Source organism: Trueperella sp. LYQ141 (assembly GCF_046599555.1).
Classification (GTDB): Bacteria; Actinomycetota; Actinomycetes; order Actinomycetales; family Actinomycetaceae; genus Trueperella.
The window spans coordinates 115,343-173,013 of the sequence record NZ_JBKIWQ010000004.1; the positions used below are offsets into that span (position 1 = coordinate 115,343).

53 protein-coding genes and 4 tRNA genes (2 of these 57 running past the window's edge) are annotated in these 57,671 nt (G+C 53.9%); 19 read left to right on the forward strand and 38 right to left on the reverse strand.

The window, feature by feature from the left end; translation table 11 throughout:
- Positions 1-167, reverse strand: the beginning of a protein-coding gene (locus tag ACLHIJ_RS04185) for a glutamate-5-semialdehyde dehydrogenase (protein ID WP_411297471.1). Its footprint begins 1,093 nt before the window's first position; the window shows 167 of its 1,260 coding nt (coding positions 1-167); the start codon lies at positions 165-167; its stop codon lies beyond the left edge, outside the window.
- Positions 168-336: 169 nt separating this feature from the next.
- Between ACLHIJ_RS04185 and trxA the strand changes: the two genes are divergently transcribed.
- Complete coding sequence (gene trxA, locus ACLHIJ_RS04190) at positions 337-720, forward strand: thioredoxin (protein WP_411297472.1); 384 nt, start codon at positions 337-339, stop codon at positions 718-720.
- Between the two features lie 155 nt (positions 721-875).
- On the opposite strand, the gene ACLHIJ_RS04195 is transcribed toward trxA, so the two are convergent.
- The 6 genes from ACLHIJ_RS04195 to ACLHIJ_RS04220 all read right to left on the reverse strand — a co-directional run bounded on the left by ACLHIJ_RS04195 (position 876) and on the right by ACLHIJ_RS04220 (position 9,467).
- A complete protein-coding gene (locus ACLHIJ_RS04195) occupies positions 876-1,844 on the reverse strand; it encodes a hypothetical protein (RefSeq protein ID WP_411297473.1) in 969 nt (322 codons plus the stop codon).
- A 903-nt stretch (positions 1,845-2,747) separates the two neighbouring features.
- Positions 2,748-3,848: a glutamate 5-kinase gene (gene proB, locus ACLHIJ_RS04200; protein WP_411297474.1), complete on the reverse strand. Its 1,101-nt coding sequence runs from the start codon at positions 3,846-3,848 to the stop codon at positions 2,748-2,750.
- Between the two features lie 9 nt (positions 3,849-3,857).
- The gene (obgE, locus tag ACLHIJ_RS04205) at positions 3,858-5,384 is read right to left on the reverse strand and encodes a GTPase ObgE (protein WP_411297475.1); all 1,527 of its coding nucleotides are present in this window, start codon (positions 5,382-5,384) and stop codon (positions 3,858-3,860) included.
- 132 nt (positions 5,385-5,516) lie between these two features.
- Positions 5,517-5,771: a 50S ribosomal protein L27 gene (gene rpmA, locus ACLHIJ_RS04210; RefSeq protein WP_411297476.1), complete on the reverse strand. Its 255-nt coding sequence runs from the start codon at positions 5,769-5,771 to the stop codon at positions 5,517-5,519.
- 48 nt (positions 5,772-5,819) lie between these two features.
- On the reverse strand, positions 5,820-6,125 hold the full coding sequence (gene rplU, locus ACLHIJ_RS04215) for a 50S ribosomal protein L21 (protein ID WP_411297494.1): 306 nt from the start codon (positions 6,123-6,125) through the stop codon (positions 5,820-5,822).
- A gap of 549 nt (positions 6,126-6,674) precedes the next feature.
- Positions 6,675-9,467: an Rne/Rng family ribonuclease gene (locus ACLHIJ_RS04220; protein WP_411298524.1), complete on the reverse strand. Its 2,793-nt coding sequence runs from the start codon at positions 9,465-9,467 to the stop codon at positions 6,675-6,677.
- 492 nt (positions 9,468-9,959) lie between these two features.
- On the opposite strand from ACLHIJ_RS04220, the gene ACLHIJ_RS04225 reads away from it, so the two are divergent.
- The 5 genes from ACLHIJ_RS04225 to ACLHIJ_RS04245 all read left to right on the forward strand — a co-directional run bounded on the left by ACLHIJ_RS04225 (position 9,960) and on the right by ACLHIJ_RS04245 (position 18,127).
- Entirely contained in the window at positions 9,960-11,453 is a 1,494-nt protein-coding gene (locus tag ACLHIJ_RS04225) for a cytochrome ubiquinol oxidase subunit I (RefSeq protein ID WP_411297478.1), read from the forward strand.
- Positions 11,454-11,463: 10 nt separating this feature from the next.
- On the forward strand, positions 11,464-12,600 hold the full coding sequence (cydB, locus tag ACLHIJ_RS04230) for a cytochrome d ubiquinol oxidase subunit II (protein ID WP_411298525.1): 1,137 nt from the start codon (positions 11,464-11,466) through the stop codon (positions 12,598-12,600).
- A 103-nt stretch (positions 12,601-12,703) separates the two neighbouring features.
- A complete protein-coding gene (gene cydD, locus ACLHIJ_RS04235) occupies positions 12,704-14,512 on the forward strand; it encodes a thiol reductant ABC exporter subunit CydD (RefSeq protein WP_411298526.1) in 1,809 nt (602 codons plus the stop codon).
- Positions 14,509-16,446: an amino acid ABC transporter ATP-binding/permease protein gene (locus ACLHIJ_RS04240; protein WP_411298527.1), complete on the forward strand. Its 1,938-nt coding sequence runs from the start codon at positions 14,509-14,511 to the stop codon at positions 16,444-16,446. Before cydD ends, ACLHIJ_RS04240 begins: the two co-directional genes overlap by 4 nt.
- 43 nt (positions 16,447-16,489) lie before the next feature.
- Positions 16,490-18,127 (forward strand): GAF domain-containing protein, encoded by a 1,638-nt coding sequence (locus ACLHIJ_RS04245; protein WP_411297482.1) that lies wholly within the window; start codon positions 16,490-16,492, stop codon positions 18,125-18,127.
- A 381-nt stretch (positions 18,128-18,508) separates the two neighbouring features.
- Here the strand turns inward: ACLHIJ_RS04245 and ACLHIJ_RS04250 are convergent, their stop codons facing one another.
- Genes ACLHIJ_RS04250 through ACLHIJ_RS04285 form a run of 8 tightly spaced genes read right to left on the reverse strand, consistent with a single transcriptional unit; the run spans position 18,509 to position 25,176 of the window.
- Positions 18,509-19,156 carry a response regulator gene (locus ACLHIJ_RS04250; protein WP_411297495.1) on the reverse strand — a complete coding sequence of 216 codons (648 nt, stop codon included), beginning with the start codon at positions 19,154-19,156 and terminating at the stop codon, positions 18,509-18,511.
- Positions 19,157-19,204: 48 nt separating this feature from the next.
- Entirely contained in the window at positions 19,205-20,062 is an 858-nt protein-coding gene (gene mutM, locus ACLHIJ_RS04255) for a bifunctional DNA-formamidopyrimidine glycosylase/DNA-(apurinic or apyrimidinic site) lyase (protein WP_411298528.1), read from the reverse strand.
- A 14-nt stretch (positions 20,063-20,076) separates the two neighbouring features.
- Entirely contained in the window at positions 20,077-20,805 is a 729-nt protein-coding gene (rnc, locus tag ACLHIJ_RS04260; protein WP_411297484.1) for a ribonuclease III, read from the reverse strand.
- Positions 20,798-21,361, reverse strand: a complete 564-nt coding sequence (locus tag ACLHIJ_RS04265) for a YceD family protein (RefSeq protein WP_411297485.1) — start codon at positions 21,359-21,361, stop codon at positions 20,798-20,800. Before ACLHIJ_RS04265 ends, rnc begins: the two co-directional genes overlap by 8 nt.
- A gap of 8 nt (positions 21,362-21,369) precedes the next feature.
- Complete coding sequence (locus ACLHIJ_RS04270; RefSeq protein WP_411297486.1) at positions 21,370-21,891, reverse strand: hypothetical protein; 522 nt, start codon at positions 21,889-21,891, stop codon at positions 21,370-21,372.
- Positions 21,888-22,364, reverse strand: a complete 477-nt coding sequence (coaD, locus tag ACLHIJ_RS04275) for a pantetheine-phosphate adenylyltransferase (RefSeq protein WP_411297487.1) — start codon at positions 22,362-22,364, stop codon at positions 21,888-21,890. The genes ACLHIJ_RS04270 and coaD overlap by 4 nt, the downstream gene beginning before the upstream one ends.
- Before the next feature lie 18 nt (positions 22,365-22,382).
- The gene (gene rsmD / locus ACLHIJ_RS04280; protein ID WP_411298529.1) at positions 22,383-22,937 is read right to left on the reverse strand and encodes a 16S rRNA (guanine(966)-N(2))-methyltransferase RsmD; all 555 of its coding nucleotides are present in this window, start codon (positions 22,935-22,937) and stop codon (positions 22,383-22,385) included.
- A gap of 1 nt (position 22,938) precedes the next feature.
- Positions 22,939-25,176 (reverse strand): ATP-dependent DNA helicase RecG, encoded by a 2,238-nt coding sequence (locus ACLHIJ_RS04285; protein ID WP_411298530.1) that lies wholly within the window; start codon positions 25,174-25,176, stop codon positions 22,939-22,941.
- Positions 25,177-25,411: 235 nt separating this feature from the next.
- Here ACLHIJ_RS04285 and rpmB point away from each other — a divergent pair, with 235 nt between their 5' ends.
- Positions 25,412-25,603 carry a 50S ribosomal protein L28 gene (gene rpmB, locus ACLHIJ_RS04290; RefSeq protein WP_411297491.1) on the forward strand — a complete coding sequence of 64 codons (192 nt, stop codon included), beginning with the start codon at positions 25,412-25,414 and terminating at the stop codon, positions 25,601-25,603.
- 196 nt (positions 25,604-25,799) lie between these two features.
- A complete protein-coding gene (locus ACLHIJ_RS04295) occupies positions 25,800-26,630 on the forward strand; it encodes an HAD-IIB family hydrolase (RefSeq protein WP_411298531.1) in 831 nt (276 codons plus the stop codon).
- On the opposite strand, the gene thiL is transcribed toward ACLHIJ_RS04295, so the two are convergent.
- From thiL to ACLHIJ_RS04310, 3 genes are all read right to left on the reverse strand, one after another.
- Complete coding sequence (gene thiL, locus ACLHIJ_RS04300; RefSeq protein WP_411298532.1) at positions 26,608-27,630, reverse strand: thiamine-phosphate kinase; 1,023 nt, start codon at positions 27,628-27,630, stop codon at positions 26,608-26,610. The two genes, ACLHIJ_RS04295 and thiL, sit on opposite strands and share 23 nt — an antisense overlap.
- A gap of 579 nt (positions 27,631-28,209) precedes the next feature.
- Positions 28,210-28,752 carry an NADPH-dependent FMN reductase gene (locus tag ACLHIJ_RS04305; RefSeq protein WP_411296827.1) on the reverse strand — a complete coding sequence of 181 codons (543 nt, stop codon included), beginning with the start codon at positions 28,750-28,752 and terminating at the stop codon, positions 28,210-28,212.
- Between the two features lie 284 nt (positions 28,753-29,036).
- Positions 29,037-30,140: a D-alanine--D-alanine ligase family protein gene (locus ACLHIJ_RS04310; RefSeq protein WP_411298533.1), complete on the reverse strand. Its 1,104-nt coding sequence runs from the start codon at positions 30,138-30,140 to the stop codon at positions 29,037-29,039.
- Between the two features lie 83 nt (positions 30,141-30,223).
- Between ACLHIJ_RS04310 and ACLHIJ_RS04315 the strand changes: the two genes are divergently transcribed.
- Positions 30,224-30,856, forward strand: coding sequence for a hypothetical protein (locus ACLHIJ_RS04315; protein WP_411298535.1), 633 nt, complete (start codon positions 30,224-30,226; stop codon positions 30,854-30,856).
- A gap of 200 nt (positions 30,857-31,056) precedes the next feature.
- Here ACLHIJ_RS04315 and murA read toward each other — a convergent pair whose 3' ends face one another.
- A complete protein-coding gene (murA, locus tag ACLHIJ_RS04320) occupies positions 31,057-32,379 on the reverse strand; it encodes a UDP-N-acetylglucosamine 1-carboxyvinyltransferase (RefSeq protein WP_411298589.1) in 1,323 nt (440 codons plus the stop codon).
- A 120-nt stretch (positions 32,380-32,499) separates the two neighbouring features.
- Between murA and ACLHIJ_RS04325 the strand changes: the two genes are divergently transcribed.
- Complete coding sequence (locus ACLHIJ_RS04325) at positions 32,500-33,096, forward strand: DUF421 domain-containing protein (RefSeq protein WP_411296824.1); 597 nt, start codon at positions 32,500-32,502, stop codon at positions 33,094-33,096.
- 132 nt (positions 33,097-33,228) lie between these two features.
- Here ACLHIJ_RS04325 and leuD read toward each other — a convergent pair whose 3' ends face one another.
- Positions 33,229-33,825 (reverse strand): 3-isopropylmalate dehydratase small subunit, encoded by a 597-nt coding sequence (gene leuD / locus ACLHIJ_RS04330; protein ID WP_411298536.1) that lies wholly within the window; start codon positions 33,823-33,825, stop codon positions 33,229-33,231.
- A gap of 5 nt (positions 33,826-33,830) precedes the next feature.
- Complete coding sequence (gene leuC / locus ACLHIJ_RS04335) at positions 33,831-35,342, reverse strand: 3-isopropylmalate dehydratase large subunit (protein ID WP_411298537.1); 1,512 nt, start codon at positions 35,340-35,342, stop codon at positions 33,831-33,833.
- Between the two features lie 177 nt (positions 35,343-35,519).
- Here leuC and ACLHIJ_RS04340 point away from each other — a divergent pair, with 177 nt between their 5' ends.
- The 3 genes from ACLHIJ_RS04340 (at position 35,520) to ACLHIJ_RS04350 (ending at position 38,341) form a co-directional block, all read left to right on the forward strand.
- Positions 35,520-36,248, forward strand: a complete 729-nt coding sequence (locus tag ACLHIJ_RS04340; RefSeq protein ID WP_411296821.1) for an IclR family transcriptional regulator — start codon at positions 35,520-35,522, stop codon at positions 36,246-36,248.
- A gap of 35 nt (positions 36,249-36,283) precedes the next feature.
- The gene (locus ACLHIJ_RS04345) at positions 36,284-37,432 is read left to right on the forward strand and encodes a glycosyltransferase family 4 protein (RefSeq protein WP_411298538.1); all 1,149 of its coding nucleotides are present in this window, start codon (positions 36,284-36,286) and stop codon (positions 37,430-37,432) included.
- Positions 37,433-37,525: 93 nt separating this feature from the next.
- A complete protein-coding gene (locus ACLHIJ_RS04350) occupies positions 37,526-38,341 on the forward strand; it encodes an LD-carboxypeptidase (RefSeq protein WP_411296819.1) in 816 nt (271 codons plus the stop codon).
- 255 nt (positions 38,342-38,596) lie between these two features.
- Here the strand turns inward: ACLHIJ_RS04350 and ACLHIJ_RS04355 are convergent, their stop codons facing one another.
- Positions 38,597-39,547 (reverse strand): GRP family sugar transporter, encoded by a 951-nt coding sequence (locus ACLHIJ_RS04355; protein ID WP_411296818.1) that lies wholly within the window; start codon positions 39,545-39,547, stop codon positions 38,597-38,599.
- Between the two features lie 131 nt (positions 39,548-39,678).
- Here ACLHIJ_RS04355 and ACLHIJ_RS04360 point away from each other — a divergent pair, with 131 nt between their 5' ends.
- The gene (locus ACLHIJ_RS04360) at positions 39,679-41,706 is read left to right on the forward strand and encodes a M3 family metallopeptidase (protein ID WP_411298539.1); all 2,028 of its coding nucleotides are present in this window, start codon (positions 39,679-39,681) and stop codon (positions 41,704-41,706) included.
- A gap of 146 nt (positions 41,707-41,852) precedes the next feature.
- On the opposite strand, the gene ACLHIJ_RS04365 is transcribed toward ACLHIJ_RS04360, so the two are convergent.
- From ACLHIJ_RS04365 to gltX, 5 genes are all read right to left on the reverse strand, one after another.
- Positions 41,853-41,925 (reverse strand) — tRNA-Glu (locus ACLHIJ_RS04365).
- A gap of 243 nt (positions 41,926-42,168) precedes the next feature.
- Positions 42,169-42,600 (reverse strand): hypothetical protein, encoded by a 432-nt coding sequence (locus ACLHIJ_RS04370; RefSeq protein ID WP_411298540.1) that lies wholly within the window; start codon positions 42,598-42,600, stop codon positions 42,169-42,171.
- Positions 42,601-42,865: 265 nt separating this feature from the next.
- A tRNA-Glu gene (locus ACLHIJ_RS04375) sits at positions 42,866-42,938 on the reverse strand.
- Positions 42,939-42,959: 21 nt separating this feature from the next.
- A tRNA-Gln gene (locus tag ACLHIJ_RS04380) sits at positions 42,960-43,031 on the reverse strand.
- 126 nt (positions 43,032-43,157) lie between these two features.
- Positions 43,158-44,663: a glutamate--tRNA ligase gene (gltX, locus tag ACLHIJ_RS04385; RefSeq protein ID WP_411296815.1), complete on the reverse strand. Its 1,506-nt coding sequence runs from the start codon at positions 44,661-44,663 to the stop codon at positions 43,158-43,160.
- Positions 44,664-44,697: 34 nt separating this feature from the next.
- Between gltX and ACLHIJ_RS04390 the strand changes: the two genes are divergently transcribed.
- A complete protein-coding gene (locus ACLHIJ_RS04390) occupies positions 44,698-45,873 on the forward strand; it encodes a MalY/PatB family protein (protein WP_411298542.1) in 1,176 nt (391 codons plus the stop codon).
- 193 nt (positions 45,874-46,066) lie between these two features.
- Here the strand turns inward: ACLHIJ_RS04390 and ACLHIJ_RS04395 are convergent, their stop codons facing one another.
- Entirely contained in the window at positions 46,067-46,834 is a 768-nt protein-coding gene (locus tag ACLHIJ_RS04395) for a fumarylacetoacetate hydrolase family protein (RefSeq protein WP_411296813.1), read from the reverse strand.
- A 397-nt stretch (positions 46,835-47,231) separates the two neighbouring features.
- Here ACLHIJ_RS04395 and ACLHIJ_RS04400 point away from each other — a divergent pair, with 397 nt between their 5' ends.
- Positions 47,232-49,040: an AMP-dependent synthetase/ligase gene (locus ACLHIJ_RS04400; protein WP_411298543.1), complete on the forward strand. Its 1,809-nt coding sequence runs from the start codon at positions 47,232-47,234 to the stop codon at positions 49,038-49,040.
- Between the two features lie 237 nt (positions 49,041-49,277).
- Here ACLHIJ_RS04400 and ACLHIJ_RS04405 read toward each other — a convergent pair.
- Positions 49,278-49,359, reverse strand: a tRNA-Leu gene (locus ACLHIJ_RS04405).
- A gap of 252 nt (positions 49,360-49,611) precedes the next feature.
- Between ACLHIJ_RS04405 and ACLHIJ_RS04410 the strand changes: the two genes are divergently transcribed.
- Positions 49,612-49,851: a hypothetical protein gene (locus tag ACLHIJ_RS04410; protein ID WP_411296811.1), complete on the forward strand. Its 240-nt coding sequence runs from the start codon at positions 49,612-49,614 to the stop codon at positions 49,849-49,851.
- Here ACLHIJ_RS04410 and ACLHIJ_RS04415 read toward each other — a convergent pair.
- Together ACLHIJ_RS04415 and ACLHIJ_RS04420 are read right to left on the reverse strand one after the other, a co-directional pair.
- Entirely contained in the window at positions 49,834-50,313 is a 480-nt protein-coding gene (locus ACLHIJ_RS04415) for a peroxiredoxin (RefSeq protein WP_411296810.1), read from the reverse strand. The genes ACLHIJ_RS04410 and ACLHIJ_RS04415 overlap by 18 nt on opposite strands.
- A gap of 70 nt (positions 50,314-50,383) precedes the next feature.
- On the reverse strand, positions 50,384-50,710 hold the full coding sequence (locus ACLHIJ_RS04420; protein WP_411296809.1) for a hypothetical protein: 327 nt from the start codon (positions 50,708-50,710) through the stop codon (positions 50,384-50,386).
- Positions 50,711-50,826: 116 nt separating this feature from the next.
- Here ACLHIJ_RS04420 and ACLHIJ_RS04425 point away from each other — a divergent pair, with 116 nt between their 5' ends.
- Positions 50,827-51,357, forward strand: coding sequence for a DUF4916 domain-containing protein (locus ACLHIJ_RS04425; protein ID WP_411296808.1), 531 nt, complete (start codon positions 50,827-50,829; stop codon positions 51,355-51,357).
- A gap of 26 nt (positions 51,358-51,383) precedes the next feature.
- Here the strand turns inward: ACLHIJ_RS04425 and rdgB are convergent, their stop codons facing one another.
- The 6 genes from rdgB to clpS form a co-directional block, all read right to left on the reverse strand.
- Complete coding sequence (gene rdgB, locus ACLHIJ_RS04430; protein ID WP_411298545.1) at positions 51,384-52,013, reverse strand: RdgB/HAM1 family non-canonical purine NTP pyrophosphatase; 630 nt, start codon at positions 52,011-52,013, stop codon at positions 51,384-51,386.
- Entirely contained in the window at positions 52,010-52,768 is a 759-nt protein-coding gene (rph, locus tag ACLHIJ_RS04435) for a ribonuclease PH (protein ID WP_411298546.1), read from the reverse strand. Before rph ends, rdgB begins: the two co-directional genes overlap by 4 nt.
- Positions 52,769-53,126: 358 nt before the next feature.
- Positions 53,127-53,924 (reverse strand): MBL fold metallo-hydrolase, encoded by a 798-nt coding sequence (locus ACLHIJ_RS04440; protein ID WP_411296805.1) that lies wholly within the window; start codon positions 53,922-53,924, stop codon positions 53,127-53,129.
- Positions 53,921-54,733 (reverse strand): glutamate racemase, encoded by an 813-nt coding sequence (gene murI / locus ACLHIJ_RS04445; RefSeq protein ID WP_411298547.1) that lies wholly within the window; start codon positions 54,731-54,733, stop codon positions 53,921-53,923. The genes ACLHIJ_RS04440 and murI overlap by 4 nt, the downstream gene beginning before the upstream one ends.
- A gap of 9 nt (positions 54,734-54,742) precedes the next feature.
- Positions 54,743-55,426: a DUF2017 family protein gene (locus ACLHIJ_RS04450; RefSeq protein WP_411296803.1), complete on the reverse strand. Its 684-nt coding sequence runs from the start codon at positions 55,424-55,426 to the stop codon at positions 54,743-54,745.
- 119 nt (positions 55,427-55,545) lie between these two features.
- The gene (gene clpS / locus ACLHIJ_RS04455) at positions 55,546-55,836 is read right to left on the reverse strand and encodes an ATP-dependent Clp protease adapter ClpS (protein WP_411296802.1); all 291 of its coding nucleotides are present in this window, start codon (positions 55,834-55,836) and stop codon (positions 55,546-55,548) included.
- A 93-nt stretch (positions 55,837-55,929) separates the two neighbouring features.
- Between clpS and ACLHIJ_RS04460 the strand changes: the two genes are divergently transcribed.
- Positions 55,930-57,297: a nicotinate phosphoribosyltransferase gene (locus ACLHIJ_RS04460; protein ID WP_411296801.1), complete on the forward strand. Its 1,368-nt coding sequence runs from the start codon at positions 55,930-55,932 to the stop codon at positions 57,295-57,297.
- Positions 57,298-57,519: 222 nt separating this feature from the next.
- Here ACLHIJ_RS04460 and ACLHIJ_RS04465 read toward each other — a convergent pair whose 3' ends face one another.
- Positions 57,520-57,671 carry the end of a DUF3039 domain-containing protein gene (locus ACLHIJ_RS04465; protein WP_411298548.1) on the reverse strand. It continues 214 nt past the right edge of the window, so only the last 152 of its 366 coding nucleotides appear in the window; the start codon falls outside the window, past its right edge; the stop codon is at positions 57,520-57,522.

A 57,671-nucleotide genomic window follows, 5' to 3' on the forward strand; every position in this document is an offset into this window, starting at 1 on the left:
ATATCCACCGAGTTCGCCTGAACAATCTGTGCGGAATCAGCCTCCAACGCGTCGGCGATGGCAAATAACGCCGAGTTTTTCTGTTGGCTCGTCAGGAGGCGCAACTCCTGGGCAGCTATGCGGGCGTGCCGAGCATATTGTTCAATAGCGTGACGTGCAGTATCCATGACCTCTATTATGCCTGCTGTTATCGCTATGAGCGTGCTTGAGTACCGGACTGTTTACTTTATGAGTAGAATTACCTGTGCGTTAACCACACGGGAGTCCTCTCCCCGTATTGGGTTCAAAGATGCGGTGTGCGCATGTCTGTCACCCCGCTGCAGAAAGGATATAACCATGGCAACGGTGGAAATTACTAGCGAAAACTTTAATGACTATGTGCAAAACGGAACGGTTATTCTCGACTTTTGGGCTTCGTGGTGCGGTCCATGCCGCCAGTTCGGTCCGACCTTTGAAGCAGTATCTGAGAAATATCCAGACATCACCTTCGGCAAGGTTGATACTGAAGCGCAGCGCGAATTGGCGCAGACCTTCCAGATCATGTCTATCCCCACGGTGATGATTTTCCGCGACGGGATCCGCCTATTTGCTAATTCAGGAGCGATTCCGGCTGCCGCGCTAGAAGATCTCATCTCGCAAGCTCAGGCTGTGGATATGGATGAGGTTCGGGCAAAAATTGCCGAGGCTGGCTCTGAACCGGCAGCAGAGGAAACCGAGTAGAGTTACGCGAGATACGTACAGATAGCCTCGTTGCCAGCTTCCTTGGCAGCGAGGCTATTCTAGCTTTGCAGCTACTCTTCTTTGTAGCGATCCTTCTTTGTAGCAATTCTTTCTGCAGTTATATTCTGCAGCTTTCTTTATAGCGTCTCGGTTTTCTATGACTCTGCTACCGGAGTTGATCTGGCGTGAATCAACGGGATAACTCCCCGCAGGATAGAAGCAAGATCCGTCGGTAGTGAAGCCGGAATAAAGACGAAGCCATCGGCCGCTCCCATACCGACCCATGATTCGATGGTATCCGCAACGGAATACACTGTTCCCACCACTGAGGCAATACCAGCAAACAGCTCTTCGCCCGTCATATCACTGATTAAAGCAGCTCGTTCTTGAGCAGTAGCTAACGAACTGGAGATGACAATACCCATCTCAGCAAGCACGATTACTTGCCTGCCTAGCTCGCGGCCAGCCGCTTGAATAGCGAATCGGGCCTCACGGGCAGCATGTGGATCTGCCACTTGTAACCGGACGATATCGGCAATGGAAGCGATAATATGTGCTCGCTCTGGCGGAATCACCGGATTAGTAATAATGACGCAGATCCGCATTCCAGCAGCGCGTGCGCCAGCGGCCGCTTTCGTCAATCCTGCAAAATCCGAATTAGTGTGCAAACCAAACGTTAATCCTGCCCATCCGCCATTTTGGTTGGCTAAAAGATCCACGCTGGTATTGACCACGTTAGGATTATCGACAGCCCCCGCAAATATGCCACCTTCAGAAATATCTGCCAATTTGGCAGCAACTTTTACCGCATCATAGGTGGTATCACGACGAGTTGTTTCAGAAGCAGAAAGAAATTGCGAATCAAGAGTAATGAAATCCATCCCCCCGCGCTGTGCAGCTTTGACGGAGGAAACCAGACGGGGAAAGTTCACCCGTTCTGGCGGGAGCTCTAATGATTCGAGATATTCTGAATCGGCTGCCCCGAGAGCTGACAGATCAATGCCAAGCCAGATTGTTGCCGGCTGCTCTGTGCGCACAGTCTGGGCATTATCGCCCGAAGGTTCCGGCGAATCGTAGGGATCAGATCCGCTATCAGCGCTGTGGGAAGATAATTCGATCGTCATGTGTTTTACGTCCATCTCTTGTGCCGCGGAAAACATACGTCGGCGTCATTGACCTGTCAGTGAGTATGCTGGCGAAATACTGCGAAGTGCTACCGTCAGTTATGAATCGGAATATCAGTATTTGCTAGTGCTACTGGCACATTCGCCAGGAATGGATGAACGTTGGACGCTGCGCACGGACAACTACGAAATGACGATCCTGAAGTAGAGCGAGTCGATTAAACATCAGTCATTCCTTTCGTCTCCGACGCACACTGTCATGTGAAAAGTTATCGGTAACATCGGCGAGAAAACAACGCTTCGCTCGCGCTTACACATTACCTACGGTTTCGAAAGTACCGAATTACGCTGATGGCGTTCAACACAAACACGTGCTTTTATCCAGAAACGACTCCAGCTAAAGGCTTAAGCCGAATATAAAAGTTGTAGTTAACCCGCGAAATATCACGGTTTGGCCCACAATCATGCCGACATGTGATATTGATTACGTAAAGTCTTGATAGTGTGCGACAATGCCCGCTGCTAAGGACTCTATTTCCTCCATTACTCCCCCCACCTGCCGGCTACATTTTCCTTCTACACCAGGCCAGGAGGTAGCAGATACGGAATCTTCCCCCGCTAACTAGCCGCAATCTACCGGCTCATTCTCGCCACTCCTGCCCACCATCAGCAGGTATTTTCTTAATTAACCCGCAATCTAGCACTAAGGCATCGCAGCGATGGAATGGCGAAACCTAGCTACAATAGCCATTCCATACTCGGCGGGGCGCACCAATGTTATTCAATGTTATAAATATGCCGATATTGTTCATACGATCAAGCCGCCGATGCTCGAAATTCTCTCCTATATGCAGCATGTACCCCATACCATCACAGCTCGCTGCATTTATGCGAGATAGAAAATCACCGAGCAGGAAAAACTAAATCGTCTACATGAACGATCGGACGAGGTGCCGCACCATCGGCAACAAAGCGCTCCACTTCCCCCGTGGAAAAAGCAGTCAAACCACGGGCAACCTCATGCCCCGCCGGATCAACAATGGATACCACGTCACCAGCAGCAAAAGATCCATGACATGCAGTAATTCCCACTGCCAATAGAGACGCCCCACCGCCACGCAAAGCCCGAGCAGCACCGGAATCAACAGTAATCGTTCCGCGCGCCATAGCCGCATTGCGCATCCACAAGGCGCGAGCTGCTAACCGTTTAGAGCGCGGGACGAACCAGGTACCAATCGTTTGCCCCGACAGTGCCGCTGGCAGATCGTCAGCCGAAGCCACCAAAGTAGCAACACCGCCGGAAGTTGCAATCCGCGCCGCATCCACTTTGGTTGCCATCCCGCCCGTGCCAACATCGGAGCCTTTGCCGGTAATTTGTACCCCAACCAGATCGTCAATATCGGTTACTTCGGAGATCAGTTTTGCCCCTGGCATACTCGGCGGGCCAGTGTATAAGCCATCAACATCAGTGAGGAGAATCAACGCCGTGGCATCGACGATATGAGCCACCAATGCCGCCAGCCGATCATTATCTCCAAAACGTAACTCGTCGGTAACAACCGCGTCATTTTCATTAATAATTGGCACGACGCCAAGATGTAACAGACGTTTCAAAGCAGCCTGGGCATTCGCGTAATGCCGCCGATTGACGACGTCATCAGGAGTCAATAGCACCTGACCAACACGAATATCAAAGCGAGAGAATTCTTCCGCGTAAGCACGCATTAATCGCGACTGCCCCACCATAGCCGCTGCCTGCTGGTCACGCACATCACGCGGTCTACGACGAAATCCTAGCGGAGCCAGACCAGCCGCAATGGATCCAGAAGACACCAAGACAACTTCCTGCCCTCTTCTACGTGCTTGCCCAACCGTATCAACCAATTCACGCAGACGATCCATCGCCAATGAGCCGTCGGCAGACGTTAAGGACGACGATCCGATTTTAATGACCAGACGCGGTGCAGTACCGAGTAAGTAGCGATTCGATAATAGGGGTTTCACGAGGCGATTCTACCGTTCATCATCACGCACGGCAGGATCTGTCCACAAGCCCTCCGCACGATCGTCTCGTAGCTCCTGGCGAGCAGCCTCTTTGGCATCCATTCGTTCATGGAAAGCAGCTTTACGTTCCCGTCGGCTCGCTCGATGCGACTGAGCCAAACGAGGATCCGTCCCGCGTGGGGCAAGCAATTCCGCACCGGTAGAAATCGTTGGCTCCCAATCAAAAACAACTCCGTCTTCCAGGGAACCGATCACCACAGTATCTCCGGCATTCGCTCCACACGCCATGAGTTCTTTCTCAACCCCCAAAGTATGTAGGCGATCTGCTAAATAGCCGACAGCTTCGTCATTGGAAAAGTCCGTCTGATTCATCCAACGCTCCGGCTTCGTGCCACGTACCTGGTAAATCGTCTTTGTTCCCTGACGGCGGGGGGTGACAGTGAATCCCGTATCGTCTTGGCTAACCGGACGGATAATAGGACGCGCCGGAGCCAGGACCTCGTGTTGGCGTGTCTGCTCAACGAGCCGAGCCAAGGCGAAACTTAATTCCCGCAGACCTTCACGGGCCACTGCTGAAACAATAAAAATCGGGATATTGCGATCGCGCAACTCATCAATAACGAATTCTGCGAGTTCTCGAGCTTCCGGAACATCTACCTTATTGAGGATGATACAGCGCGGTCGATCCATCAATGCGACCCGATCCTCCATCGGCGGGATAGTATCAGCATAGGCCGCTAGTTCTGATTCAATAACGTCTAAATCTGTGACCGGATCTCGCCGTGGCTCCAACGTCGCGCAATCAACGACATGCGCAATGACGGAACAGCGTTCGATATGCCGCAAAAACTCGTGGCCGAGCCCTTTCCCCTGGGACGCTCCCGGAATCAAACCGGGGACGTCAGCCATCGTAAACCGCATTCCACCAGCGTCAACAACCCCCAAGTTGGGAACGAGAGTGGTGAAAGGGTAGTCAGCAATTTTCGGGCGAGCTGCCGACATTGCCGCAATTAATGAGGATTTTCCGGCCGACGGGAAACCCACCAAGGCAACATCTGCTACAGATTTCAGCTCCAAGGTGATTTGGCGTTCTTCTCCTGGCTCGCCGAGTAGTGCAAACCCTGGAGCACGGCGTTTTGGCGAGGCGAGGGCAGCATTTCCCAATCCGCCATAGCCGCCTTGTGCCGCGATAAATTCTGCCCCCTCGCCAACCAGATCGGCGATAATATTGCCGTCTTCATCCTTGACCACAGTTCCTGAGGGGACGCTGACGATTAAATCCTCTCCGCGTTTGCCGTGGCGCATATCGCCTTCACCGGGTTTACCGTTTTGTGCTTTCAGATGCGGAGCGTGATGTAGCGATAAAAGGGTCGATTCTTGCCCATCAACCCGCAAAATAACATCGCCACCATGACCACCATTTGCCCCATCGGGCCCGCCAAGTGGCTTAAATTTTTCTCGACGTACCGACGTGCAGCCATTTCCCCCTTTACCTGCACTAATGTGCAAGGTCACACGGTCAATGAAATGGGCCATGTCTGTTCCTTCCGATCTCGCGATTATCCGCAATCGTTGCCGATACCTGCCGCGTCCGGTGGTATCACTCAGATAACACCATAAAAAATAAGGGGCGAAGAGCAATGCCCTCCACCCCTCGTGTGTTTGCGTTTAGGCGGTTGCCACAACACTCACGACTTTGCGGTTGCGCTTAACTCCGAAGTCAACCGTACCGGATTCCAACGCGAACAAGGTATCGTCCTTGCCACGACCGACGTTATCGCCCGGGTGGTACTTGGTGCCACGCTGACGCACGAGGATTTCGCCCGCATTGACAGCCTGACCCGCGAAGCGCTTAACGCCAAGACGCTTGGCGTTAGAATCGCGACCGTTGTTACTGGAGCTCGCGCCCTTCTTGTGTGCCATCTGTAGACCCTCTTTTCCGTTAAAGACTTATGCGATACGCCGAGGAGATTACTCGATGCCCGTGATCTGCAGGCGGGTCAACTTCTGACGGTGACCCTGGCGCTTACGATAACCAGTCTTGTTCTTGTACTTGACGATGGAGATCTTCGGCCCCTTTTCGTCACGCACGATTTCCGCGGTGACCTTAGCAGAGATTCCATCGGCAGACGTGGTTACCTTCTCGCCATCGACGAGCATGATGGGCTCTAGCTCGACCTTGTCTCCAGATTCGCCTTCCATCTTGTTCACAACCACTATGGAACCGACGGACACCTTTTCTTGGCGGCCGCCCACTTTCACAATCGCGTAAACCACGTTTAGCTCATCTCTGTCGATTCGGATGCACCCGAAAGTGCCTTGAATTCTGATCGCTTCCGGCAGCGTCATCAAGAAACATCACTGCCAAAGCGCCAAGTCACGATTCTACTGAGGCAAATGAGAATGGACAAGTTAGCGAACCGCGATTATCACCACACTTAACCATCCGCGTGTCGGTTATTCGCGCAGCTATCGCCACATTCCCGCTGAGGTAGCGTTGCTCAGAACTACCTGCACCTATAAAGAGGACCAGAGTTACTACTCGGGTTTCGCTCCTATTCCTCCCGCTTCACAGGTATCTGCGCGGCTGCTACTCGCCGCATATAGGCGCCGCAACCAAGACAGAGCGATAAACCGAAGGCTTACCTCTTATCCCTGCGTGCGCGCACTAGATCCGGCTCTTACCATGCGCTTTTATTGAGCGTACAGCTCTCTTCTCTGCGCATGCCGCCTTAAAAGGTTTACTCCCCTTAAGTGGATAGCCGCTGTCAGATGACTCTTGCCAGATGACGGCCGCGCCATCTAGCAGTCAGCCAATGCAGCAGCCTACTGCGTCACCGGAAAGGACATAATCGCCGACGAACCCGACGACGCTGGCGTAATCGTTCCCGAGGAGGTTACCCGCCGCCGTGACGATCGCGTCGTGCGCGAAGCGGTAGCCGGCTTATCCGAGGGCTCGACCGCAATACCTGAGGGTTCATTACCGCGCGAGGTATCGTCGTCGTTATCTTGTATCCCAGTAGCGCGCACAGTTTCCTGCGTCGATTCTCCTGCTTGAGTATCGGTGGATACTCGGCGCGTGCGAGTCCGTTTCTTTTCGCCGCTACGCCCAGCGGATTTTTCCCGATCTGCACCTGAGCGTGAACGACGAGAACGCGATGTGTTTTCTGCTGTTCCCTCCGAAGAACCCACTACCGGCTGCGCGTACTTTCCCTGATTTACTGTTGGCGCTGCCGCTTTTTCTGCTAACTCTCGCTGTGCTCCATGCTCTGCGTCACTGGCAGATCCGGAATCTCCATCTCCGTTAGCAGAACGGCTAGCTGCCGCCTTTTTCTTTCCAGCTCCCGCAGCCGTGGATTCCTTTTTTCGCCCGGTTTTTGCCGTCGTATTCGCACTGCGCCGACCCCGACGCGGTTTTTCCTCCGCTTGACTCGCTGCACTGTGTTCGGTTACCTGCGCGCCATCATTCGCCTCTCCCGCAGTTTCCGCTGCATGAGCCGCACCATTATCGCTAGTTTGTTCATGCTTTTGCGAAGCAGCCGCCGCGATATTGGCCAGAGCTGCCCGAACTTCGTCATGCTTAGGATCAGGCTTTTCCTCTACCACTGGCGTATTCTTGCGACGCGACGTCACCCGCGGCGAGTGCCCCTCAGTTTCGGCACGCTCTACTGGATTTTCATGCGTGATGTATCCGCGCCCGTCACAGGCTTCACAGGTCGTGGAAAAGGCCTCAACAAGCCCCTGCCCCACTCGTTTACGGGTCATTTGCACCAGCCCGAGTGAGGTCACCTCGGCAACTTGGTGGCGTGTACGATCCCGACCCAAACATTCGATAAGCCGCCGTAAAACTAGGTCGCGATTCTGTTCCAGAACCATGTCAATAAAATCAATGACGATGATTCCGCCAATATCGCGCAACCGCAACTGCCGCACGATTTCCTCTGCCGCTTCCAAGTTATTGCGCGTTACCGTCTCTTCCAGGGTTCCCCCTGAGCCGGTGAACTTTCCCGTGTTGACGTCAATAACCGTCATCGCCTCAGTGCGCTCGATAATGAGCGAACCACCTGAGGGCAAAAAGACTTTGCGGTCAAAGGCCTTCGCCAACTGCTCATCAACTCGATGTCGGGCGAAAATGTCCTCATTGCCTTGCCACTGGGTCAACCGTTCACTTAGCTCAGGCGATAGCTCCCTGACGTACTCAGAGATCGTCTCCCATGCTTCATCTCCGGAAATGACGAGAGATGTGAAATCTTCATTGAAAATATCTCGCACGACGCGCACTGCCAGCTCAGGTTCACCCTTGAGTAACGACGGTGCGTTCTTTGAGGATTTGGACTTCGCCTGGATATCTGCCCAGGCTTTCATAAGCCGATCGACGTCGCCCTGGAGTTGCTCTTCCGTCGCTCCTTCTGCTGCAGTTCGCACGATAACGCCATGCTCACTGGGAACAATCTTCTTCAAAATCGTCTTTAGGCGGGCGCGTTCCTTTTCTGGGAGTTTGCGCGAAATTCCCGTCATCGATCCACCTGGCACCAAGACGAGATGACGCCCCGGGAGGGTGACTTGCCCCGTGAGACGCGCACCCTTATGCCCAATCGGATCTTTCGTGACCTGGACGAGGACCGTATCGCCAGATTTCAAGGCGTCCTCAATCTTGCGAGCCTTATTGGCCATACCCACTGCATCCCAGTCAACCTCGCCGGAATACAGCACTGCATTGCGCCCTTTTCCGATGTCAACGAACGCCGCCTCCATTGACGGCAAGACGTTTTGCACCCGCCCCAGGTAGACGTTACCGACCATAGAGGTCTGCGTATGCCGAGCTACATAATGTTCAACCAATACACCATCTTCTAAAACGGCAATCTGGTTCAGACCGTTTTGTTCACGAACCAGCATCGTTCGATCGACGGCTTCTCGGCGAGCAAGATACTCTGACTCAGAAATTGTTTGCCGACGCCGCCCCGCCTTTCGACCTTCCTTGCGGCGACGTTTCTTCGCTTCTAAACGCGTTGACCCTTTTGGCGCCGCTACTCCGTCATCCTCAGATTCTTCTGCGGAGCGCCGACGGCGCCGACGGCGAATCGTGGCCGTTGCCAAGCCACTTTCGGTGCTTTCTTCTGACGTAGAGCGTTCTGTGTTCTCATCGCTATCGACTGCGGAACGTTCCGCCGACTCCATCGCTTCTGTATCAGCTACACGCGAGGCGCGAGCCGTGCGAGAACGTTTGCGTACCCCCGAGGTAACGGAAGTAGAAAGCTCAGCTCCAGCTTCCTCATTATCAGCACTTTTCTTTTTTGCTGTTACTCGCTTTGACCGGCGCTCAGTTGACTCATCTGCGGAGCTAGCCGTTATTGGCTGGACTTCTCCTGACCCCTCAGAGCGGGACCGACGGGAACGGCGACGAGGACCGCCATCTTCTTCCACGTCTTTCACAGCCTTAGCAGTCAATGGCGTTTGCGCACTCAGGGGATGAGCAGAGTCAGCGCTCTCCTCATCCCGATGCTTACGCCGCGAGCGGATCGCCCGCGTCATATCTGGCTCTTGGAACAGCAGTGCCGTGACTGGCGCACTGCGCATTGCTGCCTTTTCGGCGGTATTTTCGGCATAATCTGCCATGGGTATCCCCTTGCCGGCGCTGGTATGCATCAAAACCTTTCGCCGTGCGTTCGTCGTAACTCGCGTTACGGAAGCTTCTTATGAGATGCGGCTCGCCTAGCTGGAAGAATCGTTCAGCGCTGCGGGCGTAGCCCACGAGTCGATGCTCACTCGCATATTCCAGTTCCTCATTCTATACCCTTTCCTCGCAGCGCGGTATCTCCGGCGACATGGAATATCAATAGCGCAACCATAAAACAAAATCAGGACCTATGACCTATCTACTTTCGATTCTGCCAAAATTGTGTGCACTGTTACTAAATCTAGGACGTTCGACGCATCCTTTCGAGACGCATCCGCTTTCATGTGTGAGTTAAGATTGCCTGTATCTGATGACCATATCTTGTGCGCATCGCCGTTGGGCACACCGTCCGATCCGCACAAGATCCTCTCGGCTATGCCGAACACAAGCGACCACGCTCGCTTCACTACACACTCGGAAAGGTAACTCTGATGGATGTCTTAGACCTTTCACGGTGGCAGTTCGCAATTACAACGGTCTACCACTTCTTGCTGGTACCGCTCACAATCGGACTTTCGCCACTCGTGGCAATCATGCAGACCAAGTGGCTGCGCAGCGGAGAAACCAAGTGGCTGCGTATGTCCGAGTTCTTCGGAAAATTATTCCTGATTAACTTCGCACTTGGCGTCGCCACCGGCATCGTCCAGGAATTCCAGTTCGGTATGACCTGGTCTAACTACTCGTTATTCGTCGGTGATATTTTCGGCGCACCACTTGCATTCGAAGCCCTACTCGCCTTCTTCATGGAATCTGTATTCCTCGGCGTGTGGATCTTCGGTCGTGGCCGCATTTCCCCCAAGGCTCACACTATTTCGATCTGGCTGGCCGCGTTGGGTACCAATATCTCAGCACTATTTATTCTTGCCGCCAACTCGTTCATGCAAAATCCGAATGGTGCAGTATTCAACCCCGAGACAGGTCGCGCCGAACTTGACGGGATGGGCGGCTTCCTCAAAGTCGTCTTCTCCCCCACGACGCTCTACACCTTGCTACACACCATTGCTGCCTCACTGATGGTAGCCGGCACCTTAATCTCCGGTGTCGCAATCTGGTGGATCGTTCGTTGCGTCAAAGCCGGCAACGAAGTGGAAGCTCGCGAATTCTGGAAGCCTGCCGCTCGTTTCGGTTTGAAGGTACTCGCCGGAGCCGGTATTCTCGCCGTCCTATCTGGGCACTTCATGGGCCAGCACATGTACGAGATTCAGCCAACGAAGATGATTGCCGCCATGGGCATCGCCGAGTCAGGCGAATCGCAGAATCTCGGCCTCGTTATGCTCGGTACCGAACTGACCGAGGATTCCGTCGTGAAACTGCCGATCCCTGGTTTGGAATCCTTCATGGTGACAGACCACTTCTCTGGTCCGGACTCAAAGTTGATTGGCGCTAAGGAGATTCAGGATACCTTCGAAAAGCTCATGCCATCTGAAGATAATCCGAACTACCTGCCCAATCCATTTATTGCGTTCTACTCGTTCCGAGTCATGATGGGGCTGGGATTCGTTTCCATTGCCTTGGCCTTCCTCGGGCTGGCGCTATTGCGAGGCGATAGGCTCATCACTGAGAAGAAGATTGCATCCTTGTTTGTCTGGACGATTCCGCTTCCCTACCTGGCCTCCACTTTCGGCTGGATTTTGGCAGAAATGGGTCGCCAGCCCTGGATCGTTTATCCAAACTTTACCGATGCCAAAGCACCTGGAGCGGTTCGCCTCCTGACCGAGCAAGGCGTTTCCGACAACGTTCACTCGGTGGAAGTATTCATCTCCATGATTATCTTCACCTTGCTCTACGCCGTACTCGGCCTCGTGTTCTTCAAGCTCATCGTTCGCTACTCCAAGGAGGGCATCAACCCTGCTCAGCCACTCTTGCTTGAGCAGAAGCACTCCAAGGTTGTTGACGATGACGTCAAACTGAGCTTCGCATACTAAGGAGGACGACGTGGAACTGTCATTCTTACAATTAATCTGGTTCGTCCTCATCATTGTGCTGTGGATCGGCTATCTGACCCTAGAAGGGTTCGGATTTGGTGCCGGTATCTTGCTCAAGGTACTTCCCCGCAATGAAAAAGAGCGCCGTCTGTTGCTCAACACCATTGGCCCGCACTGGGATGGAAACGAAGTATTCCTCCTAACCGCTGGCGGCGCTACTTTCGCCGCTTTCCCCGCCTGGTACGCCACCATGTTCTCTGGCATGTACACCGCGTTGGTTTTGGTCTTAGTGCTGCTCATCCTGCGTATTTCTGCACTGGAATGGCGTGGCAAGATCAACTCTGATCGCTGGCGTGCCGTCTGGGATAATCTGCATTTCATCTCCGCTGCCTTGGCTTCCGTCGTCTGGGGTGTTGCCTTCGGTAACCTCGTCCAGGGCATGAAGATCGAAGTTGGTTCGTATGCCACCTACGGCGCTGGTGACTTCCAGGCTGTTGACCCCAGCACAGTGGAAACCGCCGTGGCACACGGTGCCAAGCATTACATGACGGGTGGATTCTTCTCTCTCTTCACCCCGTTCACGATTCTCGCTGGCGTCGTCGTATTACTCTTGTTCCTCAGCCACGGTGCCCTGTGGCTAACGATCAAGACGAAAGGCGATTTCCGCACCCGTGCGCTGGCCTTGGCTAAGAAGATTACCGTGGCCGCCACTGGCGTCACCGCAGTGTGGGCACTGTGGGCACAGCTCGCTTACTCAGACGCTATGTGGGGCTGGATTGCTCTGCTCCTCACCGCTGGCGCGCTAATCACCACCTGCTTGATGACCCTGAAAGAGAAAGACATCGCTGCATTCTTCTGCTCTTTCGGAGCACTCGCAATGGCCGTGGTGTTCATCTTCTCGACCTTCGGTGCTAATGCTCTGAAGTCCTCTATTAATAGCGCATACAACCTGACGCTTATCCAGGCGTCAGCAACAGCGCCAACTCACACCGTCATGCTCATTGCGGCAATTATCTTCGTGCCAATCGTCGCGGTGTACATGATCTGGTCGTATCTGGCATTCTCCTCGCGTTTGAGCGCGGAGAACATGTCAGACCGTCCATCGGGTCTTGATCCTAAGCGAATCCGCGAATTCGCGGCCGCCTAGTATCTGCAATACAGAATTAAGGGAGCGCAGGCTAAGCCTGCGCTCCCTTATCGCTTTCTCCCCTGCTCCTTTATAGAATGTGGATATTCCACAAGGGAGACGTATGAAACCTTTTGATCCTCGATTGCTGCGCTACGCGCGAGCGACACGCATGTACCTCGCTTTCCTCGTCATTCTTGGCGTACTCAACACAATCCTCATAGCCGCACAAATCATTTTGATCGCGCATGCCTGTGCCACAGTTTTCTACGCAACGGCAACCATCTCGCATATCACTCGCTGTGTACTCGGTTTAGCCGGTATATTCGCCCTGCGTTTTGCCTTGACCTACATTCAAGAAGCCTACGGGCACCGCGCCGCGCTGAAAGTTATCACAGATCTACGCACGCAAGTTCTTCACCACAGCGCACGCCTCGGGGATCGCTGGCTTTCTGGAAACACAACGCATACTGTAACTCTAGCTACTCGCGGATTAGATGATCTCGAAGCGTACTTTGTTCAATTCCTACCGCAGCTTTTTCTCTGCGTCACAGCCATGCCAGCCTTAATCCTTACCCTGTTTTATTTCGACTGGATCGCTGGCTGCTTTGTGATTGCCTGTATCCCCCTCGTCCCAGTTTTCATGATCCTCATTGGGCAGATGACAGCAAAATACTCCGCAGAGCGGCTATCAACCATGCAGCAACTCTCGGCTCAACTTCTCGACCTTCTCGCTGGATTAAGTACCCTGAAAGGCCTCGGGCGAGAGCACGGGCCGGAACAACGCGTCGCCAACCTCGGCACACAATTCGCCCGCAAGACGATGCAGACCCTCTACGTCGCATTCCTTTCGGGCGCTGTTCTCGAATTCTTAGCCACACTATCTACCGCACTTGTTGCTGTTAATATCGGTTTCCGCATGGTCGGCGGATCGGTTCTCCTGTACACCGGGCTCGTCGTTATCATGCTCACCCCCGAGATCTTCAAACCATTGCGTGAGGTCGGATCGCAATTTCACGCCTCGTCAAACGGGATCGCCGCAGCTGGAAAAGCCTTCACAATTCTTCAAACCACCGTTATCGAACATCACGGTACGCTTCCCGTACCTGATCTGCGCACAACTCCGCTGAGAATTCGCAACCTCAGCGTACATGCTCCAGGGCGCGCAACCGTCGCCCCAGCTCAACTCGATGCTGATATTCTTCCGCAACGCATTAACGTACTTTCCGGCCCATCCGGCTCCGGAAAATCCACAACCGTTCACGTTATCCTCGGACTTCTTGAGCCGACGGAGGGCGAGATTCTTATTGGAGATACTCCCCTACGCGAGATAGATCGACGCCAATGGTGGAGTCATATCACCTGGGTCCCACAGCGTCCGGCGATCATGCCCGGAACCGTACTCGATAACGTCTGCCCAGAGGCAAAAGAAATCACTCCCGAGTTGACGGCCGCAGCTCAGCAAACCGGACTAGATAGCGTTATTTCCCGCCTTCCCCAGGGGTGGCACACTCCAATTGGGCATCGCGGAACCGGATTATCTGTTGGTCAACGCCAACGGCTTGCGCTGACTCGTGCCCTCCTTTCTACATCCCAGATCGTCATTCTCGATGAACCTTCGGCGCATCTTGATGCGATAAGTGAAACGTATATTTCTGAAGTCGTTCGCCAGATGAAAGCCTCTGGCCGAACAGTTATCGTCATTGCTCACCGTCAGGCCATTACACAGCTTGCCGATCACGTGATCGCCATCCATAGCGATCACCGCGATATTAACGACGAGATTCGCAACCAACAGGCCCGCAACCAGGCACGCCATATCGTCGAAAATATCGTCTCCCAGCGCGCTGACTACGCTATTCCGCAGCAATGGGCACAGGCAGATTCCAGTGGACTAAGAAAGCCCGATGTATCCCCGAAGGAGAACGCATGAGTGTCCTGACCTCCAACGAACGCCATGCCCTCGTTCGGGCAATCCGATTGCTGAATTTCGATAAAAAGAAATTTCTGTGGGCAGTCCTTGCTGGCGCCGGTGCGGTCGGCTCAGGCTTGGCCCTGGGGGCAACCTCTGCCTGGCTCATTGCTCGGGCCGCCCAACTTCCGCCGGTACTCACCCTGTCAGTTGCTGCTACCGCAGTACGCGCCTTCGGCATTGGCAAGGCGCTCTTCCGCTATCTTGAACGGATTGCCTCACATTGGGTAGCCCTGTACGGCATGAGTAACCTGCGCACTCGCCTGTACGATATCTTGGCGCACGCCCCGACGGATGCTGTTACCGCTATCAAACGCGGCGATCTTCTCGCTCGTACCGGATCCGACGTCGATGATGTCGGTGAATTCATCGTCAAATCGCTACTACCAGCTACTGTTGCCACCATTATTTCCACCCTTGCGGTGGGAGTGATCGCTTTCCTCAGTATCCCCATCGCAATCGTTCTCTTGCTCTGTATGGTGCTATCAGGAATCGTCTCCCCGTATATCGCCATGCAGGCCGCACGCATGGAACAGCGCTCGCACATTCGCTATCGGGCAGATCTGAATGCCCTATCCCTGACAATGTTGGAATCCGCTGCCGAGCTCCAGGTCAGTGGGCAAATGGAAGCGATAGACGCAGCACGTCACGATGTGGAAAATCGTCTCCATGCTAGCCGCGACCGCAGTGCCCGCGCAGCCGCTTGGGCCAAGGCAATTGACCTATTAGCGCTCGCTTTAGCCGTGCTTGGCGCATTGTTCATCGGCACCCGCCAGGTCGCTTCTGGGGATCTCAGCGGGATTAACCTAGTAGTCTGCGTCCTGACACCTTTGGCGGCATTTGAGGCGACTCAACGTATGATTGGCGCAGCCACCCAGCTTGTGCGCTCGGCGAGCGCAGCAGAACGCATTATTAGCCTCCTCGACAGCGCACAATACAACGCACGAGGCTCACAGGTAACCCACCGTTCCTCTTCTGCACGTCATAACACAGCAGATCACTCGGGCGATACAAAGCAAGAATCAGAGTGTGATGCCTCCGCCGATTCCTCCGGTGTATCCGCCATGTTGGCACAGCCAACACCGCTGCCTGAGGTTGGCCGCTCTAACTCCACTACTACCAATAATGCCTGTGGCAACGTTGAATTTTCCGCTGCTGACGGGGCAGCTCTTATAGCCCGTGATCTCGTCATCGGCTGGCCTGACGGCCCAGATATTGCCGGACCAATTAATCTTGAGTTACGTCCAGGGCATAGTATCGCCATCGTCGGAGCCTCGGGTATCGGAAAATCAACACTCCTATACACCTTAGCTGGAATGATTCCGCCGCATAGCGGGCTATTGACCTTGAATGGGCGAGCGCCTGCCAGCGTCGATCGTCGCGAGATCTCCCACGAGATTACCCTTACCGCAGAGGACGCCCACGTCTTTGAAACCTCCGTCCTGGAAAATCTACGGGTAGCCCGCGCAGATATTGATTCCGATACTGCCCGGCATCTTCTAGAACGCGCTGGATTAGGTTCGTGGCTAGAGCAACTGCCCAATGGGGTCGAAACCATGCTCGGCTCCGATGCCACCTCAATCTCTGGCGGAGAGCGGCGTCGCCTCCTGCTCGCCCGCGCTTTAGCTGGTCAGTCTACCTTCATGTTGTTAGATGAACCTGGCGAGCACCTCGATACGCATACTGCAGATCAGCTCATCCGCGATCTGCTGCGCACATCGCGCGATGGTCATGGCATTATCGTCGTCACGCATCGCCTCACCCCACTTGATGAAGCCGATGAGGTAATTATGCTTGGCGAAACGGGAAAGGGCGTAGGTATCCTCGCGCGCGGCACACACCACGAATTGCGTGCACAACTACCGCAATATGACTGGTCCCTCAATCGCGAATGACTGCCCGATAAGCTAGCGACGAGGACGAAGAGAAGGGAAAGCTATGCGGTACGCGCCTCCGGAAGATGTTTTTCATCATGCCTTACGTATCTCGGGCACACTTGACCGAGTTGCCGCGCTACAAGAGCTCATCCGAGCTGGCTGTCATATCACTGGCGCACGTTTCGGAGCAGTCAACGTCCTCGATTCTCATGGGGAAACCATTGAGTTCATCCAGTATGGCGCCCGAGAAAACGAACCTGCCGTCATTCCCCATCCGCGTATCACTGCTGATGCGTTCACTGGACTCCCCCACGATTCCTGGCTGATCCACAATAGCTTCGACATTCGAGAACTGCCCGACGGACATCCCACATTGCGCAATATGCTGGGTATTTCGATTATCGTCAATGAACAAGTGTGGGGGCGGTTATATCTATGTGATAAACCCACGGATTTTTCTTCCACCGACGGAGAACACGTTGAGTTCCTAGTTGCCGCAGCCGCGATTGCAGTGGTCAATTCACAGCGTTATGCCGACGCCGAAAATCGAGCTCGGTGGCTAACTGCCTCGCAAATGATTATGTCAAGTCTTTTAGAAGGCTCAGATGAAGATGAAGCCTTAGAGACCATCGCTCATCAAATGCGTCTCGCTTCTCGCTCCGACGTGGCAATAATTATTTTGCCGTCCATCCAGCAAACCTGGATCTCTGAAATTGTCGATGCCGACGATCCCGCCGAATCTCATGCACTAATTGGTCTGGCATTTCCACCGGAGGGGCGCGCCCGAACCGTCATGCGAGAACAAAGCGGCGTGGTTGTGGACTCTATGCAACGACTACGAACGGTGCGCGTGACGGCACTGCGCAGATTCGGACCAGCCCTTTATACCCCAATGGTGTCTCATGGTGTTGGGCGAGGAATCATCCTGTTGTTGCGTTATCCTGGCCGACGTGAATTCAACCTACATGATCTATCAATGGCAGAAAATGTGGCAAAACAGGCCACTATCGCCATTGAACTGGCAGAGGCGCGCCACGCCCAAGAAGTTGCAGCGGAATTAGATGAACGTGCCAGAATCTCACGTGACTTGCATGATCTTGCTATCCAGCAGCTCTTTGCCTCCGGTATGCATATCACCGCAGTCCGAGAAGAAATGGATAAACGGCAACTCGGCCCAGAGATCACCGACGCATTAGATGACGCAATCAGCGCCATTGATGACTCCGTCAAACAGATCCGCCATATTGTTCACTCGCTACGGGATGGCGGCTCCTCCGCCACGCTGGTATCTCGGCTCCAACATGAAACCTCAGTTGCTCGCCAGGCCCTCGGGTTTGCTCCATCATTGGTGGTGCGATACAACGGGGCAACCCTATCAGCCCCGGACGATCATCTCATTGACGATGCGGTCGGCAGCGATATTGCTGATGATGTTGTTGCCGTGGTTCGCGAAGGGCTTTCGAATGCCGCTCGACACGCGAAAGCTGCCTCCGCCTTTGTTGATCTGGCTGTTTGCTCCCACGACGTCATCATCCGCGTCATTGACGATGGGGCTGGTATCGCCCATACCCGCGAACGCCGCTCTGGTCTATCGAATCTTGCGGCCCGTGCCCGCCGCCATCATGGCACATTCACTATCGGAGTGCGCGATGATGGGCGTTCAGGCACTATGCTCGAATGGCGAGTACCTCTGCAGTAATCCGCTGATAGCTAGGCAGCATTGCGCTAGCACAATATCGTGTTGTTAGTGGCTGTGGATTTTGCGTTGTTGCAGCGTAGCGTTGTTATTGCCGCATGTGATACGCCGAGGCGCTTGCATGTGCCAGCCTGAATGCGCCAGCATGCCTGCCGTATTCTTTCTCATCCCGGCAAAAATAATCAGGGTAAAGAAAACAGAGCACTCACCATATACGCCTATGCCGCGGTGCGCACAGCAATCTACGTAGCCAGTACTAGCCCACACACAAAAATACAGCGAAACCCGCGCCCTTTCTATATCGGATTTTGGGCGCGGGACGCAGCCAGCCAAACAACTCGCACTCTTTCTTCGTCGGCATTTGGCTAACAGCCAGGCTCAATATCACCCACCGGCTTGATTACGCCATCCGGCTGCTCGTTGACCTGCCACCCATGCGGCAACTTGGGTCCGGCGCTGCATTCCCATCTTGGAAAGCAAGGAGGTGATGTGATTCTTCACCGTCTTTTCGGCCACGCCAAGCCGATCGCCAATCTCGCGGTTTGATAGCCCATCTCCGATGAGATCTAATACTTTCCGCTCTGATGGCGTCAGATTTGCCGTCGGATCATTGTGATCGGCACGATGACGAGTAACCGTTCGCTCATCTAAAAGCACGCGCCCCTCAGCAACTGCTCGGATGACTTCCGTAATCTCCGCACCTCGTACCGATTTCAACAGGTATGCTTTCGCCCCTGCTTCCAGCGATTCTGCTAGAGCATCATCATCGTCAAATGAGGTCAACACGATGCATTTAGTGTTCGGTACATCCTCGCGCAAGGATCGAATAATATCGATGCCCGTTCCGTCCGGTAACCGCAAATCAACCAGGGCCACCTGAGGCGCCATTAATTTGGCTCGCCGGACCGCTTCAATCACTGAGCCGGCTTCCGCAACCACCGTCAACCCGTCTGCCCGATCAACAACTTCGGCAATACCACGACGGACGACCTCGTGGTCATCAATAATCATTACGGAGATATCATTGCTCATCACACGCTGATCTTACCGTGAAAATGCCTCATATTTCAGCATGGCGCACTAAGGCAGGTGCTGGCAGTTCGGGCAAAAATGCGATCCTCGATTCATGAAGGTCTGCCGCACAATTTGTGCCCCGCAACGGTAGCAGGCAAGACCGTGCCGACCATACACCTGCAGAGTTCGTGAGAAATATCCAGATTCCCCATTGACGTTCACATATAGGGAATCAAATGAGGTGCCACCCACCTCAACAGCGTCTTGCATCACCTCACGCGCAGCCGCATACAGCTGCGCAATTTGCTGAGGTGACATCTGAGAACTAAGCATCTGCGGGTGAATCTGAGCCGCAAATAGCGCCTCATCGGCGTATATATTGCCGATTCCAGAAGCAAGTTGCTGGTCAAGTAACAGCCGTTTAATCTCGGTGCTTTTTGCTCGTACCTGCGTGATGATATCCGGGTATTGCAGGTACGGATCAAGTAGATCACGACCAATATGCGCAATACTTTCCGGGATCAACGCATAGTCAGTGCCGCATCCACCGGCATAGCCGTCTTGCGTCGGGCATAAGCGATCTAAACGAAGCTGACCGAAGGTGCGCTGGTCAATAAAATCTACTCGTACCCCATTATCCAGCCACAATGCCGCCCGCCGATGGCGGTGTTGCGCAGCATCAACGCGAAACTGCCCGCTCATCCCCAAGTGTGCAATGAGTGCCTCGTCACGCCCGATCACAAACCACAGATATTTTCCACGACGAGCCACCTGGGTAATCCTGCGCCCAACTAAGGAGTCAAGACCTTGCGGGCAAGAGCGAATCACCCGCGGATGATCGACGCTTACTCGCGCTATCGTCTGCCCAATAAGATGGCGTGCCAAACCGCGACGAATCGTCTCAACTTCGGGAAGCTCTGGCACGAGAAACAGCGCCCTTATTCCTCGCCCAAGGCGTAGTATGCTGCTTTGCAGGCTTCCAGCTTGGCAGCTTTTTGCGATGTGGCCGTTCCCGTTCCGAGATAGCGGTCATCAATAAATACCTGGGCTGTGTACACTCGGGCGTGATCTGGACCTTCGCCCTCAATCTTGTAGCTCAATGTGCCCGTTATTCCTTTATCACGGGCGCGTTCATCTAATGCGGTACGCCAGTCAAGAGCCGGCCCTAACCGGCGGGCTGCATCAATCTGAGGCCGAATCAGATCCAGAATCACTTCGCGAGCGATCAGAATACCATGTGCCAGGAAAGTGGCTCCGATCAGCGCTTCGACGGTATCAGCCAGGATGGAATCCTTATCTCGACCTCCAGAGAGTTCTTCGCCGCGCCCGAGTTTGATGTACTGCCCAATCCGTAATTCTCGCCCTAACTCAGCTAAGGACCGCTCGGAAACCGCAGCCGCCTTAATTTTCGACATATCCCCTTCGGATAGCTCATCTGGCAGATCGTAGATATATGCCGCCGCCACGCCGCCCAGCACCGAATCCCCGAGAAACTCTAAGCGTTCGTTATGTGGCGCATTATTTTCGTATGCCCACGATCGATGCGTCAGGGCCAGATCCAACATCTTCACTGGAATCTCTACCGCCCACGGCAAACTCGCTGGATCAAGCGCAGAAGCTGACGAGATCTCCGTATCATCTGGCTGAAAATCAGCAGAATTAGGCATCCGGATTCTCCTCCCCCAGCAACCGAGCTAAATCATCAAGTGCAGCAAAATCCGGATTTCGATAATCGTGATGGTGATCCGCCGGCAGATCGTCTAACCGTTCGTAACAGCCCTGGCACAAGCCCTGACATTCTGGATCGCACAGCGGAGTTAACGGCATTGCCAAAATGAGCGCATCGCGAATGAGGGGTTCAAGGTCAAGCCCCTCGTCAGTTAGCACGAAAAAATCCTGCGCTTCTTCGTCACCCTGTGCAATGAGTTCTTCGCGTCGGTCTTGGCTGAACACCATTTCCATGATCGGACGGTCTAACTCAATATTTACCGGACGCAAGCACCGCGCACATTCCCCGGTGGCACAGGCCCAGGTCCGACCGTTGACGAGAATCCCATCTGAGGTGGCACTGATTCTCACGTTAACTCCGATAGGTTCATCCGGTGCGACCGTCAATACGTCGATACCGAATGATTCTGGTGCCGGAATATCCTCATCGACGATGAGATCTTCCCGAGATAACCGAGCCAGCCGAGCTGAACTAACCACAAAGGGAGTAATCATGTGCCGTCCTAGTGTTCCATTCGCTGGCTCAGATGCATCCGACCAGCGTGGATTTGTTCTGCAAGCGCGGAAAGTTGATGGAAAACCGAATCGAGTTGCCCAGAGAGCTGATCGAGGCTGTTTGCTGCGTATTCATCAGCTCCCTGCTTGAAGTGATCCGCGCGCTGCTTCGCTTCATCTAGAATACGCGAGGCCTGCGAGGTAGCCGCGATGGTGATTTGATCCTGGGCAACCAGACGCGAAGCCTGCTCCCGTGCTTCGGCGATAATCGTCTGTGCTTCTTCTTCAGCGCGACGGCGAATCCCGTCGGCATCTAACCGAGCCTGTTCAGAGACGTTCGAGGCTTCAGCTAATACAGAATCGGCAGCAACGATTTGATCTGGCACAATATCGCGCGCAGTCTCCAACAAATCAAGCACTTCCGAACGATTGACCATCACCGACGCAGACATTGGCACTGAACGTGCCTCGTTAACGATCGAGATTAACTCGTCGAGAATTTCCAGGAGCGATTCACCCTGTTCGTTCATAATGTCACTTTCTGTTGAAGGGCTGCCGCAACATGAGACGGCACATATTCCTCATAGCGCCCGCCCAATTGTGCGATTTCTTTGACAAAAGACGACGCGACATGATGTAAAGCCGGATCGCCCACAATAAAGACCGTTTCAATCCCGCTGAGCTGACGATTCATCAGCGCCATCGGATATTCCGCGTCATAATCCGCTCCTCCACGCACCCCTTTGACCAGGGCGTTAGCGTGCAGATCCCGAGCATAATCCGCAATCAAGCCACTGTAGGCGCGTACAGAAACATTAGAGTAATCCACTAAGGCCTCACGCGCCATTGCCACACGTTGCGCCACATCAAACATTGCCGTTTTAGCCCGATTATGGGCGACGACGACAACGACCTCATCGAAGAGTCGGGCAGCTCGCCCAATAATATCGATATGGCCGTAGGTGATTGGATCAAATGATCCGGGGCACAACGCTAACGTCATAGGTTCCATTGTAGTTCGTTAGTCTTGGCGCGTCGCACTCCATACTCTCGTGTCACCCCAGATCCGCTCGTCATCAAGCTGCACCCCGGCAGGCCAGGTCGGTTCTGGGGAATGTTTATCTCGTTCCACCACGATCATCGCATCTGGTTTTAGATGTTCGACCACTGCGGCAAGCACGTGGGCTAACTCCGCTTCACCGAGCGCATAGGGCGGATCGAGAAAGACCACATCAATATCACCACGCCCCGTCTGATTCACATATTTTTCCACAGGTTGCATTAACACCTGGACGTGCTGACTCAACCCACTATGTTCCGCATTACTGCGAATAATTTGGGCTGCCTGACGATCCGATTCCACACAAATAGCATGGCTTGCTCCCCGAGATACCGCCTCCAAAGCCAAAGCTCCAGAGCCGGAATATAGGTCAAGAACTCGACAATCTCGGACGTATCCATAGTGTTCGAGACGGGAAAACAGCGCTTCACGAACTCGTTCGGAAGTGGGGCGCGTCCCAGATTTTGGCACCTGTAAGGTACGCCCTCGCGCAGCTCCTGCCACAATTCGGGTCATCTCAGCTCCTGTCTAAATAGTCGGTCGCCGCACTACGCGCCCGATCAATGGCCACGGCAAGCACCGGCTGATCCCGAAGCTCTGGATCACGGCCGATCATCTCTCGCGCATACCTACGGGCATGGTCAATAATGTCCTCATCTTTCGTCACTCGAACAAAACGCAAGGATGACACTCGCCCACTCTGATCTCGACCGAGCACATTGCCTTCTGATCGCAGTTCAACATCGCGTTGCGCCAAAGCAAAACCATCCGTCGTGCCCGCGAAGGCTTCCAACCTAGCGAACGCCACCGTACCGGGAAGAACGTGAAAGACCGCCAAACATAGACTCTGGGCCGTCCCGCGCCCCACTCGACCACGCAACTGGTGAAGTTGGGATAAACCGAAGCGTTCCGCGTCAAGGATAATCATCATCGTCGCTTCCGGAACATCAACGCCCACTTCAATGACTGTGGTGGACACCAGAATCGGAGTTTGCCCCGACGCAAAACGAGCCATCGCCTGCGATTTTTCCTCACTCGAAAGCTGCCCGTGTACATAACCGACGGGAATCCCCGCTAGCGCCGGAATCGTGGCCAATAGTTCAACCGTTGAGGTAACTGAGGCTAAGGGACGACGCCCCGCCGCACCCTCCGACTGTGCAGGCACGCTGCTTTCCTCAACCGGATCAATGCCCATATCCGCTTCGGAGGTTTCCGCATTAATTGCCGGGCAAACGATATACACCCGACCGCCCGCTGCAATCTCTTCGCGCGCCCGCTGCCACATTCGTTCGACCCATACCGCATTATCTGCGGGAACGAGTGCGGTCTGCACTGGCTGGCGCCCACTGGGCAACTCACGCAAGGTCGATACCCGCAGTTCCCCAAATGTTGTCATGGCGATTGTACGCGGGATCGGGGTGGCCGTCATCACCAATAAATGCGATCCAGATGCCAGGCGGTCGCGCTGATCGACACCAAAGCGATGTTGCTCATCAATCACCACAAACCCCAGGCGCGGCAATTGAACCCGATCTTCAAAAAGCGCATGCGTTCCGACAATAATTTGCGGCATACCAGAGGCAATATTCGCTAAGGTTCGTCGTTTTGCTGCAGCCGGTAGCGAGCCAGTTAGCAATTCCAGACGAGTGGAGATCTCGGGTGCTCCCAGTTCTCCGCCAGCAGCCAGATCACCCAACAGGTGGCGAAAAGTCTCGTAGTGCTGCGCGGCAAGAACTTCTGTTGGCGCAACGAGAACTGCCTGATAGCCAGCGTCTACCGCTTGAAGCATTGCCCGCAAAGCAACAATTGTTTTTCCTGATCCGACGTCACCTTGTAGCAATCGACGCATTGGCGTTGCGACTGCCATCTCTTCGGATAATTCTCGACCTACATCGCGCTGACCTGCCGTCAAAGTAAAAGGTAAACGCCGGTCAAAAGCAGCCAATACCCCATCGCTGCGCGGGTGAAGGGCTGGGGCGGGAATCCCGGCATTGGCGTGTACCTGCTGGGCAATGAGAGCCTGCAAAATAAAGGCTTCTTCGTGTTTGAATCTCAGCAGGGCGCGCTGCCAGTCGTCATCACAACTTGGGCGGTGTGCCGCGTACATGGCCTGATAGGCAGTAAGTAACTTATGTTCAGCGCGATAGTCCTCAGGTAGTGGATCCGGTACGTCGGCTGCCGTGATGTGATCTAAAACAATATCGACTGCAGCGTGAATCTTCCACGAGGGAATCGCCGCGCTGGCATGGTAAATGGGAATAGGTTGGGCGATTTTTTCCGGATCTATATCCTTAGCCGTATCAAGAACCTCATACTCCGGATGTGATAGTTGCAATTCTCCCCGATACGAAGAGATCGTTCCAGAAAACGTTGCTAGCGTCCCTGGCGCGAGGCGAGTTGCATGGTAATTCAGTGGACGTGCAGATTTGCCAAAGAACGTCAATGACAGGGTATGCGCACCGTCAGCGATCCGAACAGATAGCAAATAGCCACGACGGCGGTTCATTGGACGCACGTGAGAATCAATAACTCGTGCGACCACAGTAACGGTATCGCCCTCGTGGACCGCCTCAATAGGCAGTAGTTCTCCGCGATGTGCAAGCCGAAATGGGATGTGAGCGAGAAGATCACCGCAGGTGGATAGCCCTAGTTTTCCGAGCGCGTTCGCCGTGCGAGTCCCGAGTATCCGATCAAGGGGGCGATCTAACGGCCCCCATTCCTCGCTTACAATCGCACTATGCGCCAACTTGCCCATATTTCATCCTCCGTCGGTAACCTTACCGGCACCGGCAGGCTCCTGAGGCGCGCGACATCGCGGCAGACGAAATACGGTATATCCTCACAGCATCCGACGCCATATCTTCACAATGTCCGTTAGCGTGCGCAATGCCACTACCACTACCTTGGTTTCTTCCGCTTGCGTCAGCTAGACTTTTTAAGTTGCAATTCAACGGGCGCGTTGCGCCCACCGCCTAACGAAGGAGATCACCGTGGCCTCGGTATGTGAAGTCTGCGGCAAGGGCCCTGGTTTCGGTAAGCAGGTCTCGCACTCGCACGTGCGTACCAGCCGTCGTTGGAACCCGAATATTCAGCGTGTGCGCGCGCTGGTCAAGGGCGCCCCTAAGCGTCTGAACGTGTGCACCTCCTGCCTCAAGGCTGGCAAGGTGACGCGCAACATCTAAAAGCTTCATGCTTCATATTGGCGAGGATCACTCCGATTCTCGCTAATTTTTTACCTGCTCTTACCCTGCACTGCCGTCAGCTATCTCATTATTGCCACGGCTAAACACCGCCGAATATTTGCTTATCTACAAGGCATATCTTTGCAATGCGCGTGTCATCATCGGCTAATAATGATGAATGATGTGAGGAGTCCTCGTGAACGCTCAAGAACTCGATCTGGAGAACCTCCCCTGGTCTATCGCCGATATATCGAGCGCTGTTTTCGATATTGATGGCACGCTCTCTCGCGAAGATTCCAGCACCTCCGAGGAGACGATCGCAGCTCTACGGGCATTATCCGACGCTGGAATCCCTATCACGTTGGCCACCGGCCGAGTCTTGCACGGTGCAGCCAATCTATTACACCGAGCCGAGATTACCGGATGGGTTGTCTCCGCTGGAGGAACTGTGGTGTGGGATGGTCACGACGTCGTTGTCGAACATCGAATGAGCGTTGATGAGATTACTCGGCTCACTACCCTATGCGATGAAACCGGGTTCGTTCCGTTCTACTTTGGCCCAGAAAAGATCTATACAGACCGCGATGCGCTGGAACGACACGGGGTTTTGGAAGTCACGGAGAACTCTTCAGAGGGGTTATCCGTTACTCCCCTATCCGAGCTGAACACCGCAGATATCACGAAAGCCTCATTAGCAGGAACATGCGAACAGATTGATCGGTATTTCTCGGCTGTTCACGCAGAATTTCCGCAAGCAGTGCGCGCACATGATTTCTTTATCGATATTATGCCCGCAGATATTACTAAATGGGATGGTATCCAATACGCACTTGCTGCCCGCAATCTCGATCCGGAGCGCACGCTCGGAGTTGGGGATTCGGATAACGATATTGCCTGGTTGACGCAGATCGGTCATCCGATTGGAGCACCGGGCGCTTCCGCGGGCGTGCGCGAGATCGCGCATTGGGTTTTGCCCCCAATGACGGATTCCGTCGCTGCCCTGATTATGCGCCTGGTTCAGAACTGAAATGATCCCAGCCGCCTAGCCCTGATACCTCACGCCCCAAAACAGTAACGCGACCTTGCGCGGCTCCGCGCACGAGCCCGATTTCGTGAAATCCTCGCGGCGTTGGCGCATCGGCGGGGATTGTCGCCAAGAATCCGTGGTCCTCTCCGCCAGTTAGGGCCCATTCCCGCCGCGAGGCGCGTAAGCGCCCGGCCGCCCGAGCTAAATCGCCAATCCGATAATCTGCTCCTTGGTGAATATCAATCCATACTCCGCTCGCACGGGCCAGACGTTTTGCGTCACGAATCAAACCATCGGAAACGTCCATCATTGCCGTCAATGTGCCGCTGCGCGCAGCAACAAGCGCTTCTTCAAGTGGCGGAGCCGGACGGCGAAAGAGCTCAATGAGCTGGATATATTCCTGCTCGGTAGTGGTATCAAGCAACGCTGGCGATTCTTCCTCCGAATCACTTTCTGGTCTTTTTCCAAAACCTGCCTGTAATAGTTCGTATCCGGCGCGTGCATGACCCAGGTGACCTGCATGGATCACCCGATCTCCAATTTGTGCGCCACGTCGGCATACTGGAGAAAAACCATCCATATCCCCGAGGACGGTAACTCCAATTGCAATGTGTTCCGCACGAACTAGATCGCCACCGTCAATACCCACATCTATTGGAGTACATGCCTGCCGTAGCCCCTGAGCAAAATCACGCACCCAGGTCACTTCCAGATCAGGAGGTAATCCCAATGAAATCACTAAAGATATGGGGCGGGCCCCCATTGCCACCACGTCCGCACAGTTTTGCATGACGCTGCGCACGCCAACGTCCACTCCAGTGGACCAATCTCGTCGGAAATGTTGCCCTTCAATGAGCATATCGGTGGAAACTGCCAACTCTCCGGTAAGCCGCATGACGGCGCTATCATCACCTGACGGCACACGTGTTGCCGATCCTACTGGCAGAATCGGGGTAATTTCGGCAAGGATGTCGTCTTCAGAGAGTTGTGAAATCTGCATAGAGGCATCTTATGCAACCGAATATATCCTTGGCATATTGAGCGAATACGCCTTGGGAGTTCTGCGTTGAGAGGCTCCGTTGCTAAGAAAAGTCATCGTTCAGGGGGATCTTCATCTGATGGTGCACCGTAGCGCACAATAAAACCGGCTTTGCCGCACAAGAAAGCCGATCCTTTCACTTCGCGCTTGCGACACATATCCACGAGGACTACGCAATATAGGGTTCATCTGCGTTACTATCCCAGGATGTATCGCACCATTGCGGTCATAGCTCCAAGTTCGTCGCCACCTATTAGCCGTCTGCCACACCAGTATTTTCACCAGGTATAGAAAGCGAACACCTCACTCGTCAGTCATTACAAAGCTGCCGCCACAGCTCGCATCACAGCAGGTATCACTGCCATAAACCGCATCGGCCAAGCCACCGCCCCCATCAGAACGGCACGGATATAAAAAGTTTGCTGGCGACCAGCACACCTGTATAAGGCAATAATGCCGTCATACACATGCTAGCTACCAGCAAACTCCTATTATCGCTCGGTAGAACTTGTAGAGATCTTCCCGCGCGTCACAGTGTATTTACGCCTGGGCCTGTACGAACTGGGTGAAAGAGGAGATGAACTGCGCCAATACTTCACGTGCTGCCTCATCCGTCACTTTCCCATGATCGACAAGACCGGCGCGCTTGCCATCTACGTACCCTTCCGGCTGCCCCATAACTTTTGTGCCGAAGAATAGCAATGAGCTGCGGAGTTGTTGTTGCGCAACAGCGGTACCGATTCCTGAGGGAGATACGCCGATGGTGGCAACAGGCTTACCGGCAAGTGCCCACTGCCCATAGGGGCGTGAGGTCCATTCAATTGCGTTGTGAATTGCTGCCGAATAGGAACGATTATGCTCGGGGGTGACGAAGAGAATTCCGTCTGCCGAGGCCACCAGGGATTTGAACTCTGCTGCAACTGGCGGAAAATCTTGCTCAAGATCGCGGTTGAAAAGCGGCAAGTCACGAATTGGTGCTTCCACCATTTCAACTCCGTGCGGGGCGAGCTCCACGAGAGTTTCTGCCAATGTACGGTTCAATGAATTCTGCGCGAGGGATCCGACGATATAAACAATCTTCATAGTTATCTCCTTGCTCCTATTCCTATCTCTGCTGCTTGTGATGGCGCTATATCGCGTTCAGTTCAACAGCACGCAATACATAAAGCGACTACTGAGAGAGCTATTCCGCTGTGGAATTAATGCCACCACATACATTTGTTGATATTTGTATTATACGAAGAGTAAAACCGTAGCTCAATATGAAATAATCCACATTTCAACTGCTTCGGACGTGCAGTTAGCACCAACACAAAGACGACCTGCGAACACTCGCCCCCGCCAGGCCACCCAATATCAGTAACGCATTAACGCAAGCCGCGTGGACGCTCCTGCGCTAACACAATAAGCTCATCAACCAAATCTGAATAGCTCATCCCAGCCGCTTCCCACAGCGCCGGATACATAGAAAACGGCGTAAAACCAGGCATCGTATTGATCTCATTGATGATGGGATCCCCGTCTGGAGTAATAAAGAAATCGACTCGCGTCAGCCCCTCGCACCCGAAAACGCTAAAAGCACGCACCGCATACTCACGCGCCCGTTCACTGACGCTCTCCTCAAGCTGCGCAGGAATCGTCAACGTTAGCGAGTCCGTCGCCACATATTTATGCTCAAAGTCGTAAAACTCTTTTTGGGATGAATCAATAATAATCTCCCCCAGCTCCGAGGCACATGGCGGCTGCCCAGCACGCCCCTCGCGCACTGCACACTCCACCTCACGACCGCGCACCTCTTCTTCGACCAAAACTTTCGGATCGTGCTCTTGCGCCTGCGCAATCGCTGCATCAAGTTGAGCAATATCCGTAATCTTTGAAATCCCCAATGACGATCCCGCTCGCGCCGGCTTGACGTACAACGGGAAGGTCAAGTTGGCAACCTGCGCTCGGACCGCTTGCGGTTCGGTCGCCCAACGCTGCGCCGTAATCGTCACATACGGGCTAACCGGCAATCCTGCGTCAGCCAAAATCACTTTCATAAAGTGCTTATCCATGCCTGCAGCCGAAGCTAAAACGCCACAACCAACATAGGCAATCCCCGCCATCTCCAGCAGACCCTGAACAGTGCCATCTTCACCAAAAGGACCGTGCAGTACCGGAAACGCAACATCAATACGACCTAAATCTGTTACGTTCTGCCCCTCGATGAGCAGGGCAGACTGCGAACCATCGCCGGCTGGAATGACAATACGCTGAGCAGAATCCGGCACTTCTGGCAGCCCGCGATCAAGTGACAATTCCGCCAAATCAGCATGACCCGGCACCCAATTCCCATCACGCGTAATCCCGATCGGGAGCACCTCGTAACGCTGCGGATCCATCGCCCGCATAATTGCGCCTGCCGTCACGCATGAAATTGCATGCTCCCCCGATTTGCCACCATAGATTAAGGCAATACGTGTCTTCGTCATGCGATCCACTCTAGTCACCTCAACCGCGCAGGGGAACTTTCCACTAGGCTAAGGAGCTGTAATGTTCTTCTCAGGGAGGCACCATGAAGCGCATAACCGTATCTGCCATATTGCTTATCACAGCGAGCGTGTTTGCCGGTTGTTCTTCCTCAACGCATAGCGCGCCCTCATCTCCTGCACCTACAGCTCCCAGCAGTAGCGCCGCAACAGAATCGACCTCACCAAGTGCTTCCCCAGCGGCACCGACTACCACCCAGGCACCCCCTGGCACGCTACCCGCAGATTGCCCGATCATCGCCCCAGATCATGAGGCTCATTCAGCTAATTGGCCACAATCTTCTACCCAGTTACTCCCGATAAGCATTAGTGCCGACGCCACCTCCGTCACAGTCACGTATGACGGCGAAGGCATCCCACAATGGCACAGCTCAGGCTGGGCGGCAACCGCTTATGAAGATGGATCTGGCCTCCCTATTGATCTCGGCTCACCGCGCCTCTTGCAGATTGCCGTCACTGGAATCCGCCTGCCTGAAGCCCACGAATGGAGTGCCCGCCCTACCCTGGGAGCAACCGGAGCCATTCTTGGCGGCGTGGTGAGCGCCCCATTCGAAGGTAGCCATCGTATTACACTGGGAGCGGCTCAGGATATGCCCTATTGCATTCAGACCTTAGAATCACCAACACGAATAGTCATTCATTTCGCTACCACACCCTAACAGCAGCTCACCAGCGCATAGCCGAGAAACCGGCGGAATACCCCATCCCACGCTGGCTCATCCGAAGCTGTTATAACAAAACTCAAGGCGGCAATCGCGCTACCGATTTTCATCTGTTACGCCACGCAGGCATAACCTGGTGCGGGCCACCTGCGGCAGGCACACCTCACACGCGACCGCCTGCCGCAGGCATTATCTCACTAGCTAAGGCGAGTCACATCCGCATTAAGTGCCGCAAGTTTTTGCATAAAGTGCTCATATCCGCGGTTGATAATGTCAATACCGCTAACTCGCGACTCCCCCGAAGCAGCCAGAGCGGCAATCAGATGAGAGAAACCGCCTCGCAAATCTGGCACCTCAATATCTGCTCCATGCAGCGGGGTTGGCCCTTGAATAACCGCAGAATGATAAAAATTCTGCAAACCAAACCGGCACTTTTTCGAACCGAGGCACTCCCGATACACCTGGATGCGCGCGCCCATCTGATTCAAAGCTTTGGTAAAGCCGAACCGATTCTCGTAGACGGTTTCATGAACGACGGAAACCCCCTCAGCTTGAGTCAACGCCACCACCATTGGCTGCTGCCAATCCGTCATAAAACCTGGATGAACGTCAGTTTCTAATGGCAAAGAAGTCAGCGGAGTCCCCGGATGCCAAAAGCGGATAGCCTCGTCGGTGATCTCGAATTGCCCGCCAACCTTGCGGTAGACGTTTAAGAAATTCATCATCGAATCCTGCTTCGCGCCAACGACGGTAATATCGCCACCTGTAGCCAACGCGGCACACGCCCAGGAACCAGCTTCGATGCGGTCCGGCAAGGCAGTATGAGTGTAGCCATTTAACCGCGCGACGCCTTCAATATGTATCGTCCGATCGGTATCGACGGTAATGAGCGCGCCCATCTTCTGCAAAATGGCAATAAGATCCATAATCTCTGGTTCGACGGCAGCCCCCGTTAGCTCCGTAATACCGCGAGCGCGTACTGCCGCAAGCAAGGTCTGCTCAGTTGCCCCGACGGAGGGATACGGCAAATGTACTTTACGAGCGACAAGACCCTGCGGAGCAACTAAGTGCAACCCAAGCTCTTGAGCATCGCGCTGTGCCCCGAAATCTTCGAGAACCTGCAGGTGGAAATCCACCGGCCGATCCCCAATATGGCATCCACCTAAATCCGGGATAAATGCTTCACCGAGGCGATGGAGCAGTGGGCCACAAAACAAAATAGGGATACGCGAGGAGCCTGCCAGGGCGTCCACTTGCCCTGGATCGGGCAGATGTAGCTGCCCCGGAGTAATACGCACCGTGCCAGCGTCTTGATCGTAATCCACCTCGGCGCCGTGCAACCGCAACAGTTCGGAGACAACATCAACATCACGAATAAGCGGAACGTTACGCAATACCGACGTTTCTTCGGTTAATAACGCCGCAACCATTGCCTTGGATACTAGGTTCTTTGCCCCGCGTACCCGAATCGTCCCATTGAGCGGTCGCCCACCACGTACCTGTAAGATTCCCACGACGATCCCTCCTTACTGCTTGTCAGTGTATCGGCAATTTTGCGAAGTGTCTTTCTTGTGCCGCGAGCTGCGCACCGCGCGGGCAGGAAAGGTGTTAGCGTGCCGCGGTAGTGCCATGATAGAGCTATGACTTCAATCGACACCTTAAGTTTTGGTGAGCTACTGACATTAAGCTGGGAGCAAGCAGCCGGTATCGTCGTGGGCACAGTCGTCATGTATATGTTCTTATTGCTGTTGCTGCGAATGCTCGGCCAACGAGTGTCTGCCAATCTATCAACCTACGATATGGCTGCCATTATTATCGTCGGAGCAATAGCGGGTCGAGCTACCCTCGGGCTCACCCCAACCCTGACGGGCGGTTTAGTGGCACTGCTGACGCTGTTTTCGATGAGAGCCTTGCTCAGTTTGTTGCGGTTATCGCCGCGCGGGGATTCACTAATCAGCAATCCCCCGATTGTTGTTATGGCCGGTACTGAGATTTTTCGCGAGGAGCTTCGAGCGGCACATATTTCAGAAGATGATTTATGGATGGCCTTACGCCTAGCTGGGGTGCGCAACGATGACGAGATCGGTACCGTCATCCTCGAACCAAATGGCAGCTTCTCAGTATTGCGCCGCGGCTGCCCTATCGATCCTCGGATTCTTGCGCGTGTTCGAGGGGCAGAACGTATCCCGGCATACCTCATTGGCGATAAACCACCCGCCGATTGTGCCGACGCATAGCACGATGGAATACCTATGCTGCTGCGTGGTCTAACGGCGGTCTAACGTATGCGCCATATTCACGGGAGCAAATAGCGCAGATACATCAGGCGGCTAATCCCCTATTCCAGACGTATTAGGCGGTTTGAGGGGCTATTCCACTGGCGTTGTGCCGGGCTTAAATGCCGGACGCGAGCGCTCGTATTGCGAAATCCGTGCTTCCTCGCGCAAGGTAATGCCAATCTCGTCCAAGCCTTCCATCAGCATCCAGCGCGTATAATCATCAATCTCAAAGGGGCACATAAAACCTTGCGCATGTACCGTGCGATCAACAAGATTAACCATCACCGGCGTTCCCGGATTTGTCTCAAGGATTTTCCACAGTTGCTCAATATCTTGTTGGGCAACCACTCCAGCCAAAAGCCCCTGCTTACCCGCATTTCCACGGAAAATATCGGCAAAACGCGCACTGAGCACTACCCGGAAACCGTAGTCGCGCAACGCCCAGACGGCATGCTCTCGCGAGGATCCCGTCCCAAAATCAGGACCGGCAACCAAAACTGATCCGCCCTGATAGTCCGCGCGGTTTAGGACGAACTGCGGGTCTGAACGCCACGCATAAAACAATGCGTCCTCGAATCCAGTGCGGGTAACGCGCTTAAGAAATACTGCAGGAATGATCTGATCCGTATCAACGTTTGAGCGACGCAGAGGCACGCCGACGCCGGTGTGTTCCATAAATGCTTCCATGACGTTTACTCCTCCTGATTGCCGCTCGCGCAGTCACGGTCCAGCTCATCTGACTTATTTCCGCTATCGGAAACCGTCGATGCCCACGCGCAGGATACCGAGTCCAACGCACCTGATTCCAGGTCGGCTGGCGTAGCAAGATGCCCGCACACCGCACTGGCCGCTGCAACGAGCGGAGAGACGAGGTGAGTTCGACTTCCTTTACCTTGCCGCCCCTCAAAATTCCGGTTTGACGTCGATGCCGCTCGCTGGCCCGGACCGAGCTGATCGGGATTCATTCCTAGACACATGGAACATCCAGCATGCCGCCACTGCGCCCCAAAATCTTCAAAAATTTGATCTAGCCCCTCAGCTTCTGCTTGGAGGCGCACTCTAGCTGATCCTGGAACGATCATGACCTGCACGCCAGGCGCTTTCACTCGCCCTTGCATAATGCGAGCAGCAGCGCGGAGATCTTCGATACGCCCATTCGTGCACGATCCAATAAACACGGTGTCAATGGCAATATCGCGCATGGGAGTTCCTGGCTGTAAATCCATGTACTGTAATGCGCGCTCAGCCGCCACCCGCTCATTTTCGTCAGTCATATCTGCCGGATCAGGAACTCGCCCAGAGATAGGAACTCCCTGACCTGGATTCGTCCCCCAGGTCACGTATGGCTCTAGATCACGGGCATCGAGATCAACTTCGCGATCGAATACTGCGTCAGGATCTGAACATAGCGTTGACCAGTAGGCACAGGCACTATCCCAATCATCACCGGTAGGGGCATGTGGACGCCCTTTCATATAGGCAAAGGTCGTCTCATCCGGGGCAATCATGCCAGCACGCGCACCTGCCTCAATCGACATATTACATATCGTCATTCGCGCTTCCATGGATAGCGACCGGATCGCTTCGCCGCGATATTCCAGGACGTACCCTTGCCCACCGTTTGTTCCAATTTTGGCAATGATCGCCAAAATAATATCCTTTGCCGTCGTTCCCGATGGCAAAGCCCCATTGATGTTAATTGCCATCGTTTTCAAGGGCATCATCGCAACGGTTTGGGTGGCTAAAACGTGTTCTACCTGAGAAGTCCCGATTCCGAATGCTAAGGCACCAAATGCGCCGTGTGTAGAGGTGTGCGAATCTCCGCAAACGATCGTCATTCCTGGCTGAGTTAATCCCAGTTGCGGCCCCATAACATGCACAATTCCTTGTTCTTTATCGCCAAGGGAATGGAGCCGAATTCCGAATTCCTGCGCGTTACGGCGCAGCGTTTCAATCTGGCGTCGGGAGATTGGATCCGCAATCGGCTTATCAATATGCATGGTGGGCGTATTGTGATCTTCGGTTGCGATCGTCAAATCCGGGCGACGCACCCTACGCCCTACTAACCGCAATCCTTCAAATGCTTGTGGACTTGTAACTTCATGAAGCAGGTGGAGATCAATGTATAGCAAATCGGGCTGGCCGTTTTCACCGCGACGAACAATATGATCCGCCCAGACTTTCTCGGCTAGCGTCCCGCTCATAGTCTCCTCATTTCAGTTTTTCGCGCTATATTGCGGTAATTCTCGTTGCTGTCTATGCCCCAATATTCCAGTTTGCGCTCTCATAGCTCGGCAATATCGGATCAATGCATACTAACCGTAGACGAGAACCACACTCCTCGGGTTGCGTCTCAATTTCTGAGATGGCAATATCAATTCATGGACGATCGTCAAGGAAGCGGCGTGGGAGTCCTAGATAAGGCCACGCTCATACTCAACGCCCTCGAGGCTGGGCCACTGAATCTTGCCCAATTAGTAACCGCCACTCACCTAGCACGCCCCACTGCACACCGGCTTGCTGTTGCTCTCGAACACCATCGTCTCGTTTCTCGCGATATGCAGGGGCGTTTCGCCCTCGGTCCACGGCTCGCCGAGCTCTCCACCGCCGCCGGTGAGGATCGCCTGCTCGCTGCCGCCACCCCAGTGCTCACCGCGCTGCGAGATCACACTGGAGAATCCGCCCAACTCTATCGCCGCCAAGGCGAAATGCGTGTATGCGTCGCTGCAGCAGATCGCACTTCCGGGTTGCGCAACTCCATCCCCGTCGGAGCAACGCTATCCATGTTGGCTGGATCAGGTGCTCAAGTCTTACTCGCCTGGGAAGAGCCCGATAAACTCCACCGCGGACTACACGGAGCAGAATTCACGGCAACTATCCTCTCCGCAGTACGACGGCGCGGCTGGGCACAATCCATTGCCGAACGCGAGCCTGGGGTTGCGTCCATTTCTGCACCAGTGCGAGGTCCCTCAGGTCGAGTCATCGCTGCAGTATCTATTTCTGGGCCCATTGAGCGAATGGGATTACATCCGGGACGGCAACACGCCTCCGCTATCGTCACCGCCGCAAACCGGCTCTCAGACGTTCTCAAACGCACAGAGACGGTATAACCACACCAGAGCGAGCGCACACTAAACTTGAGGCTATGAAGAAAACACTGCTCGTCACTAACGATTTCCCGCCCCGAGCCGGAGGAATTCAAACCTTTCTCGAAGGATTCGTTGGCGAGCTAGATCCCCGTCAACTGATCGTTTATGCCTCCACCCCGCCAGATACCCCACAGGCCAGTGGTCAAGAACTCGCCGCGCAATACGATTCTGGAGTGGATTATCAGGTCGTGCGCTACCCGCGGCAGATGATGCTTCCCACCCCACATGTGCGGCGCACCATGTGCCAATTAATTACCGAGCATCATATTGACAACGTATGGTTCGGCGCGGCGGCACCGCTAGGGCTACTTGCCTCAGCAGCACATCGCGCAGGAGCACACAAGGTCATCGCCACCACACACGGGCATGAAATCGGATGGTCAATGATCCCTGGCGCACGTGCCATGCTGCGCAAAATATTTCATGACGCTGATCTGGTCACCTATCTCACCAACGCAACATATACGCGCCTCCGTCCATTCTTTGGTGACACCCCAACTATGCAACTACACGGGGCAATAGATCCCGACGCGTTCGCCCCGGATCTGGCCGCACGTACCCAGCTACGCCAGCGTTACGGGCTGAGCGAAGACGCACCCGTCATCGTATGTATCTCCCGACTTGTCGAACGCAAGGGGCAAGATCGCCTCATTGCTGCCTGGCCGAGCGTTATCGCTGCGCATCCACGCGCTCGGCTAGTCATCGTCGGGAAAGGCCCCTACGCCGCAAAACTCCACGAATTAGCGCAGCGCTCACCGGCGCGTGACGCCATTATTTTCACTGGCGAAGTCCCCTATGCCGAGCTGCCGGCGCATTACAGTCTGGGTGATATTTTTGCTATGCCCTGCCGAACGCGCGGTGGCGGGTTAGATATCGAAGGGCTAGGCATTGTGTATTTAGAGGCCTATGCTGCTGGTCTACCCGTACTGGCCGGAGATTCCGGGGGCGCGCCCGAAGCAGTGCAGAACCGCACAACAGGGCTTGTCGTTCACGGGGATAGCGTTGCAGCTATCTCCTCAGCACTTATCTACTTCCTTGACGATCCAGAGCGAGCTAAAGCGATGGGAGCTGCCGGCATGAAGTGGGTAGATGAACACTGGCGCTGGCGAGACGTCGCTCGTCCACTCATCGCCGCCCTTTCCTGATCGCACACTTTCCGGCACGCAAACCTTGTTCCCCGTCTGGCCCTTCCCCAAAAATCTTTCCCTATTTGCTACCTACTGTTGAAAGGTACGAGCATGGCACGATGCGCAATCATGGGATGTTCTAATCCTCCACATGCATATTTCGAGGAATATCACGAAGCGTTCATCGCCCGCCTTAGCGCAGATGGACACGAGCTTGATACCCGATTTTTGGATAGAACTATCGGCCAGGAATACCGCACTCACGCTGGGCGCTTGTGGCGAATTGCGCCACGAATCCGTGCGCAGATCCTCAATGAGTTATTCGCCGATCCTGATATTGACGTCATCCTCGATATTTCCGGCGGGGATCTCGCCAACGAAATTTTGCCGCTCCTGGATTGGGATACTATCGCGCAACACCCTAAACCCTTCGTCGGATATTCCGATCTGACGACAATCGTTAATGCTATTGTCACGCGCACTCAACAGCAGGCTGTGCTGTGGTCGCCACGCGCCATGCTTGAGCGCCCACAAGGCGATGTGAGTCGCATCCTTGCCGGACAACGAATTCGTCCGCATATTCTCGGTGAGCATGAATTGCCTGATGTCCCGATCATCGGTGGGCATCTACGGTGTCTTGCAAAGCTGGTTGGCACGCCATATCTGCCCACCAGCGACGAGCGGCTTGTTATATGCGAGTCACTCGGTGGCGGTTTGGAACATGCTGCCAGCTATTTCCAGCAGCTTTCTATGGCGGGTCTATTTGATAATGCGGTCGGACTCATTCTTGGGCAATTTACCGGCATCGATGCTGACGAGGACCGACCTCACCTCGTTGAGCTTGCCCAGGAGATCACTCGCTTACCAATATGGCACGCACCACAGGTTGGGCACTCTCGCGATTGCGAACCCGTCACAATCGGTTAATCACTCCTATCCGGATACTGACTACGCATATCAGCGAGGAGATACAGCGAGTATTTCCACTTGCGCTATTTACCGCGCCTGTGGCGCTCACACATTCCTCCCTCCCCCTATGCCGTCTTTTTTTCCCCCTCACGGGCAGCAGCTCAAAAAATCGACGCCATCCAATCCAGCAAACACCAGCCGAGGAGGTAGTGCGCCAGGGGCAACGCATTATCTCTATTGCGAATCACCTGCAGCGCTTTCGTTTCAGGAATATCAGCCCATAGTTTTGGTGTATCCGATTATTGCCGCACCAAGAATCACTAGCGCCACCCCAAGGATGGCAGCACGCAATTCGCGGCGGCTCTTCGTCTCTCCTAACCACAAAATTCCTCCAGCAACCGAAATAATCACTCCGAGCTGCGAGAAGGTAAAACCCGTAGCCACCCCGACTATTGAATTCGTGATCTGCACAGAAAAGACGCCGCAGCCAAAGAGAATCCCGGGGATGAGCAAGCGCAAAGTCGTTCGATTCCACAACGGCTGCCCATCGCGAAAGATTCCAGCAACAACGAACCCACCGACAGTCAGCCCTAACGCAAGTGGCACAATGAAATCGTGATAGCCGATGTCGTACATCCGGATCCACACCATGTATCCACAGAGGAAAACGGACGATATTACATTAATCAACATTCCCCGACGCATACTCGCCACATCTACAGTTTTCGCCGATGCCCCAGCCGAGCGCGAAGAAGCCGATACCTCGCCAGGATCACTACGGCGATCTGTGCCGTCAGTATAAGAAGTCAGGATAATCCCAGCGACGATGACTCCCAATCCGATAACACCCAAGATACGCGCCAAGGTTTGATTCCACTCATGGAAAATCAGTACTCCGGATAGCGCCATAATGATGAGCTGTAATCCCGTGGAAATTGGCATAGTGCGGGATACTCCGACCACTCGGAACGAGTACAACTGCATGAATATCCCCAAAGCGCAAGTCATCCCGCCAAGGAAAGGAACGAGGAAGGTTATTAGCGTCAAGTGCGGGGATAAAAACGGCAGAGCACACAGCGCAACAATGAGTGCCCCACACATCTCCCCGATAGTCTGCTGGCGAACTGTTCCACCGATTAATGCCAACATCACGCCTAATGGCCCGAAGAACAACGGTGGGATAAGCGCAATCAGCAAATCCATAAGGACACTACCTTTCTCCATGACGCAGGGAGAGATAATATACCTCGCATTCGTATTTTTGTCTTATGTGTTTTTCTAACCGGACGCGCTCTTACGCAGCCGTGAACATCTGCCGTTATCTTCTGTGCGTGCGTTCCACGTAGACTAGGAACATGACATGTGATAACCCTATTTTGACGCCATCTGACCGCCCGTACAGCTCACCAGATTGGCCAGCTATCCGACCAGAGCATATTGTGCCTGCCGTCCAGGCAGCTTTCACGCAAGAGGAAGAGGCATGGGAGCAGATCGCCACCTGCCCGCAACCTGCAACATTCCAGAACACTGCTCTCGCGCTCGAGGATGCTGCTCGGCTATCTGACTACGTCCTCAGCTTCTCCTGGACGCTTATGTCCTCTATCGGCGGTGAAGAATACGAACGTATCGAAGCTGACGTCTCCGCCCTCTTAAATACGCACAATACGAAGTTCTGGCTCGATAAGCGGATTTATGATCGCCTCTCAGATATTGACCTTGATGAGCTTGACGGGGAATCAGCGCGCCTCGTTACTGAGCTATTAGAGACCTATACGCGCAGCGGTGTGCAACTCAGCGAGGCTGATAAAGAAACCCTGCGAGACATCGATGCCCAATTAGCCGCACTACACGTGGAATTCAGCCAGCGGGCTATCAAAGCGATGGACGATCACGCTGTCGTATTCACTGAATCTGAGTGTGCCGGCTTGGCTGAGGATCAGTTAAATGCAGCGCGAAACGCTGAAGGCAATTACCGTTTTGCCTTAGACAACTTCACGAATCAGATGCTCCTCACTCAGCTAAAAGATCCGCAAAGCCGAGAGAGACTGTTCACAGCTTCTATCACTCGCGGTTTAGGTGCTCATGCCAGCTCTGATACTCGCCAGATTGTTCTCGATATTGTGCAGCTACGTGCCCAGCGCGCACGGCTCCTGGGCTATCCTTTCTTTGCGCAAATAACGGCTGATGAATCCGTGGCAAAGGATGCCGATGCCATCGAGAAGCTATTGAGTGACGTCGCCCGTCGTTCCGTTGCCGCTTTCAACCGAGAACTACCCCGTATGCAGGAACTTGCGGATGCAGATAGGCAGCAGATTCGCCCTGCAGACGTCATGTTCTATCAGGAGAAAATGCGTGCCGAATTAGGGCTAGACGATGCCGCACTGCGCCCCTATCTCGCCTTGGATAATGTTGTGGAGAAAGGCATTTTCTTCGCAGCTCACCAGCTTTACGGGCTGAGCTTCACTGAACGCACAGATATTCCGGGATATGTCGATTCTATGCGCACCTGGGAAGTATCCGACGCCGACGGGAAGCCTATTGGTCTGTTCCAAGCAGATTATTTCCGCCGTCCTGGAAAGGCTGGCGGCGCATGGATGTCCGGTATTCATGGTTTCTCCTCCCATGATGGAACTCTGCCCCTGATCTTTAACAATGCGAATTTCACCCAGCCGGAGGACCCGTCTCAGCCGTGCCTGCTGACCTGGGATAACGTCATTACTGTTTTCCACGAATTCGGCCACGCACTCCACGGCCTGCTATCAAAAGCCACCTATCGTAGCCTCTCCGGAGCGCGAGTCCCCCGCGACTTTGTGGAACTCCCCTCGCAGCTTAATGAGATGTGGGCATATCATCCACAAGTGATGGCTTCCTATGCAGTGCATTATCAGACTGGCGAGCCGTTACCAAAGGATTTAGTGGATACCTTGAATGCCTCAATCACTTTTGGTCAGGCCTTCGCCACCACCGAATTCGTTTCCGCCGCGCTGCTTGACCATGCCTGGCATCGGATCACTCCTGACCAGGCCATTACCGATATTGCCGCCTTTGAGAAACACGCCTTGGCTCACTACGGTATCGACACTGATTTAGTTCCGCCGCGCTACCGTTCCGCCTACTTTTCCCACACATTTGCTGGTGGATATGCGGCAGCCTACTACGCCTATTTATGGGCAGATGTGCTGGTATCTGAAATCGAGGAATGGTTTAAGACGGAAGGCGCTCGCGATGGCGATGGCGGCTTAAACCGAGAAGCTGGCGCTATCGTCCGACGGGAGATTCTGGAACGCGGCAATACTCGCGATCCTATGGAATCCTTCCGCGCAGTTCGCGGGCGTGATCCACATGCCGCAGCTCTTATGCGCAAGCGCGGGCTAGAAGCCTGAGGCAAAATCGTGGCGAAATCCTCGAAGCGCACTGGTAGAGCGTGTGTCTCATAGATCCGCGCAGACAGGCTAAGCCAGGTATCGCCCGATACGTCGAATAAAAACTAGTGGTCGCCCAGATAAAATATCTGGGCGACCCCACTTTGTACCCCGTACCGGATTTGAACCGGTGTTACCGCCGTGAGAGGGCGACGTCCTAGGCCGCTAGACGAACGGGGCGAGAACGATTAATTCATCGTCATCGGGAACTAACAATACACAGGAATACTCACTATGCAAAGCCCGATCAGTGTGACCTTCTGCGCGCCTTGGGGTTATAGGACAAATTGTGTTGCTTGTGGGTTAGTCCCAAGTCTTGTGGCACGGGTTGGGGTGGAGGTCATGGGTTGGAGGTGGCGGTACAGACAGAGTTATAGGACATTTTCTGTTGCTCGTTGATTTGTTAATTCCTTGTTCCTTTTTCTATGCCGCCAGGCGTCGAGTCATAATCCTGTCTATGAGGGCTTTCCAGGCCTGTGAGGTTTCCCGCCTAGCGACATACCATCCCAGGATATGGGTTGGACTTTGAGCAATCAGGACCACAACCCGCCGACCCAGATGGATCCCGTCAACAAAGACCACCTCATGAACCTCGTCAATCACAGGTGCTAAGGGCCAGATCTTCCATAACCGAGAACATCGGCGTCGAAAGGACCTGCCCTGGCCAGGCATATCAATCTGTCGTTGATTACTCAGTAGCCAGGCCAAAAACTCTGACAAATGCTTCGCGGTGGCATCAATATGACGAACCTGGCTCATACCACACGCCCGACACCGCCACCGCTGATTGCCTGCTGATGTTTTACCATGTCGAGTCATCCCACACCCACACACCAGGCACTTCACACTCGTCATTCACCACAGACTGCCAAACCCTTCACAAACACCAACTACAACACCCATTTTCCCCTGTCACAACACCAAAAACCCGAGACATCAACAACACATTCTGTCCAACCAGTTAGTTGACCACCACCAACTAACACACCGACTTTCCCGCACCAGAACAACGAAAAACCCGAAAAACAGCAACACCTCGCGTCCTATAACCCACATTTGCGCGGGTAAAATTTAATCCCAGCAACAAAAATCCCCTCGGAATCACCGAGGGGATTAGTTGTACCCCGTACCGGATTTGAACCGGTGTTACCGCCGTGAGAGGGCGACGTCCTAGGCCGCTAGACGAACGGGGCCAATGAAGTGTTCCCACTTCGCTGGGGTACCAGGACTCGAACCTAGACTAAATGAACCAGAATCACTCGTGCTGCCAATTACACCATACCCCAATATGGCGCTACTCCTTGGGCGTTCACCTGCAGGAGCGCAACGAAAAACTATCATACGCACCCGCCCGCACTAACGCAAACTCCGCGCAGGTGAAGGAACTCACGCCACTGAACTGCCAGTTAGTTCTATGCATCCTCCGACCTCGAAGCCAGTTCCTGGCGCAGGCGCTGAATCCGATATAGCGTCTCTTCTTTCCCAAGAATTGCCATAGAATCGACAACTGGCAAAGATACGTTCGTCCCCGTTACTGCGACGAACAATGGCATATACGCCAAGCGCGGCTTTAGCTCTAACGCAGCACACACCTGGGTATCTACTGCATCCTTGATCGCATCTGGAGTGAAATCCGTTAGCGTTTCAAATGCCTGCGCGGCTTGCGCCAACACCTGATCGGCTGATTCACGCAGTTTCCCAATCGCCTTATCGTTATAGGTGATCTCATCGGCCGAGCGGAACAAGAACCCCATCAATTCTGGCGCTTCACCTAGAAGCTGCACCCGGGTTTGCACCAACGCAGCTGCGGCATCCAAAATGGTTTGCGTATGCCCATCAAGCTGCTCGTATTCCGACGCAGCCACAAGACCCTCACGATACAGGAACGGCACTAGACGATTACGTAAATCGGCAGGATCAAGACGGCGAATATGCTCTGCATTGATCGCTACACACTTCTTATCGTCAAAACGGGCCGGATTGGGATTGACGTCTGCGACGTCAAAGGCTTGGGCCATTTCCTCCCGAGAGAATACATCACGATCTGGCGCAATTGACCATCCCAGCAAGCCCAAATAGTTCAGCAATCCTTCCGGGATCATTCCCCGATCACGATGAAGGAGCAAGTTGGATTCCGGATCTCGCTTGGAGAGCTTCTTATTTCCTTCGCCCATCACATACGGCAGATGCCCGAAGAGCGGCATATATTTCGCAATACCAATATCCATCAATGCCCGATACAACACGACTTGACGCGGAGTGGAGGAAAGCAAATCTTCCCCTCGCAACACATGCGTAATCTCCATGAGAGCATCGTCAACTGGATTCGTCAGCGTATATAATGGCTGCCCATTAGCACGCATAATGACGTAATCTGGCACAGATCCAGCTTTGAAGGTGATTGGACCGCGCACCAGATCATCAAAGGTAATATCTTCATCCGGCATCCGAATCCGCAGTACCGGCTCCCGCCCTTCTGCTCGGTAAGCAGCTTTTTGTTCCTCAGTTAAATCCCGATCAAAGCCGTCATACCCTAACTTGGGATCGCGCCCAGCGGCACGATGACGTGCTTCAGTTTCCTCCGGCGTGGTAAATGATTCGTAAGCGTATCCTGCCGCTAAGAGTTTGGCGGCAACGTCACGATAAATATCCATCCGTTCAGATTGACGATATGGACCGTGCGGTCCACCAATTTCAGCGCCTTCATCCCAGGTCAAACCCAGCCAGTTCAGGGAATCAATGATCTGATCGTAGGATTCTTGAGAGTCGCGTGCCGCATCCGTATCTTCAATACGGAATACGAACGTTCCTCCGGTGTGACGGGCATATGCCCAGTTAAACAAACATGTGCGCACCATCCCCACATGCGGGGTCCCAGTGGGTGACGGGCAGAATCGAACACGGATATTCTTTGTCATAGCATCTCTAGGTTACTCCGCTAATGTAAGGAACATGAAGTTTGATGACGTGAGTATTGACGATCTTCGTGCTGCCGGATCACTCAAGTGGAGTGCATTTCCGCAACATCTAGGGATGTTTGTTGCGGAAATGGATTTCGGAGTAGCTGAACCCATCCAGCGCGTGCTGCATCGCTACGCACACAGCACCGGCATTGGATACCGTTCTACCGCCGCAAAAGTCGCATTACAGGAGGCCACCGCCCAGTGGCTCGGGCGCGCCACGGGATTCCATCCAGATCCCGCTCATATCTTTGCTGTGCCCGACGTCGTTTCTTCCGCGCATTTCGTCATTGACGCATTGACCGATCCAGGAAGCCCTGTCATCTTGCCCACACCGAGCTACATGGCTTTCTGTGACCTTATCCCGCAAATGGGGCGCGAGCTCATTTCCGTGCCCTCCCCCGCCGTTAATGGGCGTTACACCATTGATTTAGCGGGAATCGCGCAAGCATTCGAAGCAGGCGCTCAGCTACTTATCCTCGTCAACCCGTGGAACCCAACTGGGCGAGTTCTAGAACGTGAAGAGCTTGTTGCTATCGCCGATCTCGTCAGTCAATACCCACACGCCTACGTGTTTTCTGACGAGATTCACGCCCCCTTGGCGCTCGACCGACCACATATAACCTATTCGCAGGTCAGCGCGGCGGCAGCGGCACATAGCGTGACTGCGCTCGCTGCTTCAAAAGGATGGAATATCCCCGGATTAAAATGCGCCCAGCTTCTTGCGACGCCACAAGTCAGCGCACGACTCGAACCAGGGCTTTCCTGGGCACAAAACGTTACGTCAACGATAGGATCAGCAGCCGCCGTAGCAGCATACACCGAATCCGAAGAATGGCTCGCTGATGTTATCGACTACATCCGAGGCAATCGCGATGAGGTTGAGCAAGCTGTCGCTCAGATCCCCGGTATGGCAATGCACCATATTGAAGGCACATACATCGCCTGGTTTGATTTCTCTGAAGCTATTGAGGCAGGGCTTATTCCCAATGATTCGCAGACGTGTATCTCTCAATGGCTGAGGGATAACGCTGGAGTTGCGCTCACTCCAGGGGCTGCCTGCGGGTGTGGTCACCGCCAGTTTGCTCGCTGTGTTTTAGCTACTCCGCGCCATATTGTTCGTCAAGCAATTGAGCAGATCGCTCACGCCTTAGCACCACTGGCTTAAGCACATTTAGAGGGCGGCGCCATTATTAATATGGTACCGCCCTCTAGTTTCTCTCCGGAATCCGCCTCCAGCATGTTGGTGAGCTAGGCACTCGAATCAACCAAGGCCTGGCAGGGTATCTGCCAAGATTAGCTATTGCGCGTATTTTCTCGTGCGCACAACCCTATGCGCGCTCACGCATTAGCCACAGGCGCTATTCCTCGTCACCAACAATCGGGTTACGGAGCTGGCCAATCCCTTCGACCTCGCATACTACTTCCTCACCTGGGCCCGCAGCCACCGCAGCAAAGGGAACACCAGTGAGGATGACGTCTCCTGGCAGCAAGGTGAAGAAGCTGGACAACATTGCGATCAGCTCCGGCACTGGGCGCACTAGATCTGCAGTTGTGCCGCGCCCGCGTTCTTCCCCGTTTACCGATAAAGAAACCTGCAAATCGTCAACATTAAGATCTGTTACCATTACCGGGCCAAGCGGGCAGGCAGAATCAAACCCTTTTATCGGCGCCCAGGGTGCATCCCCGGAGGTGAAAACCGCAGCAATATCATTCGCGACGGTGTAGCCGAAAATTACTTCCTCGGCGCGCTCCACTGGGACGTCCTTGCACATACGCGAAATGATGACAGCGAGTTCGGCCTCATGCCGCAGTTCGCTGGCCCAATGCGGCATGACGATCGGAACATCGGGACCAATCACAGCGGTATTTGGTTTTATGAACACTGGCGGCATGGCATGTGGATCAGGGCGATGCTCGCCAATATTGTAATTATCCCCCACGCCAGCGACTTTTGATCGCGGGATCATTGGGGAAACGAGCTGCGCCTCATCAAGGGCAACGGTTTGCCCGGTCGTTTTGAATCCAGCGTAAATCGGATCATCAGCGAGAACATGGTAGGAATGACTGGCTTCGTCAAGGACCGCAAAACGTGGGCCCTGCGCAAGAGATAAACGTGCAATTTTCATAGCTCTAAGACTAGCGCTCACAGCGCGCGCCGACTATCCCCGAACCGCAATATCCAATAATTGTCGAGGCCTATTTAGCGAGCATGATTCACCGAATATCACGCCTAGTAACTGCCGGCAATGACCACGTCGGTTTTAACAAAACGAACAATCAATATGCTCACGAGCGCACTCGCGATAATATCCCTCAAATCGCCCAATAGATCTCGTCAATCAACCAACCTACGCATATTGATTCTGACGATAGCGAACAATCACGGCTTTTCTCTCTCCTCCTCATCTCTCTTTCCCCCCCCCCGCCCGCAGATCCCACATAATCATGCGCAAAAACGCCTCCAAGACCATTAAGTTACGATAGAGTAAGTTACAGTTGTATCCACGCACACAAAGGATAAACATGGTCACGAAACATCATGACGGATCTGTTTCAGAAAACCGCAGCGTCCCCGTCGAATCGTGGATGAATATTCCGTGGCTCCTCACACGCCGCCAAGCTGCCCACCCCGAACAGATATGCATTGAACATCAACGTCATCTCGGCACCTGGGTTCCCGTCACTACCACACAATATTTAACAGATATTGACGCTGTTGCTCGCGGATTTATCGCAGAAGGACTCCAGCCCGGTAACGCCATCGCGATCTTCGGCGCCACCTCGTACGAATGGAACTTATTGGATTTCGCTGCTCTGAGTGCTGCGCTCGTCGTCGTCCCCATTTACGAATCCGATTCCGCCGAACAGATCCGCTGGATTTTAGAGAACTCCGACGTGCGAATGGTCATTACCGATACGAAAGCCCAACGCGAACTCGTGGAATCGCAACGCACCAGCAATCTTGGCCGAGTACTTTCCCTTGATACTGGCGCTCTCGTTGAGCTATACACTCTCGGTGAAAATATCCCCGCCGCCGAGGTTAACGAACGCCGCGCCCAACTAACAACCGACACCCTCGCCACTGTTATTTACACCTCCGGAACTACCGGAACACCAAAAGGGGTGGAATTAACGCACGGCAATTTCGTCGATATAGCACTTAACGTCATGCCCCATATGCGTGACCTCATTGACGATAAAGATACCCGCGTCCTGTTCTTCCTTCCGATGGCGCACGTCATGGCGCGCTGCATGTTCTACTACACGATAACCGGGCGCGGTGTCGCTGGGCAGACCTCAAGCATCAAAAATCTATTAAGTGACTTGAAAACTTTTAAGCCCTCAACACTGCTCGTCGTCCCGCGCGTTTTAGAAAAAATCTATAACGCAGCCGAAGCAAAAGCTGGCCCCGGAATCAAACGCACGATATTCCGTTGGGCAGCCAATGTCGCTGTGGAATACTCGCAACGTGGGCGTTCCATTCTCAGATCACTGAAGTACGCGATCGCTAAACATCTTGTTTTCTCTAAGATCACCAAAATTATCGGCGAGAACTGCATATATGCCATATCTGCTGGAGCACCGCTTGGAACTCGCACCGGCCACTTCTTCCGTGGAATCGGGCTCACAGTTGTCGAGGCTTATGGTTTAACAGAGACGAGCGGGCCAGCAACCGTCAACCGTCTCAACCATATTCGCATGGGAACTGTTGGGACGCCCATGCCTGGCACGTCAGTTGCCATTGCCGACGATGGTGAAATTATGATTGCTGGACCGCACGTATTTCGTGGCTATCAAAATGATCCACAGGCCACCGAAGCAGTATTTGACGGGCATTGGTTCGCGACCGGCGATCTTGGCTCGCTTGACGCTGACGGGTATCTGACCATCACAGGGCGTAAAAAGGAATTGATCGTCACTGCCGGAGGGAAAAACGTCTCACCGGCCGCGCTCGAAGATCCACTGCGCTCTCATCCACTTATCTCCCAGATTGTTGCAATCGGGGATCGAAAGCCATTCATTAGCGCGCTTATCACTCTCGATGCGGAAATGTTGCCCGGATGGCTGACCGCTCACAACCTTCCTGCGATGGATGTTTCGCAAGCCTGCACACATCCACAGGTATTAGCTTCCCTGCAGCGGGCAATAGAAAAGACCAATAAGCATGTATCCCGTGCGGAATCTATCCGAAAATTTACGGTTATCCCAGGCGATTTTTCGGTAGAAAATGAGCTACTTACCCCGTCACTTAAAGTTCGCCGTGATGTCGTTGCCCAACGGTTTTCCCGCGAGATTGAGGCTATTTACGCAGAAAAGTCATCTTTATCGTAGAGCTACTGGAGCAGCCATTAAAACGATCTTTTCTTTCCCCACCCAGGGGTGCCTGCCGACACCTCAAATACTTGTAACTAAAATCGAGCAGTCACGCACAATAATTATAGGTGTTAGCAACCTCAAAGCCACGCGAGGTCTAACCCAACCTGTTTTTATTCCTCGATTGGCGGGGCTGGCAAGGAGTGGGATTAAAGATGGATTGGGCGGATGAATCCCACTGCCTACCGTACTACGTGCGCGAGAGGGGACTCGAACCCCTACATCGTTAGATACCAGAACCTAAATCTGGCGCGTCTGCCAATTTCGCCACTCGCGCGCATGGACCATTTTAGCGGCTCTTTCGCGACGATGAAAACTCGCACCGCAAATGCGCGTTATTTAATATCAATCACCATCCATACGTCATATCAATCAGCCATAACACGTCTAGCACAACGATGTGCAGGACAGTCAATGACACAGGCACTGACACAGAAGGCTTTGACCGACGAATATCAGACCATATACCGCTAAGAGCGGGAAAGTAACCTATCGGGTGCGTTTCCGGCTGGCTCCATCGACTAACCCTGTGAACGAGACGTTTCCGACTTATGCGGACGCGCTCGCGTTTAGCACTCTCGCTCAGCAAATCGGCTGGGCGCAGGCGCGGGCGATTATCCGTTTGCAAAGGACGGCTACTCCGACAACTCTCGATCAAGCCTTAGAGCGGTATATTGACACCTCGATTGCTACCCCTAGCACGTTGGATAAGTACCGGCGGTTGTGGGAAACGTTTAATCACAAGCCAAATCTAGGCGTCAATCCCTAATTCTCGCCGTAACCGTGCGACATGGCCGGTGGCTTTAACGTTATACCCCACATAATCTAGGATTCCCTTTTTATTGACAACGAAAGTCGAACGGATTACACCTTCAACTTCTTTGCCGTAATTCATCTTCATTCCGTAGGCGCCGTATGCGCGCATGACGCTTTTGTCCTCATCACTTGCCAACGGGAAATTAACTGACTCTTTATCAGCAAAACGATCCTGACGTTCCAAAGAGTCCGGAGATATTCCAATGACGCGGTACCCCTCACCTACCAGCGCGTCGAGAGAATCTCGGAAGTCGCAGGCCTGTTTGGTACATCCCGGCGTCATCGCCCGCGGAAAGAAATAGATAATTACGCCCCGATCAGCCTCACTGAGAGTCTGCGCCAAGCTCACCGTTCCCCCAGTTGCCGGTAACGTAAATTCTGGCGCTGAATCGCCCACCTGCAGCTTTACCGTCATATCTATCCCTACCTTCCTCTAGTTAATCCCTCGCAATATTTCGATTACTGATCCTGCTAATTTGCTTTGTTTAGGATCGTGGCGGATCGTCCGTCATAGATCGCAGCAGCGTTAGCGAAACCATCAGAATAAAAAGAATGAAGCCCACTATCATAGGCACTATGCCCCACACCGTAGGGAATAATATTCCCGCACCGAGCGTGCCGGCAGCCACCATAAAAGGCGATTGACGATACATACCCCATAAACCACACAACACCATCGCTGACCCGCATAGAACGAGAATTAGTATCGCCAACGGAAAACCCACACGAACAAGGGTCACCCAGCCGATTACCGCCATTGCGACCATAAAGACGCTTCCCAGCTTGCCCATGAGGTTTTCATAATGCTGCATGGTCTAAGTGTTCCATAATTTAGCGCGAGAAATCATCGTCGTGCGTTCACCGCAGGCTAATTATTTTCTCCGGATAGCACTTTTCTCTACGCCCATCCCCCTGGCACAATCGAACTATGAGCGATGTGAAATCTGGCGATATGGGGCCGTGGCTATCTCCTGAGGATCTTGAATTCGTCCGACGGAAAGTTCCCATGTTGTATATCGATGCTGTTCCCGTTCACCTCAATGATGACGGATCGCTACATTCCCTCGGGCTTATCCTCACCGCAACCGATGATGGAATCACTCGCTCTCTTGTTAGCGGTCGAGTGCTGTATCACGAGTCAATTCGCGACGCACTGAAGCGCCATCTAGAAAAAGATCTTGGTGACATCGCACTGCCACAATTGCCCTGCCACCTGGTACCTTTCACTGTTGGGGAGTACTTCCCCACTCCTGGTGAAGGTCATCATGACCCCCGTCAACATGCCGTCTCCCTGGCCTACCTCATCCCTATCGTCGGGGATTGCAAGCCTTGGTCTGACGCCTTAGAAATCAACTGGTTCACCCCTGGGGAGCTATTAACTCCGGAGCTGCAAAGCGAGATTTTGCCGAACCACCTGCCAATCATCAAACAAGCATTAGCAGTGATGGGGCGGATCTAATCGCTGCTCCTTTTGGTTGGCTCTTTTCACACCATGCCGTTGGCTTGCAGCCAGGTGCTCACGTCATCTGCTAATGCTGCAAATGCCTGCTGACGATGGGAAATCGCATTCTTCTGCTCTGCGCTGAGTTCTGCACACGTCATCGCATATCCCTCTGGCTGGAAAATCGGATCGTAGCCGAAACCATTTTCTCCGGCAGGTTGGTAACGCAACACCCCATCCATATACCCATAACGAACGATTTCCTCACCATCTGGGGTGACGAACGCCGCCGCACAGGTGAAACGTGCTGCCCGATTCTCCATCGGGACGTCGCGAAGCTGATCGAGGAGTAACTGCATATTTGCCACATCCTCACCGTGCCGACCGCACCAGCGCGCCGAGAAAATCCCCGGCGCTCCTCCCATAATCTGTACACACAACCCGGAGTCATCCGCGAGCGCTGGCTGCCCGCATAATCCAGCGATCTGCCGCGCTTTAATGAGGGCGTTCTCAGCGAAAGACACCCCATCTTCAATCGGGTCAGGGATATGCTTTGGCACGGTTTGCACGACATCATGTATTGCTATTTGCGGAAACATCTGCTGCCACCGCGAGGCAAGAATACGACGTACTTCGTCAATTTTGTGCGGGTTTCGAGTGGCAAAAATTATCATGCGGATATGCCTGCCTGCGGTATCTGAGCACACACCTGCTGTTGAATCTGGCTGAGGTGCTGCGTCCCCAAAGCTGCTAAGTTAAGGAGTTCGTTGAGCTGCCGACGATCAAAGGGCTGACCTTCTGCCGTCCCTTGCACCTCAATAAACTCTCCACAGCCCGTCATGACTACGTTCATATCTGTTTGTGCCCGGACGTCTTCTTCATAGGGCAGATCTAAGCATGGCACCCCGTCAATAATGCCGACCGAAATCGCGCTGACGGTATCTCGTAATACTGGACGGTTAGCTTTCGCGGTAATAATCCCATGCTCAATCCCCCATGCGACCGCATCTGCGAGGGCTACGTATGCTCCGGTGATCGAAGCGGTGCGCGTGCCACCGTCGGCTTGCAGAACATCACAGTCGAGAACGATAGTGTTCTCTCCGAGAGCCGAAAAATCAACCACTGCCCGCAGGGAACGCCCGATAAGGCGAGAGATCTCTTGGGTGCGCCCACTAATCTTTCCTCGCACAGATTCACGATCGGAACGAGTTGTGGTTGCGCGCGGCAACATGGCGTATTCCGCCGTCACCCATCCCAAACCACTGCCGGTGCGCCAACGCGGCACGCCAGCCGTCAGCGAAGCCACACACAACACTTTCGTCTCGCCAAATTCAACCAGGACGCTTCCTTCACCGTTACGCAGATAGTTCCGAGTTATGCGAACTGGTCGTAGCTGGTCCGGAGTACGCCCGTCATGCCGTGTCATCATCTCTGCCTCTCCATATTGAGGTTACGTCACTTACTTTCTCCATAATATGCTGATCTTTTCTTGCGTCATGAGATACGCACGCCGACGTAAAGCGCCGCAGTTGCAGTGTTACCTCAGGCAAAGCTACGAGCGCAAGCGATAATGACGCGGATTCCCATCCATAATGCCACTGGCTGCCTCCTACCGCTCTTGCTTCCGATACGTAATGCCGTTGCTAAGGGCATATTCCTCCGTGGCAAACTATGCAGGGCACCCCTAGCTATTTGACTAGTTTTGTGAGCCAGGATGGGAAACTCCCAGCCTGCTCGCTTATCGCACGCTATATCTCAGCGGGAGCCTGAGCCACATGCTGATCCGGCTAAAGTTCATACACCTCGCCCGCTTCAACTGCTTGGCATGGCCCAGTGAAGCACTCTTTAGCGTCACGAACATTGCGTTTACTATCTGTCCACGGTTGCAAGTGGGTCAGCAATAGACGCCGCACCCCAGCCTGAGCTGCGAGTTTTCCGGCCCGCATACCCGTCAAGTGGATACCTTCAACAAGATCACGACCTTCTTCAAAAGCCGCTTCCGAGAGCAACAGATCAGCCCCGCGAGCAGCGTCAACTACTGTCTGGCATAAGTCAGTATCGCCAGTGAAGGTCAAGACGACATCGCGGCTGGGATCATCTTCACTCGGACCAGTAATGCGCATCGCTAACGTCGGTACTGAATGCCAAGAATCAAAAAACTCAACGTGGAATGGCCCGATACGCACAGTATCCCCGTGGCAGACCTGCTGGAATTGGAATTCCCCAGCGTAATCTTCAGTTGCTGGGTCATCTGCGATTCCTCTGGTACGCGCTAAACCATCACCCGGAGAAAAGACGGCAATCGGCGGCAGCGCCCCTTCGGGATACCACCGACGGTAGACCTGCATCCCCACAATATCTGCACAGTGATCTGCATGCAGATGAGATAACATCATAGCGTCAATCCGTGCCGGATCGACGTATCGCAGCAAATGCCCCATTGCTCCTGGCCCAAAATCCATAATGAGGGACCAGGTTCTCTCACCACCAGCATCATCGCGTCCTTGAGCTTGCACGAGGTACGAAGACGCCGGCGAATTCTTTCCGGACATAGATCCGGAACATCCGATAATCGTCAGTTTCATCTGTGTACCTCCACCTGGTTGACGCCGGTGACTTCTGGCCCGAGAAAACGTCGGGCTAAACCGCGGAACTCTGCCGCATTGCCAGTGACATTAAACGAATATGTAGGCGTGCTCAGCGGCGCGCTCAATAGATTCCGCCGAGTCAGCTCGCTGTAGACGTCTCGGGCGGTTTCTTCCGCAGACGAGACAAGAGCGACGTGTGGCCCCATCACATAGGAAATAACGCCAGCTAAGATCGGGTAGTGAGTACATCCTAAAATCAAGGTATCCACTCCAGCAGCTTTAATCGGCGCTAGGTACTCCTGCGCAATCGCAAGTAGCTCATCCCCGGTTGTTATCCCCTGTTCAACAAATTCAACAAAACGGGGTGCCGGAGCTGCCGTCAATTCCACCTCAGGCAACACCGCAAAGGCATCGTGGTAGGCTTGCGATTCAATGGTGGCTTGCGTACCAATAATGCCGATCCGATGATTTGAGGTCATACGCATTGCTGCTCGCACTGCCGGATGAATCACCTCAACGACGGGGATACCTTGGGCGGTACTATAGCGTTCGCGCGCATCGTGGAGCACCGCCGCAGAAGCTGAATTACAGGCAATGACGAGCATCTTCACCCCGGATGCCACCAACTGATCCATAATATCCAACGCAAACTCACGCACTTGTGCGATCGGTCGTGGACCGTATGGGCAATGCAGGGTATCGCCAATATATGTTAAAGATTCCCCGGGGAGCTGATCTATGATTGCGCGGGCAACCGTCAATCCACCTACACCCGAATCAAAGACTCCAATCGGAGAATCATTCATGCCTCGATGCTACCCGCGCGGTCGTTTCCGATTCAGTGCGCGAAGCAGTGAATCCTGCCACCAGGTCGTCATGGCGTACAAAACAGCTAACATATCGTCACTGCTCGTCACTTCTGGAAAATCCTCTGCCACCTGCGGATGCGGCGACATGAACACGCTAGCCCGCTGATATATTTCTTCGGCTTCCTGCTCAGAATCAATCTGCAGCCGAGTTGCCAAGACGAGACGAATATCATTAAGGGCCGCTAACCATGCTGGCCCGTCCTCATAGGAGATACGGAATCGAGATTCTCCCTCTGGGATAGCCATAAGCCCCAAATAGAAAGTGACAAGATTTTCTATCTTTGCAGCCGCCACAGTATCTTCTGTCAACTCACGCAACTGCTGTGCTTCATCCGGATCTTCACTCATATCCGGGAGTAACCGTGCAACCGCGTCATCGACCGGCACAAGTCGCGGCAAAGCTAGACCATCACTTTCATCCGCAATCGAATCAGCAATATCCGCAAGATCGGCTTCAAATTCAGCAAAGGGATCGTCCGGGTCGATCTGCTGGGATCGCCGTTCACACTCATGTTCTACATCTGAGCCAAGCAGCACCACAACGTCGCGCGCCATCCCCGCTAACGCTCGCCGCTCCCCTTCGTCAACAGCGGCGTAAATGCCGTTATGCTCCCGATGGAAAGCCATCATCAGCACTCACCTCCCTCTCGTATTCCTTGCCTCGTCGGCCCTGATCGCAGCCCTTCCATACGAACGCGCATGAACACATGGACACAAGCGCCCGCGTTCTTATTATCAGCTATCGCGCATTACTTGCCCGGTTCAATCGTCGCCCACAAACCATAGGCGTGCATCGCTTGAGCGTCTCGTTCCATCTGTTCTCGTTGACCGTTCGAAACGACCGCTCGCCCGGCATGATGTACCTCCATCGTCTTACGGAAGGCCGCCTCCGGACTCATTGAGAAATAGGTTTGGAATACCCACTGCACATAATTAACCAGATTGACGACATCATTGTGGACGACGGTGCGCCACTGCCCCGCTAACAGGTGTTCTTGCTGCGGGTGAGAGGTCGAGAACGCTTCTGGACTTGTCTGCACGCTCTCCATCTTACTGGCTTACCGACCTGCGCGGATAGAGTAATGACATGCTCGTGCTGCACATTTTCATGCTGATCGCGCTAACGTTGGACTATGAACGAATTGCGTAGCACTGCATTGCTCACTGATATGTACGAGCTGACGATGATTGATTCGGCCCTGCGAGCTGGAACTGCCCATCGGCGCTCTGTTTTTGAAGTCTTTGGCCGACGGCTTCCTGGGCACCGACGTTACGGTGTCGTTGCCGGTACCGCGCGAGTATTGCAAGCAGTGCGGGATTTCCGTTTCACGAACGCCGAGCTGGAGTATATTCAGTCCTTGAATATCGTCAGTGACGATACGCTGGCGTGGCTGGCTGATTATCGCTTTACCGGCGATATTTACGGGTACGCCGAGGGAGAGATCTATTTCCCTGGCTCGCCGCTGATGACGGTAATCGGCACATTCGCTGAAGCCGTTATCCTGGAAACGGTTATCTTGTCGATTCTGAATTATGATTCTGCGATAGCGACCGCAGCGTCTCGGATGACTACCGCAGCTCATGATCGCCCCTGCTTGGAAATGGGAGCGCGGCGCATGCATGAGGCTGCCGCCGTGGCTGCTTCCCGCGCCGCCGTGATCGGCGGGTTCGTCGGCACATCCGATCTGGAAGCTGGGCGCTCGTTTGGGATCAAGCCTATCGGCACGGCTGCTCATTCTTTTACTTTGCTGCATGACTCCGAGGAAGAGGCTTTTGCCGCACAAATCGCAACGATGGGCCCGGATACGACGCTGCTAGTTGATACCTATGACGTCACTCGTGGCGTGGAGCGGGCGGTACAGGCAGCCCGTAATGCTGGTGGGGAGCTTGGCGCGGTGCGCCTTGATTCTGGCGATTTGGTTGCTCAGGCTTTCACGGTTCGTAAACAGCTTGATGATTTAGGTGCCACCTCCACCAAGATTACTGTGACGTCAGATTTGGATGAATACGCGATTGCTGCGTTGAACGCTGCTCCTGTTGATGCCTACGGGGTGGGCACGCGGTTAGTTACTGGCTCGGGCTATCCGACTGCGCAACTGGTTTACAAGCTCGTCTTGCGCGAGCGCCCAGATGGGACGATGCAGGAAGTTGCGAAACGTTCCGATTCGAAGGGGTCAGTGGGTGGTTTGAAGATCGCTGGTCGCACCTACGACGAAACTGGCAGGGCAACTGGGGAGTTGATTGTTTCTGCTGATTCGTGGGAATCGGGATTAGCGTATCTTGACCAACATCATGCGCGTCCTTTGCAGGTTAAGCTCATTGCCGATGGCGTTATTGATGACAGCTACGTTGCAGAGGGTTCTCTGGCTCGGGCTGCCGAGCGGCATCGCAATTCGCGGGCGGCGTTGCCCTATGCTGCGTGGCGGTTATCAGAGGGCGATCCGGCGCTGCCAACAACGTTAGTCGATATTTTTAGCGATGACGACGAACGGGTCAAATAGTAACTGTTACATGACCGCTTCGCGGTGGTAGCGTCACGAAATAAAACAGTGTTTAGCCGTGCGAGGAAATTATCGCACGGCTAAATATTGCCCTGGAAGCAAAGCTTCGGTTGGGCGAGGAGATAGGTGGTTGCTGCTTAATGCATACGGTTCGCGCTGCTCTGCAACGAGCATATTGGCAAGGCAACAGTATCACGCAAGTAGGGGCAGCTAGGTACTCGCCTATTTGGGCGGCTGGTTACCAAATGGCCAGGTTCCCCAATCTTTGCCCATAGAGTCGTAGATTGCCTTGCAGGTTGGGCAGATAGGGTATTTATCAGGGTTGCGTACCGGCGTCCAGATCTTTCCACAAAGCGCGACAACCGGCCCGCCCT

Excerpts from the sequence above, each read along its gene's own strand:
- ACLHIJ_RS04355 (WP_411296818.1), bottom strand. The coding sequence starts at position 39,547 with ATGGAGAAAGGTAGTGTCCTTATGGATTTGCTGATTGCGCTTATCCCA.
- rpmA (WP_411297476.1), bottom strand. The coding sequence starts at position 5,771 with ATGGCACACAAGAAGGGCGCGAGCTCCAGTAACAACGGTCGCGATTCT.
- ACLHIJ_RS04345 (WP_411298538.1), top strand. The coding sequence starts at position 36,284 with ATGAAGAAAACACTGCTCGTCACTAACGATTTCCCGCCCCGAGCCGGA.
- cydD (WP_411298526.1), top strand. The coding sequence starts at position 12,704 with ATGAAACCTTTTGATCCTCGATTGCTGCGCTACGCGCGAGCGACACGC.
- ACLHIJ_RS04270 (WP_411297486.1), bottom strand. The coding sequence starts at position 21,891 with ATGAACGAACAGGGTGAATCGCTCCTGGAAATTCTCGACGAGTTAATC.
- ACLHIJ_RS04245 (WP_411297482.1), top strand. The coding sequence starts at position 16,490 with ATGCGGTACGCGCCTCCGGAAGATGTTTTTCATCATGCCTTACGTATC.
- ACLHIJ_RS04370 (WP_411298540.1), bottom strand. The coding sequence starts at position 42,600 with ATGACGAGTGTGAAGTGCCTGGTGTGTGGGTGTGGGATGACTCGACAT.
- murI (WP_411298547.1), bottom strand. The coding sequence starts at position 54,733 with ATGAATGATTCTCCGATTGGAGTCTTTGATTCGGGTGTAGGTGGATTG.
- ACLHIJ_RS04400 (WP_411298543.1), top strand. The coding sequence starts at position 47,232 with ATGGTCACGAAACATCATGACGGATCTGTTTCAGAAAACCGCAGCGTC.
- gltX (WP_411296815.1), bottom strand. The coding sequence starts at position 44,663 with ATGACAAAGAATATCCGTGTTCGATTCTGCCCGTCACCCACTGGGACC.
- ACLHIJ_RS04340 (WP_411296821.1), top strand. The coding sequence starts at position 35,520 with ATGGACGATCGTCAAGGAAGCGGCGTGGGAGTCCTAGATAAGGCCACG.
- ACLHIJ_RS04265 (WP_411297485.1), bottom strand. The coding sequence starts at position 21,361 with ATGATTACTCCCTTTGTGGTTAGTTCAGCTCGGCTGGCTCGGTTATCT.
- coaD (WP_411297487.1), bottom strand. The coding sequence starts at position 22,364 with ATGACGTTAGCGTTGTGCCCCGGATCATTTGATCCAATCACCTACGGC.
- ACLHIJ_RS04440 (WP_411296805.1), bottom strand. The coding sequence starts at position 53,924 with ATGAAACTGACGATTATCGGATGTTCCGGATCTATGTCCGGAAAGAAT.
- ACLHIJ_RS04310 (WP_411298533.1), bottom strand. The coding sequence starts at position 30,140 with ATGACGAAGACACGTATTGCCTTAATCTATGGTGGCAAATCGGGGGAG.
- ACLHIJ_RS04450 (WP_411296803.1), bottom strand. The coding sequence starts at position 55,426 with ATGATGGCTTTCCATCGGGAGCATAACGGCATTTACGCCGCTGTTGAC.
- ACLHIJ_RS04390 (WP_411298542.1), top strand. The coding sequence starts at position 44,698 with ATGAAGTTTGATGACGTGAGTATTGACGATCTTCGTGCTGCCGGATCA.
- ACLHIJ_RS04195 (WP_411297473.1), bottom strand. The coding sequence starts at position 1,844 with ATGACGATCGAATTATCTTCCCACAGCGCTGATAGCGGATCTGATCCC.
- rph (WP_411298546.1), bottom strand. The coding sequence starts at position 52,768 with ATGATGACACGGCATGACGGGCGTACTCCGGACCAGCTACGACCAGTT.
- ACLHIJ_RS04220 (WP_411298524.1), bottom strand. The coding sequence starts at position 9,467 with ATGGCAGATTATGCCGAAAATACCGCCGAAAAGGCAGCAATGCGCAGT.
- ACLHIJ_RS04225 (WP_411297478.1), top strand. The coding sequence starts at position 9,960 with ATGGATGTCTTAGACCTTTCACGGTGGCAGTTCGCAATTACAACGGTC.
- ACLHIJ_RS04305 (WP_411296827.1), bottom strand. The coding sequence starts at position 28,752 with ATGAAGATTGTTTATATCGTCGGATCCCTCGCGCAGAATTCATTGAAC.
- ACLHIJ_RS04325 (WP_411296824.1), top strand. The coding sequence starts at position 32,500 with ATGACTTCAATCGACACCTTAAGTTTTGGTGAGCTACTGACATTAAGC.
- ACLHIJ_RS04250 (WP_411297495.1), bottom strand. The coding sequence starts at position 19,156 with ATGAGCAATGATATCTCCGTAATGATTATTGATGACCACGAGGTCGTC.
- ACLHIJ_RS04425 (WP_411296808.1), top strand. The coding sequence starts at position 50,827 with ATGAGCGATGTGAAATCTGGCGATATGGGGCCGTGGCTATCTCCTGAG.
- obgE (WP_411297475.1), bottom strand. The coding sequence starts at position 5,384 with ATGGCCCATTTCATTGACCGTGTGACCTTGCACATTAGTGCAGGTAAA.
- ACLHIJ_RS04420 (WP_411296809.1), bottom strand. The coding sequence starts at position 50,710 with ATGCAGCATTATGAAAACCTCATGGGCAAGCTGGGAAGCGTCTTTATG.
- thiL (WP_411298532.1), bottom strand. The coding sequence starts at position 27,630 with ATGCAGATTTCACAACTCTCTGAAGACGACATCCTTGCCGAAATTACC.
- leuD (WP_411298536.1), bottom strand. The coding sequence starts at position 33,825 with ATGGAAGCATTTATGGAACACACCGGCGTCGGCGTGCCTCTGCGTCGC.
- ACLHIJ_RS04360 (WP_411298539.1), top strand. The coding sequence starts at position 39,679 with ATGACATGTGATAACCCTATTTTGACGCCATCTGACCGCCCGTACAGC.
- ACLHIJ_RS04240 (WP_411298527.1), top strand. The coding sequence starts at position 14,509 with ATGAGTGTCCTGACCTCCAACGAACGCCATGCCCTCGTTCGGGCAATC.
- leuC (WP_411298537.1), bottom strand. The coding sequence starts at position 35,342 with ATGAGCGGGACGCTAGCCGAGAAAGTCTGGGCGGATCATATTGTTCGT.
- trxA (WP_411297472.1), top strand. The coding sequence starts at position 337 with ATGGCAACGGTGGAAATTACTAGCGAAAACTTTAATGACTATGTGCAA.
- ACLHIJ_RS04395 (WP_411296813.1), bottom strand. The coding sequence starts at position 46,834 with ATGAAAATTGCACGTTTATCTCTTGCGCAGGGCCCACGTTTTGCGGTC.
- rnc (WP_411297484.1), bottom strand. The coding sequence starts at position 20,805 with ATGCCTAATTCTGCTGATTTTCAGCCAGATGATACGGAGATCTCGTCA.
- ACLHIJ_RS04315 (WP_411298535.1), top strand. The coding sequence starts at position 30,224 with ATGAAGCGCATAACCGTATCTGCCATATTGCTTATCACAGCGAGCGTG.
- ACLHIJ_RS04415 (WP_411296810.1), bottom strand. The coding sequence starts at position 50,313 with ATGACGGTAAAGCTGCAGGTGGGCGATTCAGCGCCAGAATTTACGTTA.
- ACLHIJ_RS04285 (WP_411298530.1), bottom strand. The coding sequence starts at position 25,176 with ATGGGCAAGTTGGCGCATAGTGCGATTGTAAGCGAGGAATGGGGGCCG.
- rdgB (WP_411298545.1), bottom strand. The coding sequence starts at position 52,013 with ATGATAATTTTTGCCACTCGAAACCCGCACAAAATTGACGAAGTACGT.
- rsmD (WP_411298529.1), bottom strand. The coding sequence starts at position 22,937 with ATGACCCGAATTGTGGCAGGAGCTGCGCGAGGGCGTACCTTACAGGTG.
- ACLHIJ_RS04350 (WP_411296819.1), top strand. The coding sequence starts at position 37,526 with ATGGCACGATGCGCAATCATGGGATGTTCTAATCCTCCACATGCATAT.
- ACLHIJ_RS04460 (WP_411296801.1), top strand. The coding sequence starts at position 55,930 with ATGAACGAATTGCGTAGCACTGCATTGCTCACTGATATGTACGAGCTG.